Here is a 56119-nt window from a genome sequence, read left to right as displayed (position 1 = left end):
GGTGCCGGCGCAGGTGCAGGTGGAGGTGTTCGCCATCGATCGCCAGGGTGGCATCGTCGGCCGGGCGGGTGTGCAATGAACGGGCGCATCCTGCTGCTGGGCGGCGTCACTGAAGCCCTGGCCATCGCTCGCCGCCTGGGCCCGCAGCATGTCTACAGCCTGGCGGGCATCGGCCGGGTGCCGCAGGACCTGCAATGCCAGGTTCGGGTCGGCGGCTTTGGCGGTGCCGAAGGGCTGGCGAACTACCTGCACGATGCAGGTATCACGTTGCTGATCGATGCTACCCATCCCTATGCCGCGCAGATCAGCCGCAACGCGGCCAACGCCGCACGCTTGGCCGGTATTCCGTGCTGGGCCTTGCGCCGCCCGGCCTGGCAGACACAAGCGGGGGACGACTGGCGCGAGGTCGAGGACTGGGCGGGGTTGATCGAGGCACTCAAGCCGTTTCGCAGGCCATTGTTCACGCTGGGGCGTGAGCCGCTGCAACATCTGGACGAGATACCGCTGGAGCAGTTCTGGACCTTGCGTGCGTTGGAAACGTGCCCTGGCAACGATCGCTGCGAAGTGATTGGCGCGCGCGGGCCGTTCCATATCGAGGAGGAGCGGGCGTTGTTCCAGCGCCGCAAGATCGATGTGCTGATCAGCAAGAACAGTGGCAGCGTAGCGACCGAACCGAAGCTGGAGGTGGCGCGGGAGCTGGGGATACCTGTGCTGATCCTGAAGCGACCGGCTTTGCCGGATGTGAACCGGGCATTCGATTCGCCAGCCGACCTGGCTGCGGCACTCGACCTGCGCGGATGACAAACTCCGCAAGCGCACCGCAGATCCCTGTGGGAGCGGGTTTACCCGCGAAGAAATCAACGCGGTGCATGGCACCGGCTTCGCCGGTGTTCGCGGGTGAACCCGCTCCCACAGGGGACGCGGCAACTTTCATGTATTTGCACAAGACAGTTGCTCCTACAGCCATTTCGGACTTTTCTTGCAAACCATGAAGTGGCCATGTGCCGCACTGCTACCTTAAACTCGGCACTCCCCTCCCGGAAGGCGCTACCCATATGGAAATGCAATGGTGGATCTGGCTGGTCTTCGGCATCGCGCTGATCCTGCTCGAACTGGTCCTGCCGACGTTCTTCATCCTCTGGTTCGGCATCGGCGCCGTGCTGGTATCGCTCATTTCGCTGACCGCCCCCAGCCTGCAACTGGACATGCAGGTGCTGCTGTGGGTGCTGATGTCGTCAGTCACCACGGCACTGTGGTTCAAGCTGTTCCGGCGCAAGCAACCAGACGTGCGCTGGACCGCCGAAAGCGTGATCGGTGAAGTGGGGCTGCTGACTGCTGGTGTATCGGAGTTCCAGAAAGGCCGTGTGCGCTTCCAGAAGCCTATCCTCGGTAACGAGGAATGGACCTGCATCGCCGACAGCGAGATCGCGGCCGGCGAGCGGGTACGCCTGACCGCCATCGAAGGGAACACCGCCCGGGTCATTCGGGCCTGAATCCGCACTAAAAGGAATTTCGCATCATGACCAGCCTCATCGTCGTCGTCGCCATCGCCCTGTTCGTCCTGATCACCGTGTTCAAGGGGGTTCGCATCGTGCCCCAGGGCGAAGAATGGGTCGTCGAGCGCCTGGGCCGCTACCAGAGCACGCTCAAGCCCGGCCTGAACATCGTCATCCCATACATGGACGTGGTCGCCTACCGCCTGCCTACCAAGGACATCATCCTCGATGTGCAGCAGCAGGAAATCATCACCCGGGACAACGCCGTGATCGTGGCCAACGCCCTGTGCTTCGCCAAGGTGGTCGACCCACAGAAGGCCTCCTATGGCGTGCAGGACTTCTCGTTCGCCGTCACCAGCCTGACCATGACCTCGCTGCGCGCCATCGTCGGGGCCATGGACCTGGACGAAGCGCTGTCCAGCCGCGAGCAGATCAAGGCGCGCCTGCGCGAGGCGATGTCCGAGCAGACCGAAGACTGGGGCGTGACCGTACGCTCGGTGGAAATCCAGGACATCAAGCCCTCGGAGAACATGCAACTGGCCATGGAGCGCCAGGCGGCAGCCGAGCGTGAACGCAAGGCCGACGTGACTCGTGCCGAAGGAGCCAAGCAGGCGGCGATCCTGGAAGCAGAAGCACGCTTGCAGGCTGCCAGGCTGGATGCCGAAGCGCAGATCAGCCTGGCCGAGGCCTCGGCGCGGGCGATTTCGCTGGTCAAGGACGCGGTCGGCAACGAGACCGTGCCGGCGATGTACCTGCTGGGCGAGCGCTATGTGGGGGCCATGGAGAACCTGGCGGGCAGCAGCAATGCCAAGGTGGTGGTGCTGCCGGCGGACCTGCAGGAGACCGTGCGAGGGTTGATGGGCCGCAACAAGGCTTGAGGGTACCTTGATCTTCATCGCTGGCAAGCCAGCTCCCACAGGTTTACCACAGGCCCTGAAATCTGTGCGGTCCCTGTGGGGGCTGGCTTGCCGGCGATCGGGCTGCAAAGCTGCCCCTCGAAGGGCACGGCCTGCGTCACTTCACCGCACCCCGCCATTTTTACCTATACTCCGCCTTACAATACCCACCACGATTCCTGACCGGATCTCTCCATGCCCCCACGTCGGCACATCGCCTGGATAGCCTGCCTTGCAGTGCTGTTCAACCTGCTGGCCATGCCGCTGTCTTCCGCCGCGCCCAAGGGCCCGGCCGAGCAGCTGCTGTGGGGGGCCTTCTGTTCCAGCATGGCCAACAAGGCCAAGGTCGACGTCCAGGCCCTGGCCAAGATCGACCTCGGCCCGCAAAGCGACGACAGCGCCAGCATGATGAATTGCTGGTGCTGCTCCGGTGCCGCGCCACTGCTGGCCTTGCCCGGCTACCCGCCGCAGCTGTACAACCCGCCGATACTGCTGGCCGGCCTGCTGCCGCCACCCGCCGACTACCACGCCACGCCGCGCCAACTCTGGCCGGCGCTCAACCCCCGTGCCTCTCCGCTGGCCTGAGTTCATCACGCTGTCTGCCTGAACCTGAACAGAAACGGAGATTCACCATGCTCAAGCATGCCCTCGTCATGGCCGCCCTGTTGCTGCCCGGCGCCTTTGCCAATGCCCACGAATACAGCGTGGGTGACCTGCACATCGCCCACCCCTGGTCACTGCAGCTGCCCCCCAACGCCCCCAACGTCGCGGCGTATTTCGTGGTGCACAACAATGGCCAGGCCGACGACCGCCTGCTCGGTGTCGACAGCCCCATCAGCGATGACGCACAACTGCACGAGCATGCCATGAGCGCCAGCGGTGCCATGAAGATGCAGCAGGTACCCAGCGTGGTGGTGCCCGCCGGCAAGGACCTGACCTTCGCCCCCAGCGCCTACCATGTGATGCTGATGCAGCCCAAGGACCGCAGCCTGCTCAGCGACGGCAAGCGCTTCCCGTTGACCCTGCACTTCGAAAAGGCCGGCGATATCACCGTCGATGTGGCCGTGCAGAAGCAGGCGCCGACGGACCAGCCGCAAGCCCACGAACACGCGCACTGATCACCCGCTGAAAGGCACTCGTCATGAGCCTGCCGCGCAACAGCATCAGCCGTACCACCCGCCCTGACCGCAGGCGCGCCGGTGGCGGATGGCTGAGCCTGTTCGCCATGTGGATGATCTTCATCGGCCCGCTGATTTCCCAGTCGATGCCGATGGACCACCACGCCGGCATGAGCATGCCGATGGACATGCCGATGGCCACCGCCCATCAGCATGGCGGCGACGCCCATCACGGCCAGGCTGGCGATGGCCAGCTGCATGTGATGTGGGAAAAGTGCGGTTACTGCAGCCTGTTGTTCAACTGCCCGGCCCTGCCCCAGGCCCTCAGCCCGCTCAGTGCCAGCAGCGTCGTACCCACCACCCACCTGTTCGCACCCACGCGCCAGGGCCATGCCCGGCAGGCTGTATTCCCCGGCGCGCGCAGCCGCGCCCCACCTTCCTCGATCAACCTCTGAACCCACATTTTTCGCGCACGAAGCCAGGAGGCTTCGCGCTGACTCATGACTGATCGACTGGAATCATTATGTCCGGCTGCACCCCTGTTTTTGCCTTGTCCCTGCGTGGGACCATCGCCGCCGTGTGCGGCTCGCTGCTCGCGCCCGTGGCCCTGGCCGCCGACCCAGGCCATGAAGGCCATGCACACGACGCCCCCGAACTGAGCCCGACGGTGATCACCGCCGTGGCCCCGAGCTCGCCGCTGACCGTGGTCACCAACCCGAAAGACCCGCGCCAGCCGGTGCCGGCCAGCGACGGCGCCGACTATCTGAAGACCATCCCCGGCTTCTCGGCCATCCGCGCCGGCGGCACCAACGGCGACCCGGTACTGCGCGGCATGTTCGGCTCGCGCCTGAACATCCTCACCAATGGCGGCCTGATGCTGGGCGCCTGCCCCAACCGCATGGATGCCCCCACGTCGTACATTTCGCCGGAAACCTACGACCGCCTGATCGTGATCAAAGGCCCGCAAAGCGTGATCTGGGGCCCGGGCGGCTCGGCGGGCACCATCCTCTTCGAGCGCGAGCCGGAGAAGTTCGGCACCATCGGCAGCCGGGTCAACGCCAGCCTGCTGGCCGGCTCCAACGGCCGCTTCGACAAGGTGCTGGACACCGCCGCCGGCAACGACCAGGCCTACGCCCGCTTCGTCGGCAACCAGTCGCGCTCGGACGACTACCATGACGGCGATGACAACACCGTGCCGTCACGCTGGGACAAGTGGAATGGCGATGTCGCCCTCGGCTGGACACCCGACCAGGACACCCTGCTGGAACTCACCGCCGGCAAGGGCGATGGTGAGGCCCGCTATGCCGGGCGTGGCATGGACGGCTCGCAGTTCAAGCGCGAAAGCCTGGGCCTGCGTTTCGAAAAATCCAACCTCGGCGAGGTGCTCGACAAGGTCGAGGCGCAGGTCTACTACAACTACGCCGACCACGTGATGGACAACTACAGCCTGCGCACGCCTTCGGGCAGCGGCATGATGGGCATGCCGATGGTCAGCAACGTCGACCGCCGCACCATGGGCGCACGCATCAAGGCCACCTGGCGCTGGGCCGATGTGCAACTGATCGGCGGCATCGACGCGCAGACCAACGAACATCGCAAACGCGGCGGCATGGGTGTGGACGCGCACAAGGGCCAGGCCTGGACCAAGGACGCCGACTTCCACAACTACGGTGCCTTCGGCGAGCTGACCTGGTACGTCAGCGGTGAGGACCGCATGATTACCGGTGCCCGCCTGGACCGCGCCTCGGCCCGCGACTTCCGCGCAACCAGCGCCACCAACGGCGACACCCGCGCCGATACCCTGCCCAGCGGTTTCGTCCGCTACGAGCACGACCTGGCAGCCATCCCGGCCACCACGTACATCGGCCTTGGTCATGCCCAGCGTTTCCCCGACTACTGGGAGCTGTTCTCGCCCAAGCTGGCACCACCCGGTGCGGCCAATGCTTTCGACGGTATCAAACCAGAGAAGACCACCCAGCTCGACTTCGGTGTCCAGTACCGCGACGAGCGCATGGAAGCCTGGGCGTCTGGCTACATCGGGCAGATCCGCGACTACATCCTGTTCGACTACCAGGGAATGAGCTCCCAGGCTCGCAACATCGACGCCCGCATCATGGGCGGCGAACTGGGCGCGGCCTACCAGCTGACGGAAAACTGGAAGGCCGACGCAACGCTGGCCTACGCCTGGGGCAAGAACAGCAGTGACGGCGCAGCACTGCCGCAAATGCCGCCTCTGGAAAGCCGCCTGGGCCTGACCTACAGCCGCGATGCATGGAGCGTCGGCGCACTGTGGCGGCTGGTGGCGGCGCAGAACCGCATCGCCGAGAACCAGGGCAACGTGGTCGGCAAGGACTACGACAACAGCGCCGGCTTCGGCGTGTTCTCGCTCAATGGTGCCTACAAGGTGAGCAACCACCTCAAGCTCAGCGCGGGGGTCGACAACCTGTTCGACAAGACCTACGCCGAGCATTTGAACCTGGCCGGGAACGCCGGGTTCGGCTACCCGGCTAGCGATCCACAGCCGGTCAACGAGCCAGGCAGGACCTTCTGGACCAAGGTCGACTTCAGCTTCTGACAACAACAACGGGCGCGGCGCAGGTCGCGCCCATCTGCTGGTCAAACAGGAGGTTCCCATGAGAGGAACACGCATCAATTTCTACAACCTGGCCTGGCGTTGGCACTTCTATGCGGGGCTGTTCGTGGCCCCGTTCATGATCCTGCTGGCAATCACCGGGATAATCTACCTGTTCAAGCCGCAGCTCGACCCGCTGCTGTACCGCGAGCTGATGGTGGTCGAAGCCGGCCACCACCGACAGGGCGCGGACACGATGCTGGCCGAAGTGCGCAAGGCCTATCCCGAGGGCCACGTTGGCCAGTACCTGCCGCCGCTGGACGCCGAACGCAGCGCACAATTCGTGGTGCATGACGCCGGGCGCGAACTGAACGTTTTCGTCGACCCCTACAGCGGCAAAGTCCTTGGCGTACAGGATGGCAAGCAGAACCTGCAGGCCATCGCCCGCGCCCTGCATGGCGAACTGATGGTCGGCACGGTCGGTGACCGCCTGGTAGAACTGGCCGCGGGCTGGGGCATCGTGCTGGTGGTGTCGGGCCTGTACTTGTGGTGGCCACGCGGGCGCAATGGCGCTGGCGTGCTGTGGCCACGGCTCTCGGCACGCGGCCGAATGTTCTGGCGCGACCTGCATGCGGTAACCGGCTTCTGGGGCTCGGCCTTGTTACTGCTGATGCTGCTCAGCGGCATGACCTGGACCGGCCTATGGGGCAAGCAGTACGCCGACTTGTGGAACCGCTTTCCGGCGGCCATGTGGAACGACGTGCCCAAATCCGACCAGCAGGCGGGTGAACTCAACAGCGCACACCGCCAGACCGTGCCGTGGGCGATGGAAAACACGCCGATGCCACAGTCCGGTGCACACGCCGAACATGCCGGGCATCACATGACGTCGAGCGCGCCCGCAGCGCCACAGGTAAGCCTGCAGCAAGTCGAAGACATCGCAACCGCGCGCCAGGTCGAGCCGGGTTACAGCATTACCGCGCCGACCACGGCCGATGGCGTGTTCACCATTGCGGTGTTCGCCGACGACCCACGCAACGACGCCACCCTGCATGTCGACCAGTACACCGGCAAGGTGCTGGCCGATGTGCGCTGGCAGGACTACAGCCCGGTGGCGCGCGCTACCGAACTGGGTGTGATGCTGCATGAAGGCAAGATGTTCGGGGCGTTCAACCAGATCATCATCCTGCTGGTGTGCCTGATGATCTTGCTGGGCTCGGTGAGCGGGCTGGTGATGTGGTGGAAGCGCAGGCCGGCCGGCGGGCTGGGTGTGCCGCCGCTGCGCCATGACCTGCCGCGCTGGAAAGTAGCGGTGGGGGTGATGCTGGTACTGGGGTTGATGTTCCCGCTGGTGGGGGTGTCGATGGTGGTGATGTGGCTGGTGGATAGCCTAGTGGTCAGACGCGGCCGGGTGCTGGCCAGCGCTTGAGCCTTGCTTCGTCTGTGCCGGCCCTTTCGCGGGTAAACCCGCTCCTACAGTTCCTGCGCCAGCGCGGTCCCTGTGGGAGCGGGCAAGCCCGCGAAGAGGCCGGCACAGGCACAACACTGCTACCCAAAAGTCGAGTCGATCTGTCGCGCCCCGAACTGGAACGCGCGTGTTAGCCTAGCCGGCTACCTCTGACAAGACGACCGACCGTCCAACGGAATGCAGCCTATGACGCAAACCTCACCCACAGCGCCAGATGAACAGCATCTGCAGCGCAACCTGACCAACCGCCACATCCAGCTGATCGCCATTGGCGGCGCAATCGGTACCGGCCTGTTCATGGGCTCGGGCAAGACCATCAGCCTGGCCGGGCCGTCGATCATCTTCGTCTACATGATCATCGGCTTCATGCTGTTCTTCGTCATGCGCGCCATGGGCGAACTGCTGCTGTCGAACCTCAACTACAAGTCGTTCATCGATTTTTCCGCCGACCTGCTCGGCCCCTGGGCAGGCTACTTCACGGGCTGGACCTACTGGTTCTGCTGGGTGGTCACCGGCATCGCCGACGTGGTCGCGATCGCGGCATATACACAGTTCTGGTTCCCCGAACTGCCGCAGTGGATACCGGCGCTGACCTGCGTAGGGCTGCTGCTGTCGCTGAACCTGGTGACGGTGAAGATGTTCGGTGAAATGGAGTTCTGGTTCGCCCTGATCAAGATTGTCGCCATCATCGGCCTGGTCGCCACCGGCCTGTACATGGTCATCACCGGCTTCACCTCGCCCAGCGGGCGCACCGCGCAACTGGCCAACCTGTGGAATGACGGCGGCATGTTCCCCAATGGCCTGATGGGCTTCTTCGCCGGCTTCCAGATCGCCGTGTTCGCTTTCGTCGGCATCGAGTTGGTGGGTACAACCGCCGCCGAAGCGAAGAACCCGGAGCGCACCCTGCCGCGGGCGATCAACTCGATCCCGGTACGCATCATCGTGTTCTATGTGCTGGCGCTGATCGCGATCATGGCCGTGACCCCATGGCGCGACGTGGTGCCGGGCAAGAGCCCGTTCGTGGAGCTGTTCGTGCTAGCCGGCTTGCCAGCGGCGGCGAGCATCATCAACTTCGTGGTGCTGACCTCGGCGGCTTCGTCGGCCAACAGCGGCGTGTTCTCCACCAGCCGCATGCTCTACGGCCTGAGCCAGGAGGGTGACGCACCCAAGGCATTCGAGAAACTGTCGAGCCGCTCGGTACCTGCCAACGGCTTGTACTTCTCCTGCACCTGCCTGCTGCTGGGCGCAGTGCTGATCTACCTGGTGCCGAACGTGGTCGAGGCATTCACCCTGGTCACCACCGTTTCGGCGGTGCTGTTCATGTTCGTCTGGACACTGATCCTGCTGTCGTACCTGAACTACCGCAAACACCGCGCGGCGTTGCACCAGGCCTCGAAGTACAAGATGCCGGGCGGGCGCTTCATGTGCTACGTGTGCCTGGTGTTCTTTGCTTTCATCCTGGTGTTGCTGAGCCTAGAGGACGATACCCGCGCGGCGTTGCTGGTGACGCCGATCTGGTTCGTGCTGCTGGCGGTGACCTATCAGGGGGTGCGTAGCAAGCGCCATCCGCGCACGGCAGTGCGTAACGGCTGATGACCCTGGGGGCTGCTCTGCAGCCCCAATCCTGTGCACACAAATCCATCAGGCACCAACCTGGATCCAACCAACGCCCCAACACCTCGCACAACCCCTCTATTGCGCACCTTCCGCCGTTAGGCACACCCCTTGCAACACCCCTCCCCGCTTGCCCAACACATAAAAACTCAGCGGAGAGAGCACATGAAGCGACGCAGTCTGATCAAGGCCTTCACCCTTAGCGCATCGATTGCCGCAATGGGCCTGAGCTGGAGCATCCAGGCCGCCGAAACCATCAAGGTCGGCATCCTGCATTCGCTGTCGGGGACCATGGCCATTTCCGAGACTTCGCTCAAGGACATGGCGCTGATGACCATCGAGCAGATCAACGCCAAGGGCGGCGTGAACGGCAAGCTGCTCGAACCGGTGGTGGTCGACCCGGCCTCCAACTGGCCGCTGTTCGCCGAAAAGAGCCGACAGCTGCTGACCCAGGACAAGGTGGCAGTGGTGTTCGGCTGCTGGACCTCGGTGTCGCGCAAATCGGTGCTGCCAGTGTTCGAAGAGCTCAACGGCCTGCTGTTCTACCCGGTGCAGTACGAGGGTGAAGAGATGTCGCCGAACGTGTTCTACACCGGCGCCGCGCCCAACCAGCAGGCCATCCCGGCCGTTGAGTACCTGATGAGCGAGGACGGCGGCAGCGCCAAGCGCTTCTTCCTGCTGGGCACCGACTACGTCTACCCGCGCACCACCAACAAGATCCTGCGTGCCTTCCTGCACAGCAAGGGCGTGGCCGACAAGGACATCGAAGAGGTGTACACGCCGTTCGGCCACAGCGATTACCAGACCATCGTCGCCAACATCAAGAAGTTCTCCGCCGGAGGCAAGACCGCCGTCATCTCCACGGTCAACGGCGACTCCAACGTGCCGTTCTACAAGGAGCTGGCCAACCAGGGCCTGAAGGCCACCGACGTGCCGGTGGTGGCGTTCTCGGTGGGCGAAGAAGAACTGCGCGGCATCGACACCAAGCCGCTGGTGGGCCATCTGGCGGCGTGGAACTACTTCGAGTCTGTGGATAACCCGGTCAACCAGAAGTTCGTCGCCGACTGGAAGGCCTACGCCAAGGCCAAGGGCCTGCCAGGCGCCGACAAGGCGGTGACCAACGACCCGATGGAGGCCACCTACGTGGGCATCCACATGTGGGCGCAGGCGGTGGAAAAAGCCAAGTCCACCGATGTCGACAAGGTGCGCGAGGCACTGGCCGGGCAAAGTTTCGAGGCGCCGTCCGGCTTCACCCTGACCATGGACAAGACCAACCACCACCTGCACAAGCCGGTGATGATCGGCGAGATCCAGGATGACGGGCAGTTCAGCGTGGTGTGGGAGACCGAGCAACCGCTGCGGGCGCAGCCATGGAGCCCGTTCATTCCCGGCAACGACAAGCGCCCTGATTACGCCGTGAAAGGTAACTGAGAGCCGTTAGGGCCGCCTTGCGGCCCATTCGCGGGTGAACCCGCTCCCACAGGTTCGGTGCAAGGTTCGAAACCTGTGCGGTCCCTGTGGGAGCGGGTTTACCCGCGAAGAATCCACCGCTGTATTCCAGGATTGCTCGCATGCTTAGACTCCTGCTAACTCTTCTCCTGCTGATGCCCTTGGCAACCCAGGCCAGCGAGGGCGAATTCTTCCTCGCTGCCAAGCCCGCCGAGCAAGCCCGCCTGCTCGAAGGCTGGGCCGCACAACCCGATACCGCTCGCCTGGCGCTGCTGGGCAACCTGCGCCAGGGCCGCATCGCCGCCGACGACACACGCAAGGTGCGCCTGAACAACCGCCTGCGTGGCCTGATCGACAACGCCTTGGCTAGCCACCAGTTGCTCAGCGACAACAGAGACATCCGCCTGGCCGCTGCCCAACAACTACAGAAAAGCGCGCAACCGGCGCAAATGGCCTTCCTCGACCGGCGCTTCGCCAGCGAACCGGATGCCGCCGTGCACGCCGCCCTCGGCCTGGCCCTGGCCAACCTGCAACTGGGCGCCAGCGAGCCGGCAGTACGCCTGGCCGCCGTTCGCCTGCTCGGCGAAACCGGTGACCCGCTGGCCCGCACCCGCCTCGAAGCCTTGCTGCAACCCAACGCGGAAACCGACCCGGGCGTGCGCACCGCCGCCGAAACCAGCCTGGCCCAGGTGCAGCGCAAGCTGCTGGCCGGCGAACTGCTCGGCCAGGCCTTCAGCGGCCTGTCGCTGGGCTCGATCCTGCTGCTGGCAGCCCTTGGCCTGGCCATCACCTTCGGCCTGCTCGGGGTGATCAACATGGCCCACGGCGAAATGCTGATGCTCGGCGCCTACAGCACCTACATGGTCCAGGTACTGCTGCAGCGCTACGCCCCCGGCGCCATCGAGTTCTACCCACTGATCGCCCTGCCGGTGGCGTTCGCCATCAGTGCCGGCGTCGGCATGGCGTTGGAGCGCACGGTAATCCGCCACCTGTATGGCCGCCCTCTGGAAACCCTGCTGGCGACCTGGGGAATCAGCCTGATCCTGATCCAGGCCATCCGCCTGCTGTTCGGCGCGCAGAACGTAGAAGTCAGCAACCCGGCCTGGCTGTCGGGGGGCATCCAGCTGCTGCCCAATCTGGTACTGCCATACAACCGCCTGGTGATCATCGGCTTCGCCCTGGCCGTGGTACTGCTCACCTGGCTGCTGCTCAACCGCACGCGGCTGGGCCTGAACGTGCGCGCGGTCACCCAGAACCGCAACATGGCCGCCTGCTGCGGCGTGTCCACCGGGCGCGTCGACATGCTCGCCTTCGGCCTCGGCTCGGGCATCGCCGGGCTTGGTGGCGTGGCCCTGAGCCAGGTCGGCAACGTCGGCCCGGACCTGGGCCAGAGCTACATCATCGACTCGTTCCTGGTGGTGGTGCTCGGCGGCGTCGGCCAGTTGGCCGGCAGCCTGTGGGCAGCCTTCGGCCTTGGCATCGCCAACAAGCTGCTGGAGCCGCAGATCGGCGCCGTGCTCGGCAAGATCCTCATCCTTGCGTTGATCATTCTGTTCATCCAGAAGCGCCCGCAAGGCCTGTTCGCCCTCAAGGGACGGGTAATCGACTGATGAACCAGCCACTGCTTGTCACCGCTACGCAAAAGGCCGGGCCACGCCTGACCCTGGCCATCGGCGCCGTCGTCGTCCTGTTGCTGGTGGCCCTGCCGCTGCTGTCGCTGCTGCCGGCGGACCATGCCCTGCAAGTGTCGGCCTACACCCTGACCCTGGTCGGCAAGATCCTCTGCTACGCCATCGTCGCCCTGGCCCTGGACCTGGTCTGGGGCTACGCCGGGCTGCTGTCGCTGGGCCACGGGCTGTTCTTCGCCCTCGGTGGCTACGCCATGGGCATGTACCTGATGCGCCAGGCCGCCGGTGACGGCCTGCCAGGGTTCATGACCTTCCTGTCGTGGAGCGAGCTGCCGTGGTACTGGGCTGGCACCCAGCATTTCGCCTGGGCCCTGTGCCTGGTGGTGCTGGCGCCCGGGCTGCTGGCGCTGGTGTTCGGCTGGTTCGCCTTTCGCTCGCGGATCAAGGGCGTGTACTTCTCGATCATGACCCAGGCGCTGACCTTCGCCGGCATGTTGCTGTTCTTCCGCAACGAAACCGGCTTTGGCGGCAACAACGGTTTTACCAGCTTCCGCACCATCCTTGGCTTCGACATTGCCGCCCAAGGCACCCGCGCAGTGCTGTTCCTGCTCACCGTCGGCCTGCTGCTGGCCAGCCTGTACCTGTGCTGGCGCCTCACCCGCAGCAAGTTCGGCCGCCTGCTCACCGCCGTGCGCGACGCCGAAAACCGGCTGATGTTCTGTGGCTACGACCCGCGTGGTTTCAAGTTGCTGGTGTGGGTGCTCAGCGCCGTACTGTGCGGCCTGGCCGGTGCGCTGTACGTACCGCAGGTGGGCATCATCAACCCCAGCGAGATGTCGCCGACCAACTCCATCGAAGCCGCCGTGTGGGTGGCCCTGGGCGGGCGCGGCACCTTGATCGGCCCGCTGCTCGGCGCCGGCCTGGTCAATGGCATGAAAAGCTGGTTCACCGTGGCCTTCCCGGAGTTCTGGCTGTTCTTCCTCGGCGCGTTGTTCATCCTCGTCACTCTGTACCTGCCCAAGGGCGTGGTCGGCCTGTTGAAGAAAAGGAGCCAGCCATGAGAGGCGTGCCCCCGGTACACCCGGAATTCATGCTCGAACCGGTGTTCGACAACCTCGGCGCCAGCCGCGACGCCATCGGCCTGGGCCAAAGCCGCAAGACCGGCCTCGACACCCGCCACGGCACGGTGCTGAGCCTGGAAGACATCAGCGTCAGCTTCGATGGCTTCAAGGCGCTGAACGCGCTGAACCTGTACATCGGCGTGGGCGAGCTGCGTTGCATCATCGGCCCCAACGGTGCCGGCAAGACCACGATGATGGATGTGATCACTGGCAAGACCAGGCCCGACAGCGGTACGGCCTATTTTGGCGACACCCTCGACCTGACCCGCATGAGCGAATACCAGATCGCCCAGGCCGGCATAGGCCGCAAGTTCCAGAAGCCCACGGTGTTCGAGGCGCTGACGGTGTTCGAAAACCTGGAGCTGGCGCTGAAGACCGACAAGTCGGTATGGGCCAGCCTGGCAGCGCGCCTGGGTGGTGAGCAGCGCCAACGCATCGAGGAGGTGCTGGGCACCTTGCGCCTGCTGCCGCTGGCCCAGCGCCAGGCGGGCTTGCTGTCGCATGGGCAGAAGCAGTTCCTGGAGATCGGCATGCTGCTGGTGCAGGAGCCGCAACTGCTGTTGCTGGACGAGCCGGTAGCGGGCATGACCGATGCCGAGACCGAGTTCACCGCCGAGCTGTTCAAGGGGCTGGCTGGCAAGCATTCGCTGATGGTGGTGGAGCATGACATGGGGTTTGTCGGCAGCATTGCCGACCATGTGACCGTGCTGCACCAGGGCAGCGTGCTGGCGGAAGGGTCGCTGGAACAGGTGCAGGCGGATGAGCGGGTGGTCGAGGTGTATCTGGGCCGCTAGACATTGAAACCTGTGCCGGCCTCTTCGCGGGTAAACCCGCTCCCACACAGGCCTGAAGAGCTGCGCGGTCCTTGTGGGAGCGGGTTTACCCGCGAAAGGGCCGGCACAGGCACAGCAACAATTTCAGGAATACACACATGCTCAAGATCGACACCCTGCACCAGTATTACGGCGGCAGCCACATCCTCCGGGGCCTGTCCTTCGAAGCCAAGATCGGCGAAGTCACCTGTCTGCTGGGCCGCAACGGCGTGGGCAAGACCACCCTGCTGCGCTGCCTGATGGGGCTGGTACCCGCCCGCGACGGAAGCATCGAATGGGAAGGCAAGCCGATCACCAGCCTCAAGCCCCAGCAACGGGTCCACGCCGGCATCGCCTACGTGCCCCAGGGCCGCGAGATCTTCCCCCGCCTCACTGTCGAGGAAAACCTGCTTATGGGCCTGTCGCGCTTCCCCGCCCGTGAAGCTCGGGAGGTACCGCCCTTCATCTACGAACTGTTTCCCGTGCTGGAACAGATGAAGCAACGCCGTGGCGGTGACCTGTCCGGCGGCCAGCAGCAACAGCTGGCAATCGGCCGTGCCCTGGCCAACCGCCCGCGGCTGCTGATCCTCGACGAGCCCACCGAGGGCATCCAGCCTTCGGTGATCAAGGAGATAGGCGCAGTCATCCGCCGCCTGGCCGAGCGTGGCGACATGGCAATCCTGCTGGTGGAGCAGTTCTACGACTTCGCCGAGGAGCTGACCGACCAGTACCTGGTGATGGCCCGTGGCGAGATCATCCAGCGGGGCCGCGGCGAAAACATGCAGGCCGAAGGTGTGCGCGGGCTGGTAACCATTTAATCTGCAAGCAACGACCCTGCGAGACGCTGTCATGAGTCATGAAATCCGCGACGCCCTGCCTTCCGACGTGCCGGGCATCCTCGACATCTACAACGACGCGGTGCGCAACACCACGGCGATCTGGAACGAAACCCCGGTGGATTTGGCCAACCGCCTGGCCTGGTTCGCCGCACGGGCGCAGCAGGGTTACCCGATCCTGGTGGCGGTGGATGAGAGCGGTGTGCTGGGCTATGCGTCGTTTGGCGATTGGCGGCCGTTCGAGGGCTTTCGCCTTACCGTTGAGCATTCGGTGTACATCCGTGGTGACCAGCGTGGCAAGGGGCTGGGGCCGGTGCTGATGGCAGCGCTGGTCGAGCGTGCGCGCGCGTGTGGCAAGCATGTGATGGTGGCGGCCATCGAGAGCGGCAATGCAGCGTCGGTGCGCCTGCACGAGCGGCTGGGCTTCGTGGTGACCGGGCAGATGCCGCAGGTGGGGGTGAAGTTTGGCCGGTGGCTGGACTTGACCTTCATGCAGCTGGTGCTGAGCCCGGGGGCAGAACCAAGCTGAATATGATTTTGCCTGTACTGGCCTCTTCGCGGGTAAACCCGCTCCCACAGGTACTGCACACATCTCAGAAATCGTGCGATCCCTGTGGGAGCGGGTTCACCCGCGAAGAGGCCGGCCTGCAAACCTCACATCTGGGTAAACCTGCCCAACCGCTGCCTCAGCATGCTGTTCTCGCTGCGCAGCTGCCGCACTTCCTGCAGCAGCTCCAGCGCCAGCGCCACCCCTTCCCACTCCAGTTCCAGCTCCTGATGCAGCTTCGCCGCGCGTTTGGCCAGCAACGGCGCCTGATCGTCGAACAACCAGTCCTCCGGCGTTCGCCCGGAAGGTTCGACAATGCCGTGCTCGACGATTTCGATCACGCAGTCAGCCGTGAGATCGGCCTCCTGACACAAGGTACGCATGTCCAGTTGAACGATCAGGGTGCTGCTCATGATCACTTACTCCATTGTGTCCTCGGGTTGAACGCAGCCTTCTCGGAAAGCTTGGTCCACAGTTCGCGGGCAGACTCGTCGGATGCTGGCGGCATGACCACTTTCAATTGCGCGTAAAGGTTGCCACGCTCGCCACTCTTGTTGGCCAGGCCCTTGCCCGGTACGCGCAGGCGCTGGCCGCTCTGGCTGTCGGGGCGGATGGTGAGGTTGATCTTGCCGTCCAGGGTCGGCACGGCCACCTTGGCGCCCAGTGCTGCCTCCCACGGTGCCAGCGGCACGGTGATGATCAGGTCATGACCTTCGACATCAAACAGCGGGTGCGGTGCCATGCGAATGGTCAGGAACAGGTCGCCATTGGCCCCGCCACCACTGCCCGGCGCGCCCTGGCCCTTGAGGCGGATCCGCTCGCCGTCGGTCACACCGGCCGGGATCTTCACGTTCAGGGTCTTGGTAGTGAAGCCGGTGCGCTGGCCCATGGCATTGGTCTGAGGCACCTGGAAGCTGATCTGCTTGGACTCCTTGCTCAGGGTCTCTTCAAGGAATACCGCCAGTTCTAGCTCCACGTCCTGCCCCCGCCTGCCAGCGCTGCGTTGCTGCTGCCGGGCACCACCGAACGGGTTGCCCCCCCGGCCACCAAAGATCGAGCTGAAAAAGTCGGAGAAATCGCCGCCTTCGAAGCCGCCACCACCGCCACGGTTCTCCCAGCCCGGTGGCGCCTGGAACGGCCGGCCATGCTGGCCACCGTACTTGCGGATTTCATCGTACTCGGCACGTTTCTGCGCGTCGCCCAGCACTTCGTAGGCCTCGTTGGCCTCCTTGAATTTTTCCTCGGCGTCGCGCTCCTTGCTGACATCGGGGTGATACTTGCGCGCCAGCTTGCGGTACGCGGCCTTGATCGCCTTTTCGTCCGCCGCGGGCTCTACGCCGAGTATCTTGTAATAGTCTTTGAAGTCCATCTATGGATCACCAATGTGAATGTGCGTGTTGCAAGAGAAGATAGGGGTCAAGCATAGCCTTTCAAGACCAGCTTGGGGTTGCTCCATGGCAGACGATCGGTCTTGATTCTGTAGCCAACTGGCATACACTGCGCGGCCGTTTTGCCTCCGGAAGCTCATTCCCCATGTCTGACGTATCCCCGGCCCGCGCCCTGGGCATCGACTTTGGCACCTCCAACTCCACGGTCGGCTGGCACCGCCCAGGCGCCGAGTCGCTGATTGCCCTGGAAGACGGCAAGATCACGTTGCCCTCGGTGGTGTTCTTCAACATCGAGGAGCGTCGCCCGGTATATGGCCGCCTGGCACTGCACGAGTACCTGGAAGGCTACGAAGGCCGCCTGATGCGTTCGCTGAAAAGCCTGCTGGGCTCCAAGCTGATCAAGCACGATACCAGCGTGCTGGGCAGCGCCCTGCCGTTCAAGGACCTGCTGGGCATGTTCATCGGCGAGCTGAAAAAACGCGCCGAGGCCGCTGCTGGACGGGAGTTCGAGCAGGTGGTGCTGGGCCGTCCGGTGTTCTTCGTCGACGAAGACCCTGCCGCCGACCAGGAGGCCGAGGACACCCTGGCCGAAGTGGCGCGCAAGATCGGCTTCAAGGATGTGTCCTTCCAGTACGAGCCGATTGCCGCGGCCTTCGACTACGAGTCGAGCATTAGCCGCGAAGAACTGGTGCTGATCGTCGACATCGGCGGTGGTACCTCGGACTTCACCCTGATCCGCCTGTCGCCCGAGCGCCACCTGGTCGCCGAGCGCCAGAGCGACATCCTCGCCACCGGCGGTGTGCACATTGGCGGTACCGACTTCGACAAGCAGCTGAGCCTGCAGGGCGTGATGCCGCTGTTCGGCTACGGCAGCCGCATGAAGAGCGGCGCGCTGATGCCGACCAGCTATCACCTCAATCTCGCCACCTGGCACACCATCAACGCCCTGTACTCGCAGAAGTCGCAGCTGGCGCTGGGCAGCATGCGCTATGACATCGAGGACACGTTGGGCATCGACCGCCTGTTCAAACTGATCGAAGAGCGTGCCGGCCACTGGTTGGCGATGGAAGTGGAGGCCAGCAAGATCGAGCTGACCGAACAGCAGAGCCGCCACGTCGACCTAGGCCGCATCGAGCGCGATCTGGGCGTGGACCTGTCCCGAGCGCTGTTCGAGGGGGCTATCGAAGGGTTGCTGGAACGGGTGCGTGGTAGCGTGAGCGAACTGCTGGCCAAGGCTGGAGTGAGCGAGACCCAGGTCGATACGGTGTTCTTCACCGGCGGTTCCAGCGGGATTCCGGCGCTGCGCAACAGCGTGTCGGCGATGCTGCCGAATGCGCGGCATGTGGAAGGCAACATCTTTGGCAGCATTGGTAGCGGGTTGGCCATCGAGGCGCGCAAGCGCTACGGCGTAGCCTGAGCCATCCCTTTCACCTGTGCCGGCCTCTTCGCGGGTAAACCCGCTCCCACAGGGTCCCCGCAAGTCTTGAGAGAAGTGGCATACCTGTGGGAGCGGGTTTACCCGCGAAGAGGCCGGTACTGGTCAATCAAAGAATCAGACCAGTTCGGCCCGCTTCAGCTCACTCTTCAGGTAGGCATAGTAGATCGGCCCCGCCACCACCCCCGGCAGCCCGAATGCCGCTTCGAACACCAGCATCGCCAGCAGCAGTTCCCACGACTTGGCACTGATCTGCCCGCCCACGATCCGCGCGTTGAGGAAGTACTCGACCTTGTGGATGACGATCAGGTAACCCAGCGCCGCCGCCGCCACCCAGATCGACAGCGACAGGCCGACGATGGTGATCAGGGTATTCGACATCAGGTTGCCGATCACCGGCAGCAGGCCCAGCAGGAACGTCAGTACGATCAGCGTCTTGGTCAGCGGCAGGTGCACGTCGAACATCGGCAGCACCACGGCCAGGAAGATGCCCGTGAACGTAGTGTTGAGCAGCGAAATCTTGATCTGCGCGAAGACGATGTTGCGAAACGCCTTCACCAGCAGGCTCAGGCGCTCGAACAGCGCCGCTGCCAGCGGCTTGCGCCGGGATATGTCGGGGATGCGCTGCAAGGCGACGATGGCACCGAGGATCATGCCGATCAACAAGGTGACGAACATGTGCGCCATACCCTTGCCCACCAGCTGCAGGTCGCTCAGGTGGCTCTTGATCCAGTCACCGATGGCCACCTTGAACTCCGCCGCACTGGCCGGCAGGTAGCCTTCGATGAACGGCGGCAGCTGGCTACGGGCGCGCTCCACCAGGGCCATGAACTTGTCCAGCGAGGCCCCGGGGTTTTCCGCCTCGTGCAGCAAAAAGCTGAAGGCACCGGCAAACAGCAGGGTCAGGGTGCTGACCACCAGCGTGCCGAGTAGCGCCACAGCCAGCCAGCGGGCGCGCTGCCCGGCGAGCAGCGGCTGCAGCCGCGGCGTGAGCATGTTGACCAGCTCGAACACCAGCAGGCCGGCCAGCAGGCTTGGCAGCAATTTCAGGGGCAACGCCAGCAACAGGCCGGCAAATACGATGATCCAGCTGGCCAGGGTGACCTGGCGGGGGGTGAAGGTCATACAGCCTCAACGGCAGACAACGGGAAAGACCCGCAGTCTGCCAGCCTTACGTCTGCAGGCATAGGCGCAGGTCATTTCTTCTTCAGGCAGTCGCTCATGAACGCTTTGCGTTCGTCACCCTTGAGGGCCTTGGTGGTGGCGTCGGCGTTGCAGGTTTTCATCTTCTCTTGCTGGGTTTGTGGCACATCCTTCTTCAGGCAGGTGCTCATGAAGGCTTTGCGCTCATCGCCCTTGAGGGCCTTGGCGGTGGCGTCGGCGTTGCAGGTTTTCATCTTTTCCTGCTGCGCGGTATTGGCGGCGAAGCCTTGTGCGCTGAACAACACCGCCAATACCAGTAAGGGGATTTGCAGCACTTTCATGGAGTATCTCCTTGGCTCCGCGCCCGATGCACGGGGGTCGAGCTGAGTGTAGCCAAGAATTCTCAACGCCCTGCCCGTGCCTGGCGACGGTATTGCTCGGGCGTGCACTGGGCCTGGCGCTGAAACATGGCGATGAACGCCGAGGCGCTGCTGTAGCCGAGGTCGAAGGCGATGGCCTGGATCGGCTGGCCGGCTTCAAGCGCCTCGATGGCGCGCAAAAAGCGCAGGCGCAGCCGCCATTCACCAAAACTGATGCCCAGCTCGCGCAGGAACTGCCGGGCCAAAGTACGTTCGCTGACATGAATCTGGGCGGCCCATTCGCCCAGCGGGCGGTTGTCGCCCGGCTCGGCACCAAGGGCATCGAGCACCTGGCGCAAGCCCTCGCTGTGGGCAAACGGCAGGTAGCAAGCCTGAGTTGGCGCCAGCAGCAGCTGGTCGAGCAGCACCTGCGCCAGGCGCTGGTCGCGCTCGCTCTCGGCCACCCGCAGGTCGCGCCGGGCGAAGTCGGCGAGGATGGCCTTGAGGATGTCGCTGATCATCAGGCTGCACGGTTGCTGCGGCAGTGCGGCGCACAGGCTGCGGTCCAGGTAGACCGAACGGTAGACGATGGCCTGCGGGTTGTAGCAACCATGCTCGGTGTCGGGCGGCACCCACACGGCGTATTGCGGCGGCGACAGGAAGTGCTGGCCAGCTACCTCCAGGTGCATCACGCCGTGGGCGGTGTAGTTGAGTTGGCCCCAGGCGTGGCGATGCAGGGCGCTGCGGGTGTCGGCACCGAACTCGTCGTGGCGGAAGTACACCGCGGCCGGGAGCCGGGTGAACTGGGGAATATCGAGGTATTTGCGCGGCATGCTGTCTGCTTTGCGGGGTGGGTTGTCTGGATAGGAGTATAGGCTTGTGGACAGACAGTTGATAATGGCTGCCATCGGGGCCTGCTGCGCAGGCCATCGCGACACAAGGCCGCTCCTACAGGGACCCGCGTTGCCTTCCGGGCCTGTGCGATACCTGTATGTCGCGATGGGCTGCAAAGCAGCCCCAATCAGTCCAAAACGAGTAAGCCGCTACATGAACTACCTGTTCCCCCTGACCGCCATCCTGATATGGGCCGGCAACACCGTGGTCACCAAGATGTCCGCCGGCGCCATCCACCCCGCTGAGATCGGCTTCTACCGCTGGCTGCTGGCTGCGCTGTTGTTCACCCCGTTCCTGCTGCCCGCCGTGTGGCGCAATCGCGCGGCCATTCGCCCGCATCTGGGCAAGGTTTTCGTGCTGGGCGTGCTGGGCATGGCGCTGTATCAGAGCCTGGCCTACTTTGCCGCCGGCATCACCAGCGCCACCAACATGGGCATCATCCTTTCGCTGATGCCACTGATGTCACTGGCATTGTCCATCGCCTGGCTGGGCCAGCGCCTGAGCTATGGTGCCCTGCTGGGCGCGCTGGTGTCATTTTTCGGCGTGCTTGAAGTGGTCAGCGCCGGCCACCCCGCCAGCCTGCTGCAACAAGGCCTGAACAGCGGCGACCTGCTGATGCTGGTGGCCACACTGGCCTATGCGCTATACAGCTTCCTGCTGAAGAAATGGCAGCTGCGCCTGCCGCCGATGCAGCTGCTGTACCTGCAGGTGCTGGTAGCCATCGTCGTGCTGCTGCCGCTGTTCGTGCTGTCGGACAAGACTGGCCTGAACAGCCGCAACGTCGGCCTGGTGCTGTACGCCTGCGTGCTGGCCTCGATGATCGCGCCCCTGGTGTGGATGCAGGCCGTGCATCGCCTGGGGCCCAGCCGCACCACGCTGTTCTTCAACCTGCTGCCGCTGGTGACGGCACTGATCGCCGCCGTGGTGCTCGATGAGCAGCTGGCCCGCTATCACCTGGTCGGCGGCCTGCTGACCCTGGCGGGCGTGGTGCTGGCCGAGCGCTGGACCACACCGATCCGTCGCTAGAGCCCTGCCGCCTTGAGCCGGGCGGCATGTTCGGTGAACAGCCGCACCGGTTCGGCACCCTTGCCCACCGCACCAAGCGACTGGTTGACGATATCCAGGTGGTCGAGCGGGTAATCGTCGCCGATCACCTGCCCCAGGTGCGAACTGAAGCGCCCGACCATTCCGTCGCAATAGCCCTTTTCCTTGACGAAACTGCGCGCGAACAGGCGGCAGAAGTGGCTGCTGCCGTCGAAACGGTTGCGCCGCTGGTCGGTCAGGCCGGGCTGCAAGGTGCCGGACCAGGAGTAATAACGCACGCCATCGACCTCATAGGCCCCCTCCCCGCCCCAGGTGTCTGGCAACCCCTGTGGATAAGCCTGGTTGAACAGCGCCACACCTGCACTGGTCAGTGACTGGTGCGAGGCGTGTACATCCACCGGCAACGGGTCACGGCGCCAGCCGGTTTCCAGCCACACCAGCAGCACGGCCAAGCCATGCAGCACGGCCTTCAGGATGCGCCCCTGCGGGGAATCGCCCGGTGCCGTGCGTTCCAGGTAGTCGGCCAGTTCCGAGCCATGGTTGGGCCCCGCCACCGAAGTGACCGAAGCCACCCGCCCAGGCCGCCTGGCAGCCGCGTAGCGCGCGCTCAGGGCGCCCTGGCTGTGGCCGATGAGGTTGACCTTTTCCGCTCCGGTACGCAGGCAGATGTCTTCGATGATGGCCAGCAACTGCTCGCCGCGCACCTCGCTGGAATGCAGTGGCGAAACCTGCACCGGGAACACCTGCGCCCCGCCCTGGCGCAGGGCCGGCACGATGCCGAACCAGTAGGGGTAGAGCACTACCCGGACAAAACCGAGCATGCCCGGCACCAGCACCAACGGGTATCGCGTGGCCAATTCCTGCTGCATTGCCCCAGCCCCTTTCCGTGGACGACCGGCCAACACTACAGCGGCCTTGATGACCATCGCAATCGAACTCCCGCCGCGCGCTGCGGTTCCAAACCACACAGACCCTTTGCAAGGAGCGGGACCATGTACAAGCAGACCCTGGCAATCCTTCTGGCAAGCGCCACCCTCGTCGCCTGCGGCAGCCGCCCGGAAAACCCGGTGGACTACGTCACCTACCGCGACGAACCGCTGGTCAAGCAGGTGGAAAAAGGCATGACCATGCAGAAAGTCATCGCCATCGGCGGCAGCCCGTCCAACGTCATCGACCTCCCCCATGGCGGCACCTGCAACGACTACATCCTCAACCACGATGGCCACCAGCAGCCCTACTACGTGCGCTTCGACGCCACCGGCCATGTCGACGCCAAGGGCTTCAAGACTTGCAAACAACGCGAAGAAGACAGCGACGCCGTCCACGGCGCCTAAGCCTTCCAGGCCATATCCATGACCACCCTGATGTTCCAGGAGATGAACATGAATGCGAATGAACTGACCGATGTACAAACACTGCGCGAACGTGCCCGTCAGCATGTCGAGCAAGGTGCGGTGACCGAGGGTTACGATGCTGATCGCCAACAGATCCTGCGCCTGCTCAATGATTCACTGGCCACAGAGCTGGTCTGCGTGCTGCGCTACAAGCGTCACTACTTCATGGCCAGCGGCATCAAGGCCAGCGTGGCTGCCGATGAATTCCTCGAGCATGCCAACCAGGAAGCCGAGCACGCCGACAAGCTTGCCGAACGGATCGTGCAGTTGGGTGGAGAGCCGGATTTCAACCCGGACAACCTGAGCAAGCGGTCCCATGCCCAATATGTGGCGGGCACTTCATTGAAGGAGATGGTGCTGGAAGACCTGGTGGCGGAGCGGATCGCCATCGATAGCTATCGCGAGATCATTCGGTACATCGGGGATAAAGATCCGACTACGCGGCGGATTTTTGAAGACATCCTCGCGCAGGAAGAAGAGCACGCGGACGATATGTCCGACCTGTTGCAAGGGTTGTGATTCTTGGGGGCGCTTTGCGCCCCTTTCGCGACACAAGGCCGCTCCCACAGGTATTCCACAAGTCTTTAGGGCTGTGAAATACCTGTGGGAGCGGCCTTGTGTCGCGATGGGCTGCGAAGCGGCCCCCTGCTATTTCCTCTCTTTCACCACCGCCGGCGCCTTGCCCGCCTTCATCTGCTGCAACAGCGGCGTGCACTGGTTGGGATCATCCCCGCTGCTAGGCGCAATCAGCGCCAGCAACCCCGCCGCCGGCCCGGCAACCACGCCCAACGCCACCATTCCCGCTCCGCGTAATGCCAGCGGCACCGCCTGCACCCCCGCACTGGGCTTGGCGAACGGCCCGCGCACATACAGCGGCGAGCGCAGCGAGAACAGCCGCAACCCTTTCGATTCGGGGGTAATTTTCAGGTCCAGCTGCTCCGTGGCGAAATTGGCCGTGCCGTTGATGTAGATGATCGCGTTCTCGGTATCGAAGATGAACAGGCGCGTGGTCGCCAGGCCATCCTTGATACCCACGTCAGCCGCCGCGCAGTTGATCTTCACATCCTCATCGCCAAACAGCTTGCCGACCACATAGTTGCCCACGTTCAACCCGGCAATCTCCATCAGGCTGCGGCTGATGGCACCATCGTTGATCAGCATGCGCAGGTCGCCATTGGCCGTGCCCAGCAAGGCGGCCACCGAGTTGCCCCGGCCAGTGATATCGGCATCGCCATTCAACTCACCGAAGCTGGTCTGCATCGGCGCAAAGGAGGGGAACAACTGCTTGAGCTTGAAGCCCCGCGCCGTCAGCCGGGCACGCCCCTGCAACGGTACGTTGCGGCCATCCAGGCGAATCCTGGAAGCCAGGTTGCCGCCAGCCACGCCAAAACGCAGGGGCTCCAGGCGCAGCAGGCCGTCCTCCAGGATCACGTGGGCCGACAGGTCGTTGAACGGCAGTTGCGCGCTGTGCACGATGCGCTTGCCAGCGAAGGTGACGTCGGCGTCCATCGCGCGCCAGCGCTCGGTGCGGAACTCTTCCACTGGCAGCACCTTGCCCTCCGGCTGCTTGCTGGCACCACCGCGGGCTTTCTGCTCGGCGTTGGAGTCGGCACCGATCAGCGGCGCCAGGTCCTTGAACAGCAACTGGTTGGACACCAGGTTGCCGGACAGCTTGGGCCGTGGCTGGCTGGCAACGAAGGCCAGGTCGCCGTGGATATCGCTGTCACCGATCTTGCCGTTGAAGCCTTGGTAGTTGAAGGTCGCCCCTTGCGCCGCGTGCAGGTTGGCGCTGAGGTGGCCGTCGGTGGAGTAGGCCGGGGTGTCGGGCAAGGTTACGCCGGTCAACGGGTAGAGGTTGCCCAGGCTGGCCCCGGACAGGCGCAGGCGCAGGTCGAGGGCGCCGAGGTTGCGCGGGTCGGTCAGGGTGCCGGCAAGCACCACATGGGTGTCGGCGATGCGCACATCAGCCTGCAGCGGGAACGGCTGGCTGGCGTCCTGCAGGGCCAGCAGGCCGCCGATCTTGCCGGTACCGGACACCGGCTGGCCTTTGTAGCGGCCCTGGGCCTTGAGCCCGAAGGCATAGTCCTGCGCGGCACCGGCCTTCTCGGCGCTGGCCTTGCCGACGATGTCGCTGAACGGGACAGGCTTGCCCAGCGGGTCGATCTGCACCTTCATGCTGGTTTTCAGGGTTTGGTCATCGAAGCTGACATTGCCCTGGTCGAAGCCGATGGCGCCAATGTCCAGCTGCCATTTGGAAGGCTCTGCATTTTCATCCTTGGGGCCGAAGTCGAAGGCCCAGTTGGCGCGGCCATCGGCCAGGCGGGTGAGGCTGGCTGTGGGCTTGGTCAGGTCGATGCGCGGGATGCTGATCTGCTGGAACAGCAGCGGCAGCGGCGCCAGGCGGAACGCCACGCGCTCCAGGCCGACCATCTTCGGTTCCTTGAGCCACTCGGGGTTGCCCAGGGTCAGGTCTTCGGCAATGAAGTGCGGCCAGGGCACCCAGGCACGCCAGCCCCCCTCTTCTGGTTCGGTGCGCCAGTCCACGGCAAGGTTGCCATTGATCGCGAAGGGCCGCTGCAGAGCCTCGGAGACTTTCTCGTTGAGCAGGGGCTTGACGCGGTTCCAGTCGAAGGTGGCAATCACCACCACCAGGATCGCCAGCAGGGTCAGCAGGCTGGTGAAGGTCCAGACGAGGATTCTGGCGGGACGCGTCATTGCGTGATTCTCCTTGCGGTATGGCACAGAACAGGTGCAGCGGTGGCGTTCAATATCTCGGACTGATGAAAACCCGTGGGGTTTTATCGATGGCGCCATGATAGCGAAGTTTTTCCTGGCCTTTTGCTCAGCAAATCGTCGCGCCAGACCGTGCGTGTTACCTGCAAAAAGCGCCGTCAAATTGCCATCTAACGGCCTGTAAAGTGCTTTCTAGAGCAGTTTCAAATCTCTATCAATACGGTCGATTGTTACCATTACCCGTATGAACTTCTCTCTGGCGTTACGCGGCGTAGCATTGGCTCCGTACCCACTTTCCAGCCCCCGAGAGGAGCACCGAAATCATGAAACGCCATCTGCTGACCCTGACCCTGTCCATCCTGGCTGCCAACGCTTTTGCCCTGCCAGCCGACGAGCAACACCTGACCGCCGAATCGCGCTCCAGCGCTGCTGAAATCGCCCAGCCGCTGAAGACCGTTGCTGAAGGTGGTGCTGATCGTCTGATCGAACGTAGTGCCCGCGTTGCCGAAGGTGGCTCCGATCGCCTGATCGAACGTAGTGGCCGTGTTGCCGAAGGCGGCTCGGATCGCCTGATCGAACGTAGTGGCCGCGTTGCCGAAGGTGGCTCCGATCGCCTGATCGAACGTAGTGGCCGCGTTGCCGAAGGTGGCTCCGATCGCCTGATCGAACGTAGTGGCCGCGTTGCCGAAGGTGGCTCCGATCGCCTGATCGAACGTAGTGGCCGCGTTGCCGAAGGTGGTTCCGATCGCCTGATCGAACGTAGTGGCCGCGTCGCCGAGGGTGGTTCCGATCGCCTGATCGAACGTACTGGTCGCGTTGCCGAGGGTGGTTCCGATCGCCTGATCGAACGTACTGGCCGTGTTGCCGAGGGTGGTTCCGATCGCCTGGTTGAAATCAGCCGTGTGAGCTGATCGCCATGACTGAAAAGAACAACCTATGTCACAACGCCAGCTCCCCTCCAGGCCCGGTCCATTGACCGGGCTTTGTTTTTTTAACTAGAGTGCCCAGCCTTACCACCATAGAAGCCCGCACCATGCTGCCGCGCGCCGAACAGAAGCTACAGACCCGCCAGGCCCTGCTCGATGCTGCCTGCCAGCTCATGGAGAGTGGCCGTGGTTTCGGCAGTATCAGCCTGCGCGAAGTGGCAAAGACGGCCGGCATCGTACCCACCGGCTTCTACCGGCATTTTTCCGACATGGACGCCCTGGGCCTGGCCCTGGTTGCCGAGGTCGACACTACCTTCCGCCAGACCATCCGCCTGGTGCGCCAGAACGAATTCGAACTGGGCGGCATCACCGATGCGTCGGTGCGCATCTTCCTTGACGTGGTCGCCGCCCACCGTGCGCAGTTCCTGTTCCTCGCCCGTGAGCAGTATGGCGGTTCGCAGGCCGTACGCCAGGCCATCGCCCGCCTGCGACAGGACATCAGCGACGACCTGGCCACCGACCTGGCGCGGATGAAGCGCTGGCAGCACCTGGACAGCGCCGCGCTGGCGGTGATGGCCGACCTGGTGGTGAAGACCGTGTTCGCCACCCTGCCCGAGCTTATCGACAGCCCCGAAGCGGGTTATCCACAGGCGTTGACGCCGCAGGAAAAGATCACCCAGCAGTTGCGCTTCATCTTCGTAGGAGCGCGGCATTGGCAGGGGCTTGGCAACCCGAGCTGATCGGTAGCCTGTACCGACCTCTTCGCGGGTGAACCCGCTCCCACAAGTACGGCACCGGACCTGAGGGAAGCGCAATACCTGTGGGAGCGGGTTCACCCGCGAAGAGGCCGGCACAGGCTACCCACAACCCAGTTCTGCTACCATGGCGCCCTGCCCGACAGCGACGAGCGCCGAAATGTCCGACCCCCGCCCCACCCTGCCCGAACTGGCCCGCTTCAACCAGCACTTCGCCGAACGCATCGTGCCGTTGTGGCAAGGCCCGGGCTGGAACGCCGACATGGCCCTGCCTTACGAGGCACTGGACGCCCAGCACCAGCCATTGCCGGTGCAGCGCTACCGGGCCATGGCCTGCGCGCGTCAGCTTTACCTGTTCAGCAGCCGCATCGGGCAACCGGGCGCAGCCGAGCGTGCGGCGGCCTTGTTCCGCTCGTTGCAGAAGCACTTCCACGACGCCGAACACGGCGGCTGGTTCTACAGCATCGACGCCCAGGGCAAACCGCTGGACCGGCGCAAGGACCTCTACACCCACGCGTTCATCGTCTTCGCCTGTGCGCACTACTGGGGCAAGGTGCGTGAAAACCTGGTGGAGTCCACGCTGAACGCCGCGCTGGACATCATCGACCAGCAGTTCGCCCGCGACGACGGCCTGTACGAAGCCAGCCTCGCTGAAGACTGGGCAGACCTTGGCAGCGGCCCGCTGCAGAACCCGCAGATGCACCTGGCCGAAGCCTTCCTGCAGGTGCTGGCGGTGCGTGACGACAAGCATGCCCGGCAGTCGTTGCTGCACCTGTGCGCGGCGCTGCAGGAACACTTCATCGACCCCGCCCACGGCCTGATGCTGGAAAAGCCACGCGGCACTGTGGATAACTGGTTCGAGCCGGGGCACCAGTTCGAGTGGTTCTACCTCCTGCATACCTCGCCACTGCTGCGAGATACGCCGCTGCATGCGTCCATCGACCGGGCTTTCGGCTACGCCGAGCAATACGGGGTGAAGGATGCCGCTGTGCTGGCGATGCTGGATGTGGATGGCCAGGTGCTCGACGCCACCCAGCGGATCTGGGCGCAGGCGGAGTACCTGCGGGCGCTGGTGTTTCGGACAGGGGGCGAGAGCAAGCTTGCCGGGCAGTTGCAGGCTCTGGAAACGCGGTTCCTGCGTGAGGCGGGCTGGTATGAGTGCCGGGATGGGCAAGGCAGTGTCAGCCGGCATGATATGCCTTCGACTACTCCCTACCACTTGGCGACTTGCCTGGAAGGGTTGCAGCGCCTGGGCTGACGCTTTCGCGGGTGAACCCGCTCCCACAGGGATAGCGCCTGCTCTGAAACCGGTGCATTACCTGTAGGAGCGGGTTTACCCGCGAAGAGGCCCTCGGATCAGCCTTTGACCGACCGGTCGATCGAGAACCCTGCCCAGTCCTGGCTCACCGGCATCAGCTCGAGGCTGTTGATATTGATATGCGCCGGCTGGTTGAGGATCCAGAAGATGGTCTCGGCGATGTCCTGCGGCTGGATCGGCTCGGCACCGGCGTAGGTGGCGTCGTATTTGGCCTGGTCACCGCCAAAGCGCACCAGCGAGAACTCGCTCTCGCACAGGCCCGGCTCGATATTGCTGACGCGCACGCCCGTGCCCCGCAGGTCGCAGCGCAGGCTCAACGAGAACTGGCCGACGAAGGCCTTGGTGCCGCCATACACGTTGCTGCCTGGGTACGGGTAGTTGCCCGCCACGGAACCTACGTTGAGGATCGACGCCCCACGGCCATGGGCGATCAGCCGTGGCAGCAGCAGGCGAGTGGTGTACATCAGGCCCTTGATGTTGGTATCGACCATGGTTTCCCAGTCGTCCAGGCTGCAGTTCTGCGCCGCGTCCACCCCTAGCGCCAGGCCTGCGTTGTTGACCAGGCCGCGCAACTTGTCGAAGCCGGCCGGCAAGTTGGCGATGGCCTGCTCCATGGCCTTGCGGTCACGCACGTCGAGTACCAGGCCGTGTACTTCGGTCTTGGCCGACAATTCGGCGCACAGGGCGTCCAGGCGCTCCTTGCGGCGGCCAGTGAGCACCAGCTTCCAACCAGCTTCGGCAAAACGGCGGGCAGTGGCCTCACCAAAACCGGAAGTCGCGCCAGTGATGAATACGGTGGACGTCATGCTCTGTTCCTCACGGTGGATTGTCATCGGCAGTCTTGCAGCATGCCCGCGCCGCGTGCTTGCAGCAACCCGCCCGGGATACTGTTCATTTTTTGATCATATGTGGCAAACCCTTACAGCAGACGGCTCGGCACCAGCTATGCGCACGTTATCCACAAGGCTTTCCCCACGGATTGGGGGCAACTTGTCCACGGTACGGAACCCTTTCAGCGACTTATGGTCGGTGGATATCTTTTCGGTGATGGCGCAAGGCTTTCAATCATGCCGTCTGCAGCGGTCTGTCCAAGGCTTTTTCACAGGGTTATCCACAGGCTTTTCGCAACGCCTGGAATGAATGCAGGGCTTTGAAAAACCTTGGAAAATAATCCACAAGGTGCAATTGATCAAAAAATGATCATGACTCTGCAGGGCTTGGTATCAAAGGGCTTGAGCGAGATGCCACCATGTTTTCCACAGGCGGTTCCACATTAACCGTGGAAAAAATGATCCTGTGGAAACAAGGGTTTGTGGTGGGGCTGTGGAGTAATTGGGGAGAGGTGTTCGAAAGGTTGTCCACATTGGCTTCGAGGGCCGCAAAGCAGCCCCCGAATGCATCTCAATGCCCGCCGAGATAGGCGTTGCGCACTTCTTCGTTGACCAACAGCTCCTGACCCGTCCCGCTCATGCGAATCTGCCCGTTGACCATCACATAAGCCCGGTCCGACAGTTTCAGCGCATGGTTGGCGTTCTGCTCAACCAGGAAGATGGTCATGCCGGTCTTGGCCAGCTCACGCAGGGTCGAGAAGATCTGTTTGACCACGATCGGCGCCAGCCCCAGCGATGGCTCGTCCAGCAGCAACAACTTCGGCCGGCTCATCAGCGCGCGGGCAATTGCCAGCATCTGCTGCTCGCCACCAGACATGGTCATGGCCCTCTGGTTACGCCGCTCTTTCAAGCGCGGGAACAGCTCGTACATCCGCTGCATGTCTTCGTCGGCATGCTTGTCACCGATGGGGATGGTACCCATCATCAGGTTCTCCTCGACCGTCATGTCGGGGAACACCCGGCGCCCTTCCGGCGACTGGGCGATGCCGTTGGAGGCAATGTAATGCGACGACTTGCGAGTGATGTCGGTGCCGCGGTACACGATATGCCCCGACGCCGCCCGCGGCTGGCCGAAGATCGACATCAGCAGGGTCGACTTGCCAGCGCCGTTGGCGCCGATCAGGCTGACCGTCTCACCTTCATTGATGTGCATCGAGACTTTCTTCAGCGCCTGGATAGGGCCGTAGAACACGTCCAGGTCCTTCAATTCCAGAATGGGTGCACTCATACCAGTTCCTCTTCATCTGCACCCAGGTAGGCGGCGATCACCGTCGGGTTGTGGCGGATATCCTGCGGCGCGCCTTCGGCAATCACGTTGCCGTGGTCGAGCACCACGATATGATCGGAAATGCTCATGACCATGCCCATGTCGTGTTCGATCAGCACCACGGTAATGTCGTGCTCGTCGCGCAGCACGCGGATCATGCGGCTGAGGGCCTCGGTTTCCTGTGGGTTCAGGCCAGCCGCCGGTTCGTCCAGGCAGATGATCTTCGGCCGCGTGCACATGGCCCGGGCGATTTCCAGGCGGCGCTGCTGGCCGTACGACAACTCGCCAGCCAGGCGGTTGGCGCAATCGACCAGGTCGACCACTTCCAGCCAGTAGAACGCGTGGTCCAGCGCATCGCTCTCGGCCTTGCGGTAGGCCTTGGTGTTGAGTACCCCAGCCAGCAGGTTGCGGTTGACCCACATGTGCTGCGCCACCAGCAGGTTCTCCACCACCGACATTTCCTTGAACAGGCGAATGTTCTGGAAGGTGCGTGCCAGGCCGGCGCGGTTGACCAGGTGGGTACCGCCGAACATCTTGTAGTACATGCGGTTGGCGAAGCGCGCCGGGGAGACGAAGTCTGCCGCCTGGAAGCGCTCGCCGAGCAGCTGGATGACATTGGTGTGGCTACCGCGCACGTTCAGTTCGATGCGCCCGCCACTGGCCTTGTAGAACCCGGTCAGGCAGTTGAACACGGTGGTCTTGCCCGCACCGTTGGGGCCGATCAGGGCGAAGATCTGGTTGCGCCGGACCTTCAGGCTGACATCGCTGAGCGCCTTGATGCCGCCAAACTGCATCATCAGGTTGTCGACCGAGAGAATGATATCGTCGCTCATGGCGCCACTCCTTTACGCGGGGTCACACCGGTACGGCTGATGCGGATCAGCCCACGCGGTCGCCAGATCATCATCAGCACCATCAACACACCGAACAGCAGCACGCGGTATTCGGAGAAGCTGCGCAGCAGCTCGGGTGCCACGGTCAGCACGAAGGCGGCAATCACCACGCCTACGGTCGAGCCCATACCACCGAGCACGACGATGGCGAGGATCAGCGCCGACTCGAAGAAGGTGAACGACGACGGGTTGACGAAGCCCTGGTAGGTGGCAAAGAACACCCCGGCCAAGCCGGCGGTGGAGGCACCCAGGGTAAACGCCGAGAGCTTGACCAGTACGTGGTTCAGGCCCATCGAGCGGCAGGCGATCTCGTCTTCGCGTAGCGCTTCCCAGGCACGGCCGACCGGCATGCGGGTCAGGCGATGCTTGATGTAGAGCACTGCAAGCACGACGATGAACAGCACCGCGTAGATGAACACGAACTTGAGGTTGGCGTTGTAATCGAAGCCGAAGAACTCGTGGATCGGTACCCCACCGTCCTTGGCCCTACGGCCGAACTCCAGGCCGAAGAAGGTCGGCGCCGGTGCCGGCATGCCGTTGGGGCCGCCGGTGAACGACAACCAGTTGTTCAGCACCAGGCGGATAATCTCGCCGAAGCCCAGGGTCACAATCGCCAGGTAGTCGCCGTGCATCCGCAACACGGGGAAACCGAGTATGCACCCCGCCAGCGCCGCAGCTATGGCCGCCAGTGGCAGCACGCTCCAGAAGCCCAGGCCAAGGTACTGATAACCCAGCGCCAGGCCATATGCGCCGATGGCATAAAACGCCACATAGCCCAGGTCGAGCAGGCCGGCCAGGCCGACCACGATGTTCAGCCCCAGGCCCAGCAGCACGTAGATCAGGCCGAGGATGACGACGGTCAGCAGGTACTTGTTGGCGAAGATCGGGAAGACAATGGCGATCACCACCAGCGCCGGGATGATATAGCGCAGCCGTGATACGTAGTTCGGCGCGCGCACATGCACGCCCGAGCCACCGCTTTCGAAGCCCTGGAGCATGCGCGAGCCGGCAGCTGTCTGCAGGTACAGGCTGAGCAGGAAGCGGCCCAGCATCACCCCGCCAACCAGCCAGGCCACACGCCGCGGCTCGGCATTGAAGGTGTAGCCGTCGAGCACCACGCCAACGACAGGGCCGAACACGATGAGTGCCAGCAGGCCGGCGACGATGGTCTCCAGCAGGCTGCGTTTGATATCGAAACTTTTGGTTTCAGGAACAGAGGCAGTTTTGGCAATGGACATGTTCACACCTTAGCCACGAGCGGGCGACCCAGCAGGCCTTGTGGGCGGAAGATAAGGATCATCACCAGCAGCGAGAAGCTGAACACGTCCTTGTAGTCGGAGTTGATCAGGCCAGAGAACAGCGACTCGGAAATGCCCAGGATGATCCCGCCGAGCATGGCGCCAGGCAGCGAGCCGATACCGCCGAGCACCGCGGCGGTAAACGCCTTGATACCGATGATGAAGCCGGCGTAGAAGTCGAAGGTGCCGTAGTTCATGGTGATCAGCACGCCGGCCAGGGCAGCCATAACCGCACCGATGACGAACACGTAGGAAATCACCCGGTCGGTGTTGATGCCCAGGATCGAGGCCATCTTGCGGTCTTGCTGGGTAGCACGGCACATGCGGCCGAGCTTGGTGTACTTGATCACATAGGTGAGCAGGCCCATGCCAACGAAGGCTGCCACCAGGATGAAGATCTTGGTGTAGGTAAGTTGCACGAAGCCGGTGCCCACTTCGACACGCCAGGCGCCTTCCAGCAGGGTTGGCACGCCTTGCTGGCGGGCGCCCTGGCTGATCTGCGCGTAGTTCTGCAGGATCAGCGAGATGCCGATGGCACTGATCAGTGGTGCCAGGCGGGTGGAGTTGCGCAGGGGTTTGTAGGCGATGCGTTCGATGGTGAAGCCGTACACGCCGGTGACGACGATGGTGAACAACAGGGTGCCCAGCATCAACAGGGGGAACGACTCGATACCGAAATAAGCCAGCAATGCCAGGCTGATCGCCGCGAGGTACGCGGAAATCATGTACACCTCGCCGTGCGCGAAGTTGATCATGCCGATGATGCCATAGACCATTGTGTAGCCGATGGCGATCAGGCCATAGACCGACCCGAGGGTCAGGCCGTTGACCAGTTGCTGCAGGAAAATACCATCCATAACGCAATCTCACCTGATTGAGATTGCACGAGCGCCGACCACGGCGGGCCTGGAACAGGCGGCCCTCGCAGCGCAGTACTGTGCAGATCTACGGATAAAGACAGGTACCGCGGGGCTTTGGCCCGGGGGCTGACGCGCCCGGGCCGTGGGCCGTTGTTATTTTTGTTTTTCCAGCTGGTGGTACTTGCCTTGGGCATCCCACTGGTAGACCACATAGTCGGACACGGTGAGGTCACCCTTCGAGTCCCACTTTTTCTCGCCCATGACGGTCTGCACCGGGTTGGCCTTGAGCCACTCGGCAGCCGCTTCGCCCTTGTTCGACTTGGCGCCGTTGAACGCGGCAGCCAGGGCCTGCAGCGAGGCATAGGCGTACAGGGTGTAGCCTTCAGGTTCGGTACCGGCCTTGCGGAACTCCTCCACCACCGCCTTGCTGTCAGGCAGCAGGCGCGGGTCGGCGCCGAAGGTCATGTACACGCCATCGACGTATTGCGCGCCGCCAGCGGTGGACACCAGTTCGTCGGTGACGATGCCGTCATCGGACATGAACTTGACGTCCTTCAGGCCCTGCTCGCGCAGCTGGCGTACCAGCGGGCCGGCTTCCGGGTGCAGGCCGCCGAAGTAGACAACGTCGGCACCGGTGGAACGGATCTTGGTGACCACGGCACTGAAGTCCTTCTCGCCGCGGGTCAGGCCTTCGTACAGCACCGGCTTGACGCCGCGTTTTTCCAGCTGTGCCTTGGTCGCGTCGGCCAGGCCTTGGCCGTAGGTGTCCTTGTCGTGCAGCACCGCGACTTTCTTGCCCTTGAGCACGTCGACGATGTAATCGCCGGCGACGATGCCCTGCTGGTCGTCACGGCCGCACATGCGGAACATGGCGCCCAGACCGCGCTCGGTAACCTGTGGGTTGGTGGAGCCCGGGGTGATGGCGATGACGCCAGCCTCGTCATACACCTCGGAGGCCGGGATGGTGTTGGAAGAACAGAAGTGGCCTACCACGCCAATCACCTTGTCCTGGTCGACCAGGCGGTTGGCCACGGCCACGGCCTGTTTCGGCTCGCAGGCGTCATCGCCCTTGACCAGTACGATTTTCTCGCCATTCACGCCACCGGCGGCGTTGATCTTGTCGGCCGCTGCCTGCGCACCTTTCATGTACTGCTCGCCAAACGCTGCGTTAGCCCCGGTCATCGGGCCCGCTACACCGATCTTGACGTCGGCCTGAACATACGAAGAAACACCCAGTGCCGTAGCTACGGCCAGAGCCAGGAAACCTTTCTTGTAAAACGTCTGCGACATGAGGTGGTGCTCCTAGAGTTTTTTTGGTTGGCACTACAACTTCTCAGCCCTGTGCTCAGAGCAAGGGCCGTGCCATAGGGTTTGTCTTCCGGCAAAACACACTGCGCAGGTTGCCTGCAGGCGACCGACGGCCTTTTCTTTATTGAGCGTGCAACCGTCTGCCACGCGGCAGGCGCCACCAGACGTACAGACAAGGAGCAACCGTCGAGTGCCATCATTGCAACCCTGGCAAGTGTTTACGTGCAACCGCCCTGTAACAGCGGACGTCACCGAACTGCACACAGCTGGTGCGCGACTGCTACAAGCGGCACCGTTTCAAGGCTAGCTGGTGCACGAAAAAAACACGCGGTTTTGGCAGATACGCGGCCCTGTGGGAGCGGGTTCACCCGCGAAGAGGCCAGCCCAGACACAACAAGGCCGAAAAGGCTGGCACAATGTCCGCCATTCGCCGCTTCCGGAGCCCCATTGATGAGCGAGAGCGCATTCGCCGAGCGCATCGTGCACAACCTGCTCGACACCGACTTCTACAAACTCACCATGATGCAGGGCGTGCTGCACAACTACCCGGATGCCGACGTCGAGTGGGAATTCCGCTGTCGCAACGGCGAGGACCTGCGCCCATACCTCGGCGAGATCCGCAACCAGCTAGAGCTGCTCAGCGACCTCACCCTGGATGACGGCCAGCTGGCCTTTCTCGAACGCATCAGCTTTCTCAAACCAGATTTCCTGCGCTTTCTGCGCCTGTTCCGCTTCAACCTGCGCTACGTACGCCTGGGGATAGAAAACGACCAGCTGTTCCTGCGCCTGAAAGGCCCGTGGCTGCATGTGATCCTGTTCGAAGTGCCGCTGCTGGCGATCATCAGCGAAGTGCGCAACCGCCATCTACACCCGCGCATGCGCCTGGCCGAGGCCCGCGACCAGCTATACCGCAAGTTCGACTGGCTGCGCGCGCATGCCAACGAAGATGAACTGGCCGAACTGCAGGTGGCCGACTTCGGCACCCGCCGGCGCTTTTCCAGCCGAGTGCAGGAAGAGGTGGTGCGCGTGCTGCGCGACGATTTCCCAGGCCGCTTCGTCGGTACCAGCAACGTCGACCTGGCATGGAAACTGGATATCAAGCCGCTGGGTACCATGGCTCATGAATGGATCATGGCCCACCAGCAACTCGGCCCGCGACTGATCGACAGCCAGATCGCCGCGCTGGACTGCTGGGTGCGCGAGTACCGCGGCCTGCTCGGTATCGCCCTGACCGACTGCATCACCATGGATGCCTTCCTCGGCGATTTCGATCTGTACTTCGCCAAGCTGTTCGACGGCCTGCGCCACGACTCGGGGGAACCGGTGGCATGGGCGGAAAAAGCCATTGCCCATTACCAGAAACTGGGTATCGACCCGATGACCAAGACCCTGGTGTTTTCCGACGGTCTCAACCTGACCCGCTCGCTGGAAATCTTCCGAGCCCTGCGCGGTCGCATCAACGTCAGCTTTGGCATCGGCACCAACCTAACTTGCGACATCCCGGGTGTGGCCCCGATGAGCATCGTGCTTAAAATGACCGACTGCAACGGCGCGCCGGTAGCGAAGATCTCGGACGAAGCCGCCAAGACCCAATGCCGCGACGAGAACTTCGTCGCCTACATGCGCCATGTATTCAAAGTCCCCAGCAAGGAGTAACCCATGCAAGCGGTTCAGCAAGAGATTGCCCAGGCGCTGAAGGTACAGCCGCCGTTCGCCGACGCCGCCGCGCTCGAGGCCGAAGTCGCCCGGCGCGTGGCGTTCATCAAGGATTGCCTGGCCAACGCCCGGCTCAAGACCCTGGTGCTGGGCATCAGCGGCGGCGTCGACTCACTGACCGCCGCCCTGCTCGCTCAGCGCGCCATCAACGAGCTGCGCGCCGAAACCGGTGACAAGGCCTACACCTTCATCGCCGTACGCCTGCCTTACCAGGTCCAGCATGACGAGCATGACGCCCAGGCGTGCCTGGAAGTGATCAAGGCCGACGAAGTGCACACCGTGGATATCGCCCCGGCAGTACGGGCGCTGGCGGCTGAAGTGGTGGAGTTGAAGAACGGCTCGCCGACGCTGGTGGACTTCGTGGTCGGCAACGTCAAGGCACGCACCCGCATGGTCGCCCAGTACACCATCGCCGGTGCCCGCGCAGGCCTGGTGATCGGCACCGACCACGCCGCCGAGGCAGTGATGGGCTTCTTTACCAAGTTCGGTGATGGTGCCTGCGACCTGGCGCCGCTGAGCGGGCTGGTGAAGAACCAGGTGCGGGCGATTGCGCGCAGCTTCGGTGCGCCGGAGTCACTGGTGGAGAAGGTGCCGACTGCGGACCTGGAAGACCTGGCACCGGGCAAGCCGGACGAAGCCTCCCATGGCGTGACCTACCAGCAGATCGATGCCTTCCTGCATGGGCAGCCGGTTGACCAGGAAGCGTTCGACATTATCGTCGCCACCTACCGCAAGACCCAGCACAAGCGCGAACTGCCGTTCGCCCCTTGATCAGGCTGTAGAAAGACCTGTGGGAGCGGGTTCGGCGCCCCGGTGAACCCGCTCCCACAGGGTTCACCGTCAGCCTTTGATTACTTGACGACGACCTTGCCCTTCATCATCGAGATGTGGCCCGGGAAGGTGCAGAAGAAGCTGTAGTCGCCACCGGCTTCCAGCTTGGTAGCGTCGAACTTCACCTCGGTCTCCTTCTCAGGAGCACCAATCATCTTGGTGTGGGCGATGATCGCGGCGTTGTCAGCCTTGATGTAGTCCTTTTCCAGACCCTGGCTCATGCCTTCGGTGGCAATGCCCTGCATGTCGGCAGTCTTGCTGATCACCAGGTTGTGGCCCATGACGTTCTTCGGCAGGTTGCCGGAGTGGGTCAGTTTGACGGTGAATTCCTTGCAGCTCTTGTCGACGGTGATTTCCTTGGTGTTGTAGGACATCTGGTCGGTGGAGTCGACAGTCACCGAGCACTCGGCTGCGAAGACAGAAGCGCTGGCGAGGGTCAGCAGGGATACCGCTACAGCTTTCGCAAACATCATGAATCTCCTTGGCAGGGTTTTATCAATTGCGAGACTGCCTGAAACCGTTCAGCCCCTTGCTGATATGGGTCAAGGGGCTGTCAAGAGGCCAGCCAGTAGAATTGTTCAATGGATTGTATACAACCAATTCAAGGGCACATCATGCCCTTTTATTGGACGATGGGACAACCTCTCATTTAGGAGCAATACGAAATGACCCTTGGTAGCCTGATGAACAGCCTGCTGGCGGCCTACGCCCATGGAGCGACCGGCGCCATCTGCGAATTCTCCCGACCGGAGTGAAACCAGCCTTGGAACTGTAGGACATGGGCCTTACCCTGTCAGCCTGTGTGACTGGAGATGAGCAATGCCCGTACGTTCCGTTTGTGTGTTCTGCGGCGCCAGCATTGGTGCCAACCCCGCTTACCGTGAAGCGGCCATCGCGCTGGGCCAGGCGATAGCCCGTCGCGGCCTGACCCTGGTCTATGGCGGCGGCGCAGTTGGCCTGATGGGCACCGTCGCTGACGCGGCCATGGCGGCCGGTGGCGAAGTGATCGGAATCATCCCCGAGAGCCTGATGAATGCCGAAATCGGCCACAAGGGCCTCAGCCGCCTGGAAGTGGTCGACGGCATGCACGCGCGCAAGGCACGCATGGCCGAACTGAGCGACGCCTTTATCGCCCTGCCCGGTGGGCTGGGTACGCTGGAGGAGTTGTTCGAGGTATGGACCTGGGGGCAATTGGGCTATCACGCCAAGCCACTGGGGCTGCTGGATGTGAACGGTTTCTACGAGAAGCTGGGCGGGTTCCTCGACCATATCGTCGAAGAAGGCTTCGTGCGGCCGCAGCATCGGGCGATGTTGCTGCTGGGGCAGCAGCCCGATGAGCTACTGGACGGGATGGACAGCTTTGTTGCGCCTGTGGCGCCGAAGTGGGTCGACAAGAAGCCTGACTGATTTCCAGATTTCGGGGCTGCTTTGCAGCCCTTTCGCGACACAAGGCCGCTCCCACAACAGCACTTCGTACGCCGATCGATGTGGGAGCGGCCTTGTGTCGCGAAAGGACCGCAAAGCGGTCCCGATATGGATCAGTTAGCGCGGAATGACCGGCTGACGCGGCTTCTTGTTGCCTTTGCCACCCTTGGCCGCTTCCTTGCGCTCCTTGGCCGCCTGCTGGTTACGCGCAAACGCTTCGGCCTTGGCTTTTTCACGCTTGTCCCACGGTTTGCTGCCATCACTGCCACGCGGGGGCAGGCCGGTGTGCTGGGTAAGGACCTTCTGCTCCTTGCCCACCTTGTGGCTACCCGCCGGGGTCGAGTTCTTGCGGCGAGCACTCTGGTAGGTATCGGTCTGCGGCTGGTGCAGCGGGATCAGCTGGTGCTTGCCCGGCCCGATCAGGTCGGCACGGCCCATGCGCTGCAGCGCCTCACGCAGCATCGGCCAGCCCTTCGGATCGTGGTAACGCAAGAACGCCTTGTGCAGACGACGCTGCTCCTCGCTCTTGACGATCTCCACACCCTCGCTCTTGTAGGTCACCTTGCGCAGCGGGTTCTTGCCCGAGTGGTACATGGCCGTGGCCGAAGCCATCGGCGACGGGTAAAACGCCTGCACCTGGTCGGCACGGAAGCCGTTGCCCTTCAGCCACAGGGCCAGGTTCATCATGTCTTCGTCGGTGGTGCCTGGGTGGGCGGCGATGAAGTACGGGATCAGATACTGCTCCTTGCCCGCCTCTTTCGAGAACTTCTCGAACATGCGCTTGAAGCGGTCATAGGTGCCAATACCCGGCTTCATCATCTTGTCCAGCGGGCCACGCTCGGTGTGCTCAGGGGCAATCTTCAGGTAACCACCGACATGGTGGGTGACCAGCTCCTTGACGTACTCCGGCGACTCCACCGCCAGGTCATAACGCAGGCCAGAGGCAATCAGGATCTTCTTCACACCCGGCAGGGCACGAGCCTTGCGGTACAGCTCGATCAGCGAGCTGTGGTCGGTGTTGAGGTTTTCGCAGATGCCCGGGAATACGCACGACGGCTTGCGGCAGTGCTTCTCGATGTCATGGCTCTTGCAGGCGATGCGGTACATGTTGGCAGTCGGGCCGCCAAGGTCGGAGACCACGCCGGTGAAGCCCGGCACCTTGTCACGCATCTCTTCGATTTCGTGCAGGATCGACTCGTGCGAGCGGTTCTGGATGATGCGGCCTTCGTGCTCGGTGATCGAGCAGAAGGTGCAGCCACCGAAGCAGCCACGCATGATGTTCACCGAGAAGCGGATCATCTCGTAGGCCGGGATGCGCTCCTTGCCGTAGGCCGGGTGCGGCACACGGGCATAGGGCATGCCGAACACGTAGTCCATTTCCTCGGTGCTCATGGGGATGGGTGGCGGGTTGAACCACACATCCACTTCGCCATGCTTCTGCACCAGGGCGCGGGCGTTGCCCGGGTTGGTCTCCAGGTGCAGCACCCGATTGGCATGAGCATAGAGTACCGGGTCGTTACGCACCTTTTCGAACGACGGCAGGCGGATCACCGACTTTTCCCGGGTCATGCTCGGGCTGTCGAGAATCTGTACGACCTTGGCTTCGTTCGGGTCCTCCTGGTCGCCCTTGGCCTGCTCGATGGCACAGGCCTGGGTGTCCTGGGTATTCACGTACGGGTTGATGATCTTGTCGACGCGACCCGGGCGGTCGATGCGGGTCGAATCGATCTCGTACCAGCCCTGAGGCGTGTCGCGACGCACGAAAGCAGTGCCGCGCACATCGGTGATGGTCTCGATCTTCTCGCCGTTGGACAGGCGCTGGGCCACCTCGACCACCGCGCGCTCGGCATTGCCGAACAGCAGGATGTCGGCGCTGGCGTCGATCAGGATCGAGTGACGGACCTTGTCCTGCCAGTAGTCGTAGTGGGCGATGCGGCGCAGCGAAGCCTCGATGCCGCCCAGTACGATCGGCACGTGCTTGTAGGCTTCCTTGCAACGCTGGCTGTACACCAGGCTGGCACGGTCCGGACGCTTGCCGGCCAGGCCACCAGGGGTGTAGGCGTCGTCAGAACGGATCTTCTTGTCCGCGGTGTAGCGGTTGATCATCGAGTCCATGTTGCCCGCGGCCACACCGAAGAACAGGTTCGGCTCGCCGAGCTTCATGAAGTCGTCTTTCGACTGCCAGTTCGGCTGGGCGATGATGCCTACGCGGAAGCCCTGTGCCTCCAGCAGGCGGCCGATGATGGCCATGCCGAACGACGGGTGGTCGACGTAGGCATCACCGGTCACGATGATGATGTCGCAGGAATCCCAGCCGAGCAGATCCATCTCCTCCCTGCTCATCGGCAGGAAAGGTGCTGGCCCGAAGCATTCGGCCCAGTACTTGGGATAGTCGTAGAGTGGTTTGGCTGCTTGCATGTCAGTGACCGGTTCTGGTGTGCAGGGAAATCGCGGGCGCGGAGGATAGCACAAATTTTGACCAAATCCGACGATGGTTGTCGGATTCATGGCTTGCCGGCGATGAGGCCGGTGGCTTATTCGTCGTCGTCGAAGTTGTACATGCCCGGTGCAAGGTTCTCGAAGCGGGTGTACTTGCCGATGAACGCTAGCCGCACGAAGCCGATCGGGCCGTTACGCTGTTTACCGATGATGATTTCCGCCACCCCCTTGTGTTCGGTCTCGGGGTGGTACACCTCATCGCGGTAGACGAACATGATCACGTCGGCGTCCTGCTCGATCGCACCGGATTCACGCAAGTCGGAGTTCACAGGGCGTTTGTTCGGGCGCTGTTCCAGGGAGCGGTTCAGCTGCGACAGGGCGATGACCGGGCAGTTGAATTCCTTGGCCAAAGCCTTGAGCGAGCGGGAGATCTCGGAAATCTCGTTGGTCCGGTTGTCACCGGCCGAACCCGGGATCTGCATCAGCTGCAGGTAGTCGACCATGATCATGGCGATTTCGCCGTGCTCGCGGGCCAGACGACGGGTACGCGCGCGCATTTCAGAGGGGCTGATACCGGCAGTATCGTCGATGAAAAGCTTGCGGTCGTTGAGCAGGTTCACAGCCGAGGTCAGGCGCGGCCAGTCATCGTCGTCCAGCTGGCCGGAACGCACTTTGGTCTGGTCGATACGGCCAAGGGACGAGAGCATACGCATGATCAGCGATTCACCTGGCATCTCGAGGGAGAACACCAGTACCGCCTTGTCGGTACGCAGTACGGCGTTTTCCACCAGGTTCATGGCGAAAGTGGTCTTACCCATCGACGGTCGGCCGGCGACGATGATCAGGTCGGCTGGCTGCAGGCCGCTGGTCTTCTCGTCGAGGTCGGTGAAACCGGTGGATACGCCGGTGATGTCACTGTCGGAGTTGAACAGCGTGTCGATGCGGTCGATGGCCATGGTCAACAGTTCGTTGACCCCAACCGGGCCGCCGGTTTTCGGGCGAGCCTCGGCGATCTGGAAGATCTGCCGCTCGGCGTCGTCGAGAATTTCTTCGGCGTTGCGCCCTTGCGGGTTGAACGCATTGTCGGCGATATCGGTACTGATGCTGATCAGCTGGCGCAGGGTGGCGCGCTCGCGAATGATCGCGGCGTAGGCCTTGATGTTGGCCACCGACGGGGTGTTCTTGGCCAGCTCGGCCAGGTAAGCCAACCCACCGACTTGCGAAGAAAGGCCTTCCTTGTCCAACTGCTCGTGCAGGGTCACCACGTCGAATGGCTGGTTGGCGTCGGCCAACTTGTGCACGGCACGGAAGATCAGGCGGTGGTCATGCCGGTAGAAGTCGCCATCCGATACCTGGTCCAGCACCCGCTCCCAGGCGTTGTTGTCCAGCATCAGGCCACCGAGCACGGCCTGTTCGGCCTCGATGGAATGCGGCGGCACCTTCAGGGCTGCGGTTTGCAGGTCAAGCTGTTCGGAAGTGGTGATCTCGTTCATGGCCACGAAAGAATTCTGGAGGATGAAAAAGACAAAGGGCACGGCCTGTCGAAAACAGGACCGTGCCCGATGTTAACCGCCTGCCCCACAAGGAGCCAGACAGTCAGCGCAGCTTAGGCAGCTACGACGACCACGCGTACGGTGGCTTCAACGTCGCTGTGCAGGTGCACGGCTACGTCGTATTCGCCAACCTGACGGATGGTGCCGTTCGGCAGACGAACTTCAGCCTTGGCCACTTCAACGCCGGAGGCGGTCAGGGCGTCAGCGATGTCGTGGGTGCCGATCGAACCGAACAGCTTGCCTTCGTCGCCAGCGGTGGCAGTGATGGTCACTTCCAGCTCGGCCAGTTGGGCAGCGCGGCTTTCAGCCGAAGCTTTCTTGTCAGCAGCTGCTTTTTCCAGCTCGGCGCGACGCTCTTCGAACGCAGCCAGGTTGGCGGCGTTGGCAACGGTGGCCTTGCCGAATGGCAGCAGGAAGTTACGGCCGTAACCAGCCTTAACTTTTACTTTGTCGCCCAGGTTGCCCAGGTTAGCGACTTTTTCCAGCAGGATCAGTTCCATTTGGTAAAACCTCTTAACTTTTAACCTTCACCGTTCGCGGAGTCATTCCCCTTGGGGGACTTGCGACCGCGAAAATCAATCAGGCTGTCGACAATGGCCAGAACCACCAGCAACGGATAAATCAGCTGCATGATCAGCGGCAGCGTCACGTACATGCCCACCAGCCAGAACCCGGCCAGTCGACCCTGTGCCACCAGCCCATGCATCAAGGCGATGCCGGCCAGTACCAGTACCAGGCTCGAGGCCGATGCCAGGACGATGAACTGCGGCCCGATGAACGGGGCCACCACCATCACTGCCACCAAGACCGCCATGGTCTGTTTCGGCAACTTCAGGGCGCGAAACTCGCGACCGAAGCCTCCAGGGTTGTACAACGCTGCCTGCCAGTAGCGCGCCAGCACCAAGGCCAGCACACTGAACAATTGCACCGTCACTGCTGTGGAAGCGACCAGCACAGGGCGGATCAGCTCACCGGAGAGCACCGGCTGCCCCTCGATTTTCGGCATGGCTTCGGCAAAGGCCTTGGCCAGTACATCGAAGGTTTGCGCCAGCGCCAGATCGAGCACGAGGCTGAAAGCCACGGCGAACACGGCACTGACCAGCAACACCCGGCTCCAGGGATGCTCGGCGCGCAACAGCGCAGCCAAGCCCAGGGCACCCGCGATCACCAGAAAGGTGATGGGATCGCCCATGACCCACACGGCCAACCCGGCCAGCAGGCCGCCGGCGATGACCGTTGTAGCATCCTTGAACCCACGCCGCAGCAGCACAAGGCTGCCGGCAGCGGCACTCAACCAGAACAGCAGCGGCAGTACCGCGCTGATGACCACCACCAGGGTGGCCTGCACACGACCGCGCATGATGAAACTTGCTAACGCTCGCATGCTAATCCCTTACTGCTTGTCGACGACCCGGTCTCAGCGGCCGTGGCTGTCGGTGTAGGGCAGCAGGGCCAGGAAGCGGGCGCGCTTGATAGCGGTAGCCAGCTGACGCTGATAACGAGCTTTGGTACCGGTGATACGGCTTGGAACGATCTTGCCGGTTTCGGATACGTAAGCTTTCAGGGTGTTGAGATCTTTGAAGTCGATCTCTTTCACGTCTTCAGCAGTGAAGCGGCAGAATTTACGACGACGGAAGAAACGTGCCATTTAATAGGCTCCTCTAAAGGTCCGTGGATTACTCGTCAGCGTTATCGCTGGAGTCGCTGTCATTGCTGTCGTCGCCGTCGGCGGATTCAGCATGCTCAGGACGCTCACGACGCTCACGGCGCTCGCTGCGGTTTTCTTCAGCCTTCAGCATCTCGGACTGGCCGGTAACGGCTTCGTCACGACGGATGACCAGGTTACGGATAACGGCATCGTTGTAGCGGAAGTTGTCTTCCAGCTCGGCCAGGGCCTTGCCGGTGCACTCAACGTTCAGCATCACGTAGTGAGCCTTGTGAACATTGTTGATTGCGTAGGCCAGTTGACGACGGCCCCAGTCTTCCAGGCGGTGGATCTTGCCACCATCTTCTTCGATCAGCTTGGTGTAACGCTCAACCATGCCGCCGACTTGCTCGCTCTGGTCCGGGTGAACCAGGAAGATGATTTCGTAATGACGCATGAATGCTCCTTACGGGTTAGTAGTCTGCCAGCGAATCTGGTCAGACAAGGAGTGAATGACACTGTATGTCTTGCACGGAGGGGAGGCACATGCGCGCCTGCCAGCTCGGCAAGGGGCGCAATTGTAGAGAAGGCGAGGCGTACAAGCAAGGTGATTGGTGAATATTTGAACAGCCTGAAACACATTACAGACTGCCGGCCCTTTCGCGGGTAAACCCGCTCCCACAGATACCCCACAGGGCTTAGGCCTTGTGCGATCCCTGTGGGAGCGGGTTTACCCGCGAAGAGGCCGGTACAGGCTGAAGATCAGCGCTTGGCCTGACGCTGACGCACAGCCTCGAACAGGCACACGCCAGTCGCCACCGACACGTTCAGGCTGCTGACACTACCGCCCATCGGCAACTTCACCAGGAAATCGCAATGCTCGCGGGTCAACCGGCGCATGCCCTTGCCTTCCGCGCCCATGATCATTACCAACGGCCCGGTCAGGTCCTGCTGGTAGATCTCCTGCTCGGCCTCGCCGGCGGTACCTACCACCCACAGGCCACGCTGCTGCAGTTTTTCCAGGGTGCGCGCCAGGTTGGTCACGGCCACCAGCGGGATCACCTCCGCCGCGCCGCAGGCCACCTTGCGCACGACCGGCGTCAGGGTTGCGGACTTGTCCTTGGGCACCACCACTGCCGTGGCACCGGCGGCATCGGCGGTACGCAGGCAGGCGCCAAGGTTGTGCGGGTCGGTCACGCCGTCCAGCACCAGGATCAGCGGTGGTGTTTCGGTGCGTTCGAGCAATTCCTCGAGCATCAATTCGCCCCAGACCTGGCTCGGGCTCACCTCGGCGACCACACCCTGGTGCACGCCTTCTACCCAGGCATCCATCTCACGACGCTCGGCCTGGCCGACCGCCACGCGATTTTCCGCAGCCAGCGCCAGCAAGGCCTGCAGGCGAGGCTCGCTGCGCCCTTCCGACAGCCAGATCTGCTTGACCCGCTTCGGATGGTGCTGCAGCAATGCCTGCACGGCGTGCACGCCGTAGATCTTTTCCAGCTGACTCATGACTTGCTCTTGCTCTTGCGTGGCGCGCCGGACTTCGACGGGCCTTTACGGTGCTTGGTCGGCTTGCCGGAGGCCTTGCCGCCCTTTTCCGACTTGCTGCTGGCATGGCCGCCACTGCGCGCCTCGCTCATCAGTGCCTTCTTCATTTCGCGGCTCTTGCGCACTTCGGCGTTACGCTGCACAGCGTCTTTCGGGAAGTACGCCTCGGCGGTCTCGCTCTTGCGGCTGCGCGGCTTCGGTGTGGCCTTGGCCTCGACCGGGGCCTGCTCGGCCTGGCCGGCAGCCGGTGCGGCACCACGCTGCTTGCGGCCGATCGGGGCGGCGAGGGTCTTTTCCGACACTTCGAAGTCGATCTTGCGTTCGTCCAGGTCGACGCGCATGACCTTGACCTCGATCGTGTCGCCCAGTCGGAAGCTGCGACCGGTACGCTCGCCAGACAGGCGGTGGTGCACCGGGTCGAAGTGGTAGTAGTCACCCGGCAGCGCACTGACGTGCACCAAGCCTTCCACATAGATATCGGTCAGCTCGACGAACAGGCCGAAACCGGTTACCGCAGTGATCACACCCGGGAAGGTTTCGCCGACGCGGTCCTTCATGAACTCACACTTGAGCCAGTTGACCACGTCACGGGTGGCTTCATCGGCCCGGCGCTCGGTCATCGAGCACTGCTCGCCGAGCTGCTCGAGGGTGTTCTCGTCGTACGGGTAGATACGCGCCTTGGGGATGCTCATGGCGCCAGCACGCTTGACGTGCGGGGTGTCGACCCTGGAACGGATGATGCTGCGGATGGCGCGGTGCACCAGCAGGTCCGGGTAGCGACGGATCGGCGAGGTGAAGTGGGTGTAGGCCTCGTAGTTCAGGCCGAAGTGGCCGTTGTTGTCGGTGCTGTACACCGCCTGGCTCAACGAACGCAGCATCACGGTCTGGATCAGGTGGAAGTCCGGGCGCCCGGCGATGCTCGCCAGCAGTGCCTGGTAATCCTTCGGCGACGGGTCCTTGCCCTTGTGCAGGGTCAGGCCTAGTTCGCCCAGGAAGGCGCGCAGCTTTTCCAGACGCTCCGGCGGCGGGCCGTCGTGCACGCGGTACAGGGCCGGCACGCCATGCTTCTGCAGGAATTCGGCGGTGGCCACGTTGGCCGCCAGCATGCATTCTTCGATCAGCTTGTGGGCGTCGTTGCGCACGGTCGGGCGGATTTCCGCGATCTTGCGCTCGTCACCGAAGATGATGCGGGTTTCCTGGGTCTCGAAGTCGATCGCGCCACGGGTGTGACGGGCCTCCACCAGCACCTTGTACAGGTTGTACAGGTTCTTCAGGTCCGGGACGACTGCCTTGTACTCCTCGCGCAGCGCCTTGCCCTCACGGGTGCGGGAGTGCTCGAGCATGCTGCTGACCTTGTTGTAGGTCAGGCGGGCGTGGGAGTGGATGACGCCTTCGTAGAACTGGTAGTCGACCATCTGGCCGGCTTTGTTCATGGTCATTTCGCAGACCATCGCCAGGCGATCGACATGCGGGTTCAGCGAACACAGGCCGTTGGACAGCTCTTCGGGGAGCATCGGTACCACGCGCTCGGGGAAGTACACCGAGTTGCCGCGCTGCTGGGCCTCGACGTCCAGGGCCGAACCCAGGCGCACATAGCTGGACACGTCGGCAATGGCCACATACAGGCGCCAGCCACCGGAGAACAGGCGCAGCTTGCCCAGCGGCTCGCAATAGACGGCATCGTCGAAGTCGCGGGCGTCCTCGCCGTCGATGGTGACGAACGGCAGGTGGCGCAGGTCGACGCGCTTCTCCTTGTCCTTCTCTTCGACTTCGGAGCGGAACTTGCGCGCTTCCTTGATCACCTCTTTGGGCCAGACGTGCGGGATATCGTAGCTGCGCAGGGCAACGTCGATTTCCATGCCCGGCGCCATGTAGTTGCCGATGACCTCGACCACATCGCCTTGCGGCTGGAAGCGCGGGGTCGGCCAGTGGGTGATCTTGATCTCGACGAACTGGCCGATCTTGGCACCGCCGTTGCGCCCGGCGGTGACCAGCACTTCCTGCTGGATCTTCGGGTTGTCCGGGGTCACGTAGCCGATACCGCCTTCTTCGAAGTAACGGCCGACCACGCTTTCGTGGGCGCGGGAGATGATTTCGACCAGCACGCCTTCACGGCGGCCACGGCGGTCGACGCCAGAGACGCGGGCCAGGCCGCGGTCACCGTCGAACACCAGGCGCATTTGCGACGGGCTGAGGAACAGGTCTTCGCTGCCGTCGTCCGGAATAAGGAAGCCGAAGCCGTCGCGGTGACCGGAGACGCGGCCGCAGATCAGGTCCAGCTTGTCTACCGGGGCATAAGTGCCGCGCCGGGTATAGATAAGCTGGCCATCGCGCTCCATTGCACGCAGGCGGCGGCGCAGGGCTTCGATCTGGTCTTCGTCGTACAGACCGAACTCGGCCGCCAGCTCCTCGCGTGCGGCCGGTTCGCCACGGTCGGCGAGGCGCTGCAGGATCAGCTCACGGCTGGGAATAGGGTTGTCGTATTTTTCCGCTTCGCGAGCGGCCTCGGGATCGAGGGATTGCCAATCGGCCATCAGAAGGGGTTCACCTTGGGGTATATAGATAGGAATTCTGGCATAGGCGTATTGAAACCGGAAATGTCAGCCTTGGACAGCCCCACCGGCGTGTCTGGCGAGGACGAATAGGCCTGCGGAATCAACAAGTTGAATTTTTTGAAATTTTTTTTGCTTGGGGGGTTTACAGCCCCCCGGACCGTCCGTATAGTGCGCACCACAACGACGGACAACCCCGAAGTTGTAGTAGAGATGAGCGGCGCTGTAAAGCATCAAGTAATCTCGAATGTGTGCCCAGGTGGCGGAATTGGTAGACGCGCTGGTTTCAGGTATCAGTGGCTTAACGGCCGTGGAAGTTCGAGTCTTCTCCTGGGCACCAAATATTTTCAAGTAACAGATGACCAAGGATCTGTTACTACTGTGTGAAAGCGAACGATAGTCGCCTTCTCCAGATGATGTAAAGCTTTGCCCAGGTGGCGGAATTGGTAGACGCGCTGGTTTCAGGTATCAGTGACTTAACGGTCGTGGAAGTTCGAGTCTTCTCCTGGGCACCATACAAAAACCCACTAGCTTGCTAGTGGGTTTTTTCTTGCCTGCGATTTTTGTATCCCTCCTCTTTTCGGTCATAGGTGCAAACCTGTGCTGGCCTCTTCGCGGGCGCGCCCGCTCCCACAGAATCATCACAGGCCTTCCGGCTAGTGAAATACCTGACACCTTCAGACTCTTGCACCATGGTCTGACCATGAATTTCTCGTCACCCGGCCACTTGAGAAACGATTTCGTTTACCATTGTTTCCAAATATGTAGCCGTAAGCGAGGAAGTACCCGCATGACGATCCGCCCGCAACCGCTGATGCGTACCTTGGCCGCCGCCGTGCTGAGCCTGGCCATCGGCGCTCCGGCCGCCATGGCAGACGCACCGGTCACCCTGACCATGTACAACGGTCAGCACAAGGAAATCGGCGAGGCCATCGCCAAGGCCTACGAGGCCAAGACCGGCATCCACATCGATATCCGCAAGGGCAGCAGCAACCAGCTGGCCAGCCAGATCATCGAGGAAGGCGAACGCTCGCCGGCCGACATCATCTACACCGAAGAGTCCCCTCCCCTGAACAACCTGGGCGAACTGGGCTTGCTGGCGAAGATCGATGACGCCACCGCGAACATGATGCCCAAGGAGTACGTTGGCGCCAACGGCACCTGGATGGGCATTACCGCCCGTACGCGTATCGTCGTGTTCAACCCGAAGAAGGTCGACGAGAAAGACCTGCCGACCACCGTGATGGACTTTGCCAACCCCGAGTGGGAAGGCCGCGTTGGCTATGTGCCCACCAGCGGCGCCTTCCAAGAACAGGCCGTGGCCATCCTGAAGATGCACGGGCGAGAAGCCACCGAAGAATGGCTGACCGGCCTGAAGGCATTCGGCAAGACCTACACCAACAACATGGTCGCCCTCAAAGCCGTGGAAAAAGGCGAAGTGGCTGCGGTACTGGTGAACAACTACTACTGGTATGCGCTGGAGCGCGAGCGCGGCAAGCTGGACACCAAGCTCTACTACCTGGCCGATGGCGATGCCGGCAACCTGGTCACCATTTCCGGCGCAGCCGTGGTCAAGGCCAGCAAGCACCCGAAAGAAGCCCAGGCCCTGCTCAACTGGATGGCCAGCGAAGAAGGCCAGCGCGTGATCACCCAGACCACCGCCGAGTACCCGCTGCACAAAGGCATGGTCTCCGACCGCGGCCTGAAGCCGTTCGAAGACCTGCGCCCACCGAAGATCTCACCAGCCGACCTGGGCAATGCCGAGGAAGCGATCGAGCTTGAGCGCGAGGTCGGCCTGCTCTGATGACTGCCGCCCTGTCCGAACCGGTGCCGGTTCGCTTCGTACCGCGCCGCAAGCGCCCCTCTGTCTGGGTGGTGCTGCCTGTGCTGTTCCTGGTAGCGATGAGCTTGCTGCCTTTGCTGTACGTTGCCATGAAAGCCTGGGAGGCCGGCTGGCGCGAAGCCTTGCACCTCCTGTGGCGGCCGTTTGTCTGGGGGCTGATGCGCAACACCCTGATGCTGATGGTCGGGGTGACGCTGACCTGCATGGTGGTCGGCCTGGCCCTGGCCTGGCTGCTGGAGCGCAGCAACCTGGCCGGCCGCCGGTTGTGGGGCGTGGTGCTGTGCCTGCCGTTCGCCGTGCCGTCGTTCGTCAGCAGCTTCACCTGGGTGTCGCTGAGCTCGGACTTCGAAGGGCTCGGCGGGGCGATCATGGTCATGGCCCTGTCCAAGTACCCACTGGTGTTCCTGCCGGTGGCCGCGACCCTGCGCAACCTCGATACCTCGCTGGAGGAATCGGCACGTACGCTGGGCTGCAGCCGCTGGGGCGTATTCATCAAGGTCACCCTGCCGCTGCTGTGGCCGTCGATACTTGGCGGCGCGCTGCTGATCGCATTGCACATGCTGATCGAGTTCGGCGCCCTGTCGATCCTCGGCCTGCAGACCTTCACCACAGCGATCTATCAGCAGTTCGAACTGGAGTTCAGCAACGCCAACGCCGCCATGCTTTCGGCGGTGCTGTTGGCACTGTGCCTGCTGATGCTGTGGCTGGAACTGCGCGTGCGCGGCAAGGCCCGTCACGTGCGCATCGGCCAGGGTGTGGCGCGGCGAGCACAACCGGTGCGGTTGCGTGGCTGGGCGGTGCTGGCGCAACTGTTCTGCGTGGGCCTGGCGGTGCTGGGCAGCGGAATTCCGCTGGCCATGCTGGGCTACTGGCTGAGTGTGGGGTCGTCGGCAGCCTTCCCAGTGGCAGCCATATCCAAGGCGCTGTTCACCTCGTTGTCGGTGTCGCTGGGCGGCGCCGGCTTCTGCGTGCTACTGGCCCTGCCAATCAGCTTCCTGGTGGTGCGCTACAAGGGCCGCCTGGCAATTTGGGCCGAGCGCCTGCCATATCTGTTGCACGCCCTGCCCGGCCTGGTGATTGCCCTGACCCTGGTGTTCTTCGCCCTGCATTACGTGCCAGCGCTGTACCAGACCACGGCACTGTTGCTGCTGGCCTATGCGTTGCTGTTCCTGCCGCTGGCGCAGTCGCCGGTGCGCACCGCACTGAACAAGGCTTCACCTACCCTGGAGGAAGCGGCACGGACCCTGGGCGCGAGCAGCTTTGCCGCGTTCTGCCGGGTGACCCTGCCGATCATCTTCCCGGCCATGGCGGCAGCTTTTGCCCTGGTGTTCCTGGATGCCATGAAGGAACTGACAGCTACCTTGCTGCTCAGCCCGACCGGCATGACCACCCTGGCCACCGAGGTGTGGGCGCATACGGCCAACGTCGAGTTCGCGGCGGCAGCGCCTTATGCGGCGTTGCTGATCGTAGTGTCGGGGCTGCCGGTTTATCTGCTGACTACGCGGATGTATTTGAACAAGGCTTGAAAGCTTGCCCAGGCCGCCATGCGGCCTGGGCATTAAGCCACCTGGGCAACTCACTTCTTGGACATGATCCGCAAGACCCGCAGAAACAGATTGATAATGTCTAGATACAGCGATGCAGCGCTGTCTATTGCATTATCCACGGTACGCTCAATCTGGTTCGCACGCCCCCAATCAACCCCGATATAGCCACAGAAGATCAGTGCAGTGATCCAATCCATTACCCCGAGATGGATACCGAATAACCAAACCTGCGCCAATTCAACGAAGATCACAGCTATCAAAGCTATGCATAATGACGCCTTGATGCGCTTGAAGAAGCGGGGGAATACAGACCCCAGCAACATCATGGTAACGGTTAGCAAGACGGTCGCCTGCAAGGCATTCACGATGTTTTCATGTGAGTACTTTGGGAGGACGATGACAAGCAGCAACCCGACCGGAATCACGATCAGGTTGTAGCCGAGGAAACTGTACAACGGCTTTTCAGATTTGAAGATGATCGCGACACCCGCTAGCGCGGTGATCAAGTAGCCAACCAGGAACAGCATCATGGGGATGGACCGAACAATATCGGGCGGCACCGTGATTACCAGATACCAGTTGACGAAGAAGCCCCACAGCAGTACTGCGCCGAGGATCAGATTGTAGATGCACGCCGATATTTTATGATTGGTTCCGAGTCGATTGAAGGTTTCGTTCTCCAGCATGTCTGTTACGCCCCCTGGCGTCTATGCTTGTAAATACTGCCCGCGATAACGTGCGCTCAACGCCACCCCGCTAAGCAACTGCTGTTTCGCGGCGGCGGAGCCTTATGCGGCGTTGTTGATCGTGGCATCGGGTTACCGGTGTATTTGCTGACTATACGGATGTATTTGAATAAGGCGGAGAACGGGTCCAGACTGGTGACCAACCCGATTTCATTAATATACACCCGTCATCTCAGAAACCTTATCCAAACACAGAACATAGCCAGCAAGACAAAAAGCAGCACGTGAGCATGCCATAACCAAACCAGTAGTTTTTTAAGGCTTTGAGGGGCATTGCGGACATCTTCACTGTCCAACATACCTTTGCGAATGCAAAAACCCTTCATTGATAGCATCGCGGAAACTGACCCCAAACGCATAATCTGCCCAAGCATACCAGCACGGGCATACATTGCTTTGTTTCCCACAACCATGGGACTATTTGAGAAGCTTGCCTCGACCTTATCAAGGAAGCGGTATGCAATTACAATCCACGTTCCAAACATTAAAAATGGTGATGCAAACAAACACACTCCGAGCACCGCGACCTGCACATTGGTCATTACAGCACCTCATATAAAACTTCTCCAAGAAACTCGCCACCCATTTCTCCTAACGCCCCACCTACACTACCTCCAGCCACCCCGCCGAGCACCACGCAAGCGACAGCCCCTGCACCTGCTGTAGGAATACCCACAGCAGCACACGCAATCGGCCCTAAGAAACCACCAGCATATCCAGCCATTCCTCCAACCCCCCAACCTCCCACGAGAGAACTCCTCTCGACATACTTAGCCCTTCTACAATCCTCTTCCCGTCCAAGCGTGCAAGCATTACGAATGGACAGTTCGGTTGAAGCCACATCAAGCGCCATACCTAAATATGTCCCTTTCTTTATCCAACTCGCCGCTTTCGTCACGCCCGCGATTTTTTCTGCATAGCCATTGATCTCGCCAGTGTGCAGAAAGCTTTTGGTAGATATTCCCAGCGCTTTTTTTATCTTACCCTGATTTCGCAGCCCCGCCCCATACGCAGCCATGCTATTCAGCTGAGTCTCTAATCTCAAAAACAAATCCGTGCGTTTCGCGTAGAAATCATTACGCGCCTTCAACGTACCTTGATGCAAATATTTTCGATGCAGTTGATCAATCTCCTCTAGCGTTTTCTTAATAGCCTCAAGATGCTTGCTCCAGGCATCACTGGCTGCACCTGCACCTATAGACGCACGGGTCAACAAGCTCTGCAACAGGTCATAGTTCTCTAGGAAGAATCCATCGATTCCCCCTCCGTTCAACTCGATATCAAGGTGTATCGCAGCCGCCTTACCCATGAGAAAAGCTTCATGACTAGTGCAGGAGGGAGTGCTTGGATCACCCACGATCACGAGTTCGCCAGGGAAAACGACGCTATTAACAATATGCGCATTCAACACATCAAACTTGGCCCGCTGATTGGCCGACATCGGCGTGCCGGCCTTCAGCGACTCATACGATTGCGCCTGGAGATTGATAAAGCTACGTGCCTCGGACATGGTCGCACCTCACGCATATTTCTTGTTGCTGATGCGATCCCAGCCGCCGGTCACATTGCCGCCGGCACTGCCGTCGAGGCGCTTCTGCCGTGTGTAAGTGGTCTTGATACGGCCATAGTTCAGTTGCACCACCTCGATCGGCACGCCGGCACTGGCGCTCTGGGTGTAGTCAGCGATGATCACTTCTTCGAGGACGACCTCGTAGTATTTGAGCTTGTCGCCACCCGCACGACACAGCACCAACTTCACTTCTTTCAGGTGCTGGCCGGCACAGCTGGCTTCCAGCAGCTTGCAGCTGGCGCTGTCCAGGTGCTTGGTGAAAGAGAAGTTGGTGAGGGTGGTGCGACCTGATGATGCGCCGCCCGCAGAACTGGCGGTGGCAGAGGTGCTCTGGTTGGCACCAAACTTATAGCCAGCGATCTCGATCCAGTTAGTGAACTGCTCGTCCAGCGCCTCACCAGCGATTTCGTTGATTTGAATATAAGCATCGAAAGCCATGCTTACCTCTCCCTGGTAATGTTTGGGCTGATAACGACAACGCTCTGACATTGTCGTCTTGCGGTTGTGCCTGAAAAGCGCACGGCGGTTTAGCGCTGTCGCCTCAAGGCCCGGTTGACACTAGTTCCCGGCGCCAAGCCACGCAATAGCACGCACCAACCAAAGCAAACTTTGGGAAATTACCTACAACATCAGGTAAAAATTCTGGTTTATCAGGTAAGAATCTGCTGCTTATCGACGCTCGAAACGATGGCCCTGCAAGTTGCTCAGCATCCGCCGCACGATCACGCCATGAACCCATCCAACCGGTACCATGTACAAACGCCCAAAGGTGTTGAAGCACTTCACCGAGGTGGTCACGTTCAACTGCGGGAAGCCGCACTCCCCTGTCGACACATCCATGCAGACCATGACGGCCAAGTGCGTATCGCGCGAGGTCAGCACCAGTTGCTGGTCGCTGATGGCCTCGACAGTGAAGAAGTCCAGACCCTCGCCGACGGCTGGTACATGCTCTGGATCGCGGCGAGTGAAGCCGTGGATATCGGCGACATTGAAACGACGTGAGATGAAGTCGTGAACGTGAAAAGCCAAGGCCAGCCAGCCGGGGACGTCCGAGGTCATGGCGCAGTAGGCTTGCAGGGCGGTCAGCGGTACCGTCAGCTGCACGCTGTCAGTGTGGAGAAAATCAAGGCATGCCTTGGCGGCGACCAGTTGGGCGGACATGAGCAACTCCCTTTGTCATGTGTCGCCGACAGCTTAGCAACATGACTCGCTGTAGGAGCGGCCTTGTGTCGCGAAAGGGCT

At 62.4% G+C, this 56119-nt stretch carries 55 protein-coding genes and 2 tRNA genes (1 of these 57 cut by a window edge); 30 read left to right on the top strand and 27 right to left on the bottom strand.

What is annotated here, in order from left to right:
* The 16 genes from RR51_RS11180 to RR51_RS11105 form a co-directional block, all read left to right on the top strand.
* Window positions 1-79, top strand: the 3' end of a protein-coding gene (locus tag RR51_RS11180; protein ID WP_039613540.1) for a cobalt-precorrin-5B (C(1))-methyltransferase. 1016 nt of this gene lie to the left of the window's left edge; the window shows 79 of its 1095 coding nt (coding positions 1017-1095); the start codon falls outside the window, past its left edge; its stop codon occupies window positions 77-79.
* Window positions 76-801: a cobalt-precorrin-6A reductase gene (locus RR51_RS11175; RefSeq protein ID WP_013974383.1), complete on the top strand. Its 726-nt coding sequence runs from the start codon at window positions 76-78 to the stop codon at window positions 799-801. Before RR51_RS11180 ends, RR51_RS11175 begins: the two co-directional genes overlap by 4 nt.
* Before the next feature lie 254 nt (window positions 802-1055).
* Window positions 1056-1493 carry an NfeD family protein gene (locus RR51_RS11170; protein ID WP_039613539.1) on the top strand — a complete coding sequence of 146 codons (438 nt, stop codon included), beginning with the start codon at window positions 1056-1058 and terminating at the stop codon, window positions 1491-1493.
* Window positions 1494-1519: 26 nt separating this feature from the next.
* Window positions 1520-2374, top strand: coding sequence for an SPFH domain-containing protein (locus RR51_RS11165; protein ID WP_013974384.1), 855 nt, complete (start codon window positions 1520-1522; stop codon window positions 2372-2374).
* Between the two features lie 213 nt (window positions 2375-2587).
* Entirely contained in the window at window positions 2588-2977 is a 390-nt protein-coding gene (locus tag RR51_RS11160) for a DUF2946 domain-containing protein (protein WP_039613538.1), read from the top strand.
* A 47-nt stretch (window positions 2978-3024) separates the two neighbouring features.
* Window positions 3025-3510, top strand: coding sequence for a copper chaperone PCu(A)C (locus RR51_RS11155; RefSeq protein WP_003257539.1), 486 nt, complete (start codon window positions 3025-3027; stop codon window positions 3508-3510).
* 23 nt (window positions 3511-3533) lie between these two features.
* Window positions 3534-3965, top strand: coding sequence for a DUF2946 domain-containing protein (locus RR51_RS11150; RefSeq protein WP_039613537.1), 432 nt, complete (start codon window positions 3534-3536; stop codon window positions 3963-3965).
* Window positions 3966-4033: 68 nt separating this feature from the next.
* Complete coding sequence (locus tag RR51_RS11145) at window positions 4034-6085, top strand: TonB-dependent copper receptor (protein ID WP_039613536.1); 2052 nt, start codon at window positions 4034-4036, stop codon at window positions 6083-6085.
* Between the two features lie 58 nt (window positions 6086-6143).
* Entirely contained in the window at window positions 6144-7511 is a 1368-nt protein-coding gene (locus RR51_RS11140; RefSeq protein WP_039613535.1) for a PepSY-associated TM helix domain-containing protein, read from the top strand.
* A gap of 225 nt (window positions 7512-7736) precedes the next feature.
* A complete protein-coding gene (cycA, locus tag RR51_RS11135; RefSeq protein ID WP_013974389.1) occupies window positions 7737-9143 on the top strand; it encodes a D-serine/D-alanine/glycine transporter in 1407 nt (468 codons plus the stop codon).
* A 186-nt stretch (window positions 9144-9329) separates the two neighbouring features.
* Window positions 9330-10595 carry an urea ABC transporter substrate-binding protein gene (gene urtA / locus RR51_RS11130; protein WP_013974390.1) on the top strand — a complete coding sequence of 422 codons (1266 nt, stop codon included), beginning with the start codon at window positions 9330-9332 and terminating at the stop codon, window positions 10593-10595.
* A gap of 140 nt (window positions 10596-10735) precedes the next feature.
* Window positions 10736-12223: an urea ABC transporter permease subunit UrtB gene (gene urtB, locus RR51_RS11125; protein WP_039613534.1), complete on the top strand. Its 1488-nt coding sequence runs from the start codon at window positions 10736-10738 to the stop codon at window positions 12221-12223.
* Entirely contained in the window at window positions 12223-13302 is a 1080-nt protein-coding gene (urtC, locus tag RR51_RS11120; RefSeq protein WP_025340800.1) for an urea ABC transporter permease subunit UrtC, read from the top strand. Before urtB ends, urtC begins: the two co-directional genes overlap by 1 nt.
* Window positions 13299-14156, top strand: coding sequence for an urea ABC transporter ATP-binding protein UrtD (gene urtD, locus RR51_RS11115; protein WP_023660839.1), 858 nt, complete (start codon window positions 13299-13301; stop codon window positions 14154-14156). The genes urtC and urtD overlap by 4 nt, the downstream gene beginning before the upstream one ends.
* Window positions 14157-14293: 137 nt before the next feature.
* Complete coding sequence (gene urtE, locus RR51_RS11110) at window positions 14294-14992, top strand: urea ABC transporter ATP-binding subunit UrtE (protein WP_039613533.1); 699 nt, start codon at window positions 14294-14296, stop codon at window positions 14990-14992.
* Between the two features lie 31 nt (window positions 14993-15023).
* Window positions 15024-15539, top strand: a complete 516-nt coding sequence (locus tag RR51_RS11105; protein WP_039613532.1) for a GNAT family N-acetyltransferase — start codon at window positions 15024-15026, stop codon at window positions 15537-15539.
* A 125-nt stretch (window positions 15540-15664) separates the two neighbouring features.
* Here the strand turns inward: RR51_RS11105 and RR51_RS11100 are convergent, their stop codons facing one another.
* Together RR51_RS11100 and cbpA are read right to left on the bottom strand one after the other, a co-directional pair.
* Window positions 15665-15970, bottom strand: coding sequence for a chaperone modulator CbpM (locus RR51_RS11100; protein WP_015271974.1), 306 nt, complete (start codon window positions 15968-15970; stop codon window positions 15665-15667).
* 2 nt (window positions 15971-15972) lie between these two features.
* Window positions 15973-16926 (bottom strand): curved DNA-binding protein, encoded by a 954-nt coding sequence (gene cbpA, locus RR51_RS11095; RefSeq protein WP_013974397.1) that lies wholly within the window; start codon window positions 16924-16926, stop codon window positions 15973-15975.
* A gap of 164 nt (window positions 16927-17090) precedes the next feature.
* On the opposite strand from cbpA, the gene RR51_RS11090 reads away from it, so the two are divergent.
* Complete coding sequence (locus RR51_RS11090) at window positions 17091-18362, top strand: Hsp70 family protein (protein ID WP_013974398.1); 1272 nt, start codon at window positions 17091-17093, stop codon at window positions 18360-18362.
* 135 nt (window positions 18363-18497) lie between these two features.
* On the opposite strand, the gene RR51_RS11085 is transcribed toward RR51_RS11090, so the two are convergent.
* The 3 genes from RR51_RS11085 to RR51_RS11075 form a co-directional block, all read right to left on the bottom strand.
* Window positions 18498-19505, bottom strand: a complete 1008-nt coding sequence (locus tag RR51_RS11085) for an AI-2E family transporter (protein WP_015271976.1) — start codon at window positions 19503-19505, stop codon at window positions 18498-18500.
* 71 nt (window positions 19506-19576) lie between these two features.
* On the bottom strand, window positions 19577-19864 hold the full coding sequence (locus RR51_RS11080) for a PsiF family protein (RefSeq protein ID WP_003258250.1): 288 nt from the start codon (window positions 19862-19864) through the stop codon (window positions 19577-19579).
* A 62-nt stretch (window positions 19865-19926) separates the two neighbouring features.
* Window positions 19927-20715, bottom strand: coding sequence for an AraC family transcriptional regulator (locus RR51_RS11075; protein WP_039613531.1), 789 nt, complete (start codon window positions 20713-20715; stop codon window positions 19927-19929).
* A 214-nt stretch (window positions 20716-20929) separates the two neighbouring features.
* On the opposite strand from RR51_RS11075, the gene RR51_RS11070 reads away from it, so the two are divergent.
* Complete coding sequence (locus RR51_RS11070; RefSeq protein WP_039613530.1) at window positions 20930-21802, top strand: DMT family transporter; 873 nt, start codon at window positions 20930-20932, stop codon at window positions 21800-21802.
* Here RR51_RS11070 and RR51_RS11065 read toward each other — a convergent pair.
* On the bottom strand, window positions 21799-22689 hold the full coding sequence (locus tag RR51_RS11065) for an esterase/lipase family protein (RefSeq protein ID WP_015271979.1): 891 nt from the start codon (window positions 22687-22689) through the stop codon (window positions 21799-21801). The genes RR51_RS11070 and RR51_RS11065 overlap by 4 nt on opposite strands.
* Window positions 22690-22812: 123 nt before the next feature.
* Between RR51_RS11065 and osmE the strand changes: the two genes are divergently transcribed.
* Window positions 22813-23154, top strand: a complete 342-nt coding sequence (osmE, locus tag RR51_RS11060; RefSeq protein WP_003258245.1) for an osmotically-inducible lipoprotein OsmE — start codon at window positions 22813-22815, stop codon at window positions 23152-23154.
* Window positions 23155-23202: 48 nt separating this feature from the next.
* Window positions 23203-23733 (top strand): ferritin-like domain-containing protein, encoded by a 531-nt coding sequence (locus RR51_RS11055; protein WP_015271981.1) that lies wholly within the window; start codon window positions 23203-23205, stop codon window positions 23731-23733.
* A gap of 129 nt (window positions 23734-23862) precedes the next feature.
* Here the strand turns inward: RR51_RS11055 and RR51_RS11050 are convergent, their stop codons facing one another.
* Window positions 23863-25929, bottom strand: coding sequence for an AsmA family protein (locus RR51_RS11050; protein ID WP_039613529.1), 2067 nt, complete (start codon window positions 25927-25929; stop codon window positions 23863-23865).
* 341 nt (window positions 25930-26270) lie between these two features.
* On the opposite strand from RR51_RS11050, the gene RR51_RS11045 reads away from it, so the two are divergent.
* The 3 genes from RR51_RS11045 (at window position 26271) to RR51_RS11035 (ending at window position 28886) form a co-directional block, all read left to right on the top strand.
* Complete coding sequence (locus RR51_RS11045; protein WP_039613528.1) at window positions 26271-26858, top strand: hypothetical protein; 588 nt, start codon at window positions 26271-26273, stop codon at window positions 26856-26858.
* A gap of 122 nt (window positions 26859-26980) precedes the next feature.
* Entirely contained in the window at window positions 26981-27613 is a 633-nt protein-coding gene (gene fabR, locus RR51_RS11040) for an HTH-type transcriptional repressor FabR (RefSeq protein WP_003259042.1), read from the top strand.
* A gap of 175 nt (window positions 27614-27788) precedes the next feature.
* Window positions 27789-28886 carry an AGE family epimerase/isomerase gene (locus tag RR51_RS11035; protein ID WP_039613527.1) on the top strand — a complete coding sequence of 366 codons (1098 nt, stop codon included), beginning with the start codon at window positions 27789-27791 and terminating at the stop codon, window positions 28884-28886.
* A 98-nt stretch (window positions 28887-28984) separates the two neighbouring features.
* Here RR51_RS11035 and RR51_RS11030 read toward each other — a convergent pair whose 3' ends face one another.
* From RR51_RS11030 to RR51_RS11005, 6 genes are all read right to left on the bottom strand, one after another.
* Window positions 28985-29752 (bottom strand): SDR family oxidoreductase, encoded by a 768-nt coding sequence (locus tag RR51_RS11030; protein ID WP_013974408.1) that lies wholly within the window; start codon window positions 29750-29752, stop codon window positions 28985-28987.
* 595 nt (window positions 29753-30347) lie between these two features.
* A complete protein-coding gene (locus RR51_RS11025; RefSeq protein ID WP_015271986.1) occupies window positions 30348-31064 on the bottom strand; it encodes an ABC transporter ATP-binding protein in 717 nt (238 codons plus the stop codon).
* The gene (locus tag RR51_RS11020; protein WP_010955466.1) at window positions 31061-31936 is read right to left on the bottom strand and encodes an ATP-binding cassette domain-containing protein; all 876 of its coding nucleotides are present in this window, start codon (window positions 31934-31936) and stop codon (window positions 31061-31063) included. Before RR51_RS11020 ends, RR51_RS11025 begins: the two co-directional genes overlap by 4 nt.
* A complete protein-coding gene (gene livM, locus RR51_RS11015) occupies window positions 31933-33234 on the bottom strand; it encodes a high-affinity branched-chain amino acid ABC transporter permease LivM (protein ID WP_015271987.1) in 1302 nt (433 codons plus the stop codon). Before livM ends, RR51_RS11020 begins: the two co-directional genes overlap by 4 nt.
* Before the next feature lie 2 nt (window positions 33235-33236).
* Window positions 33237-34151 (bottom strand): ABC transporter permease subunit, encoded by a 915-nt coding sequence (locus RR51_RS11010; RefSeq protein ID WP_013974411.1) that lies wholly within the window; start codon window positions 34149-34151, stop codon window positions 33237-33239.
* Between the two features lie 156 nt (window positions 34152-34307).
* The gene (locus tag RR51_RS11005; protein WP_039613526.1) at window positions 34308-35444 is read right to left on the bottom strand and encodes a branched-chain amino acid ABC transporter substrate-binding protein; all 1137 of its coding nucleotides are present in this window, start codon (window positions 35442-35444) and stop codon (window positions 34308-34310) included.
* A gap of 468 nt (window positions 35445-35912) precedes the next feature.
* Between RR51_RS11005 and pncB the strand changes: the two genes are divergently transcribed.
* Together pncB and nadE are read left to right on the top strand one after the other, a co-directional pair.
* Window positions 35913-37118 carry a nicotinate phosphoribosyltransferase gene (pncB, locus tag RR51_RS11000; protein WP_015271989.1) on the top strand — a complete coding sequence of 402 codons (1206 nt, stop codon included), beginning with the start codon at window positions 35913-35915 and terminating at the stop codon, window positions 37116-37118.
* A gap of 3 nt (window positions 37119-37121) precedes the next feature.
* Window positions 37122-37949, top strand: coding sequence for an ammonia-dependent NAD(+) synthetase (nadE, locus tag RR51_RS10995; RefSeq protein ID WP_013974414.1), 828 nt, complete (start codon window positions 37122-37124; stop codon window positions 37947-37949).
* Window positions 37950-38029: 80 nt separating this feature from the next.
* On the opposite strand, the gene azu is transcribed toward nadE, so the two are convergent.
* Window positions 38030-38479 carry an azurin gene (gene azu / locus RR51_RS10990; RefSeq protein ID WP_015271990.1) on the bottom strand — a complete coding sequence of 150 codons (450 nt, stop codon included), beginning with the start codon at window positions 38477-38479 and terminating at the stop codon, window positions 38030-38032.
* 349 nt (window positions 38480-38828) lie between these two features.
* On the opposite strand from azu, the gene RR51_RS10985 reads away from it, so the two are divergent.
* A complete protein-coding gene (locus RR51_RS10985) occupies window positions 38829-39416 on the top strand; it encodes a TIGR00730 family Rossman fold protein (protein WP_023660590.1) in 588 nt (195 codons plus the stop codon).
* A gap of 135 nt (window positions 39417-39551) precedes the next feature.
* Here RR51_RS10985 and RR51_RS10980 read toward each other — a convergent pair whose 3' ends face one another.
* The 8 genes from RR51_RS10980 to rnr all read right to left on the bottom strand — a co-directional run bounded on the left by RR51_RS10980 (window position 39552) and on the right by rnr (window position 49153).
* Entirely contained in the window at window positions 39552-41852 is a 2301-nt protein-coding gene (locus RR51_RS10980; protein WP_013974417.1) for a YgiQ family radical SAM protein, read from the bottom strand.
* Window positions 41853-41968: 116 nt separating this feature from the next.
* A complete protein-coding gene (gene dnaB, locus RR51_RS10975) occupies window positions 41969-43366 on the bottom strand; it encodes a replicative DNA helicase (RefSeq protein ID WP_015271992.1) in 1398 nt (465 codons plus the stop codon).
* 113 nt (window positions 43367-43479) lie between these two features.
* Window positions 43480-43926, bottom strand: a complete 447-nt coding sequence (rplI, locus tag RR51_RS10970) for a 50S ribosomal protein L9 (protein WP_003249568.1) — start codon at window positions 43924-43926, stop codon at window positions 43480-43482.
* A gap of 20 nt (window positions 43927-43946) precedes the next feature.
* Window positions 43947-44810, bottom strand: a complete 864-nt coding sequence (locus tag RR51_RS10965) for a hypothetical protein (RefSeq protein WP_003259010.1) — start codon at window positions 44808-44810, stop codon at window positions 43947-43949.
* Between the two features lie 33 nt (window positions 44811-44843).
* Complete coding sequence (gene rpsR, locus RR51_RS10960; RefSeq protein WP_003249563.1) at window positions 44844-45074, bottom strand: 30S ribosomal protein S18; 231 nt, start codon at window positions 45072-45074, stop codon at window positions 44844-44846.
* A gap of 28 nt (window positions 45075-45102) precedes the next feature.
* The gene (gene rpsF / locus RR51_RS10955) at window positions 45103-45528 is read right to left on the bottom strand and encodes a 30S ribosomal protein S6 (RefSeq protein ID WP_013974420.1); all 426 of its coding nucleotides are present in this window, start codon (window positions 45526-45528) and stop codon (window positions 45103-45105) included.
* A gap of 305 nt (window positions 45529-45833) precedes the next feature.
* Window positions 45834-46580, bottom strand: a complete 747-nt coding sequence (gene rlmB / locus RR51_RS10950) for a 23S rRNA (guanosine(2251)-2'-O)-methyltransferase RlmB (protein WP_003259007.1) — start codon at window positions 46578-46580, stop codon at window positions 45834-45836.
* Window positions 46577-49153, bottom strand: a complete 2577-nt coding sequence (rnr, locus tag RR51_RS10945) for a ribonuclease R (RefSeq protein ID WP_039613525.1) — start codon at window positions 49151-49153, stop codon at window positions 46577-46579. The genes rlmB and rnr overlap by 4 nt, the downstream gene beginning before the upstream one ends.
* A 271-nt stretch (window positions 49154-49424) precedes the next feature.
* Here rnr and RR51_RS10940 point away from each other — a divergent pair.
* From RR51_RS10940 to RR51_RS10925, 4 genes are all read left to right on the top strand, one after another.
* Window positions 49425-49511, top strand: a tRNA-Leu gene (locus RR51_RS10940).
* Window positions 49512-49599: 88 nt separating this feature from the next.
* Window positions 49600-49686 (top strand) — tRNA-Leu (locus RR51_RS10935).
* A gap of 275 nt (window positions 49687-49961) precedes the next feature.
* The gene (locus RR51_RS10930; protein WP_013974422.1) at window positions 49962-50975 is read left to right on the top strand and encodes an extracellular solute-binding protein; all 1014 of its coding nucleotides are present in this window, start codon (window positions 49962-49964) and stop codon (window positions 50973-50975) included.
* Window positions 50975-52540, top strand: a complete 1566-nt coding sequence (locus RR51_RS10925) for an ABC transporter permease (protein ID WP_039613524.1) — start codon at window positions 50975-50977, stop codon at window positions 52538-52540. The genes RR51_RS10930 and RR51_RS10925 overlap by 1 nt, the downstream gene beginning before the upstream one ends.
* 50 nt (window positions 52541-52590) lie before the next feature.
* Here the strand turns inward: RR51_RS10925 and RR51_RS10920 are convergent, their stop codons facing one another.
* The 5 genes from RR51_RS10920 to RR51_RS10900 all read right to left on the bottom strand — a co-directional run bounded on the left by RR51_RS10920 (window position 52591) and on the right by RR51_RS10900 (window position 56038).
* The gene (locus tag RR51_RS10920; RefSeq protein ID WP_013974424.1) at window positions 52591-53247 is read right to left on the bottom strand and encodes a Bax inhibitor-1 family protein; all 657 of its coding nucleotides are present in this window, start codon (window positions 53245-53247) and stop codon (window positions 52591-52593) included.
* Between the two features lie 227 nt (window positions 53248-53474).
* Window positions 53475-53849, bottom strand: a complete 375-nt coding sequence (locus RR51_RS10915; protein WP_013974425.1) for a hypothetical protein — start codon at window positions 53847-53849, stop codon at window positions 53475-53477.
* Window positions 53849-54817, bottom strand: coding sequence for a hypothetical protein (locus RR51_RS10910; protein WP_039613523.1), 969 nt, complete (start codon window positions 54815-54817; stop codon window positions 53849-53851). The genes RR51_RS10915 and RR51_RS10910 overlap by 1 nt, the downstream gene beginning before the upstream one ends.
* Window positions 54818-54826: 9 nt before the next feature.
* Window positions 54827-55315, bottom strand: coding sequence for an Hcp family type VI secretion system effector (locus RR51_RS10905; RefSeq protein ID WP_039613522.1), 489 nt, complete (start codon window positions 55313-55315; stop codon window positions 54827-54829).
* A gap of 231 nt (window positions 55316-55546) precedes the next feature.
* Window positions 55547-56038: a DUF2867 domain-containing protein gene (locus RR51_RS10900; RefSeq protein WP_039613521.1), complete on the bottom strand. Its 492-nt coding sequence runs from the start codon at window positions 56036-56038 to the stop codon at window positions 55547-55549.
* Between the last annotated feature and the right edge of the window lie 81 nt (window positions 56039-56119).

It is taken from the genome of Pseudomonas sp. C5pp (assembly GCF_000814065.1).
GTDB lineage: Bacteria > Pseudomonadota > Gammaproteobacteria > Pseudomonadales > Pseudomonadaceae > Aquipseudomonas > Aquipseudomonas asiatica.
Note: the sequence above shows the minus strand (reverse complement) of the source record. Positions and strands in the feature narration are given on the sequence as shown.

What these genes read in the sequence shown, in the direction of transcription:
- RR51_RS10910 (WP_039613523.1), bottom strand. Translation starts at nt 54,817, where the DNA reads ATGTCCGAGGCACGTAGCTTTATCAATCTCCAGGCGCAATCGTATGAG.
- RR51_RS11105 (WP_039613532.1), top strand. Translation starts at nt 15,024, where the DNA reads ATGAGTCATGAAATCCGCGACGCCCTGCCTTCCGACGTGCCGGGCATC.
- azu (WP_015271990.1), bottom strand. Translation starts at nt 38,479, where the DNA reads ATGTTTGCGAAAGCTGTAGCGGTATCCCTGCTGACCCTCGCCAGCGCT.
- RR51_RS11065 (WP_015271979.1), bottom strand. Translation starts at nt 22,689, where the DNA reads ATGCAGCAGGAATTGGCCACGCGATACCCGTTGGTGCTGGTGCCGGGC.
- urtB (WP_039613534.1), top strand. Translation starts at nt 10,736, where the DNA reads ATGCTTAGACTCCTGCTAACTCTTCTCCTGCTGATGCCCTTGGCAACC.
- RR51_RS11030 (WP_013974408.1), bottom strand. Translation starts at nt 29,752, where the DNA reads ATGACGTCCACCGTATTCATCACTGGCGCGACTTCCGGTTTTGGTGAG.
- RR51_RS11155 (WP_003257539.1), top strand. Translation starts at nt 3,025, where the DNA reads ATGCTCAAGCATGCCCTCGTCATGGCCGCCCTGTTGCTGCCCGGCGCC.
- RR51_RS10915 (WP_013974425.1), bottom strand. Translation starts at nt 53,849, where the DNA reads ATGACCAATGTGCAGGTCGCGGTGCTCGGAGTGTGTTTGTTTGCATCA.
- urtC (WP_025340800.1), top strand. Translation starts at nt 12,223, where the DNA reads ATGAACCAGCCACTGCTTGTCACCGCTACGCAAAAGGCCGGGCCACGC.
- cycA (WP_013974389.1), top strand. Translation starts at nt 7,737, where the DNA reads ATGACGCAAACCTCACCCACAGCGCCAGATGAACAGCATCTGCAGCGC.
- RR51_RS11100 (WP_015271974.1), bottom strand. Translation starts at nt 15,970, where the DNA reads ATGAGCAGCACCCTGATCGTTCAACTGGACATGCGTACCTTGTGTCAG.
- RR51_RS10900 (WP_039613521.1), bottom strand. Translation starts at nt 56,038, where the DNA reads ATGTCCGCCCAACTGGTCGCCGCCAAGGCATGCCTTGATTTTCTCCAC.
- RR51_RS10905 (WP_039613522.1), bottom strand. Translation starts at nt 55,315, where the DNA reads ATGGCTTTCGATGCTTATATTCAAATCAACGAAATCGCTGGTGAGGCG.
- RR51_RS11035 (WP_039613527.1), top strand. Translation starts at nt 27,789, where the DNA reads ATGTCCGACCCCCGCCCCACCCTGCCCGAACTGGCCCGCTTCAACCAG.
- RR51_RS11175 (WP_013974383.1), top strand. Translation starts at nt 76, where the DNA reads ATGAACGGGCGCATCCTGCTGCTGGGCGGCGTCACTGAAGCCCTGGCC.
- RR51_RS10930 (WP_013974422.1), top strand. Translation starts at nt 49,962, where the DNA reads ATGACGATCCGCCCGCAACCGCTGATGCGTACCTTGGCCGCCGCCGTG.
- RR51_RS11070 (WP_039613530.1), top strand. Translation starts at nt 20,930, where the DNA reads ATGAACTACCTGTTCCCCCTGACCGCCATCCTGATATGGGCCGGCAAC.
- RR51_RS11090 (WP_013974398.1), top strand. Translation starts at nt 17,091, where the DNA reads ATGTCTGACGTATCCCCGGCCCGCGCCCTGGGCATCGACTTTGGCACC.
- RR51_RS11080 (WP_003258250.1), bottom strand. Translation starts at nt 19,864, where the DNA reads ATGAAAGTGCTGCAAATCCCCTTACTGGTATTGGCGGTGTTGTTCAGC.
- RR51_RS11025 (WP_015271986.1), bottom strand. Translation starts at nt 31,064, where the DNA reads ATGAGTGCACCCATTCTGGAATTGAAGGACCTGGACGTGTTCTACGGC.
- RR51_RS11045 (WP_039613528.1), top strand. Translation starts at nt 26,271, where the DNA reads ATGAAACGCCATCTGCTGACCCTGACCCTGTCCATCCTGGCTGCCAAC.
- RR51_RS10920 (WP_013974424.1), bottom strand. Translation starts at nt 53,247, where the DNA reads ATGCTGGAGAACGAAACCTTCAATCGACTCGGAACCAATCATAAAATA.
- cbpA (WP_013974397.1), bottom strand. Translation starts at nt 16,926, where the DNA reads ATGGACTTCAAAGACTATTACAAGATACTCGGCGTAGAGCCCGCGGCG.
- osmE (WP_003258245.1), top strand. Translation starts at nt 22,813, where the DNA reads ATGTACAAGCAGACCCTGGCAATCCTTCTGGCAAGCGCCACCCTCGTC.
- RR51_RS11160 (WP_039613538.1), top strand. Translation starts at nt 2,588, where the DNA reads ATGCCCCCACGTCGGCACATCGCCTGGATAGCCTGCCTTGCAGTGCTG.
- nadE (WP_013974414.1), top strand. Translation starts at nt 37,122, where the DNA reads ATGCAAGCGGTTCAGCAAGAGATTGCCCAGGCGCTGAAGGTACAGCCG.
- RR51_RS10925 (WP_039613524.1), top strand. Translation starts at nt 50,975, where the DNA reads ATGACTGCCGCCCTGTCCGAACCGGTGCCGGTTCGCTTCGTACCGCGC.
- dnaB (WP_015271992.1), bottom strand. Translation starts at nt 43,366, where the DNA reads ATGAACGAGATCACCACTTCCGAACAGCTTGACCTGCAAACCGCAGCC.
- RR51_RS11075 (WP_039613531.1), bottom strand. Translation starts at nt 20,715, where the DNA reads ATGCCGCGCAAATACCTCGATATTCCCCAGTTCACCCGGCTCCCGGCC.
- pncB (WP_015271989.1), top strand. Translation starts at nt 35,913, where the DNA reads ATGAGCGAGAGCGCATTCGCCGAGCGCATCGTGCACAACCTGCTCGAC.
- RR51_RS10980 (WP_013974417.1), bottom strand. Translation starts at nt 41,852, where the DNA reads ATGCAAGCAGCCAAACCACTCTACGACTATCCCAAGTACTGGGCCGAA.
- RR51_RS11140 (WP_039613535.1), top strand. Translation starts at nt 6,144, where the DNA reads ATGAGAGGAACACGCATCAATTTCTACAACCTGGCCTGGCGTTGGCAC.
- RR51_RS11145 (WP_039613536.1), top strand. Translation starts at nt 4,034, where the DNA reads ATGTCCGGCTGCACCCCTGTTTTTGCCTTGTCCCTGCGTGGGACCATC.
- rpsF (WP_013974420.1), bottom strand. Translation starts at nt 45,528, where the DNA reads ATGCGTCATTACGAAATCATCTTCCTGGTTCACCCGGACCAGAGCGAG.
- RR51_RS11010 (WP_013974411.1), bottom strand. Translation starts at nt 34,151, where the DNA reads ATGGATGGTATTTTCCTGCAGCAACTGGTCAACGGCCTGACCCTCGGG.
- rpsR (WP_003249563.1), bottom strand. Translation starts at nt 45,074, where the DNA reads ATGGCACGTTTCTTCCGTCGTCGTAAATTCTGCCGCTTCACTGCTGAA.
- fabR (WP_003259042.1), top strand. Translation starts at nt 26,981, where the DNA reads ATGCTGCCGCGCGCCGAACAGAAGCTACAGACCCGCCAGGCCCTGCTC.
- livM (WP_015271987.1), bottom strand. Translation starts at nt 33,234, where the DNA reads ATGTCCATTGCCAAAACTGCCTCTGTTCCTGAAACCAAAAGTTTCGAT.
- urtE (WP_039613533.1), top strand. Translation starts at nt 14,294, where the DNA reads ATGCTCAAGATCGACACCCTGCACCAGTATTACGGCGGCAGCCACATC.
- RR51_RS11085 (WP_015271976.1), bottom strand. Translation starts at nt 19,505, where the DNA reads ATGACCTTCACCCCCCGCCAGGTCACCCTGGCCAGCTGGATCATCGTA.
- RR51_RS10985 (WP_023660590.1), top strand. Translation starts at nt 38,829, where the DNA reads ATGCCCGTACGTTCCGTTTGTGTGTTCTGCGGCGCCAGCATTGGTGCC.
- RR51_RS11055 (WP_015271981.1), top strand. Translation starts at nt 23,203, where the DNA reads ATGAATGCGAATGAACTGACCGATGTACAAACACTGCGCGAACGTGCC.
- RR51_RS10965 (WP_003259010.1), bottom strand. Translation starts at nt 44,810, where the DNA reads ATGCGAGCGTTAGCAAGTTTCATCATGCGCGGTCGTGTGCAGGCCACC.
- RR51_RS11020 (WP_010955466.1), bottom strand. Translation starts at nt 31,936, where the DNA reads ATGAGCGACGATATCATTCTCTCGGTCGACAACCTGATGATGCAGTTT.
- rnr (WP_039613525.1), bottom strand. Translation starts at nt 49,153, where the DNA reads ATGGCCGATTGGCAATCCCTCGATCCCGAGGCCGCTCGCGAAGCGGAA.
- RR51_RS11150 (WP_039613537.1), top strand. Translation starts at nt 3,534, where the DNA reads ATGAGCCTGCCGCGCAACAGCATCAGCCGTACCACCCGCCCTGACCGC.
- RR51_RS11165 (WP_013974384.1), top strand. Translation starts at nt 1,520, where the DNA reads ATGACCAGCCTCATCGTCGTCGTCGCCATCGCCCTGTTCGTCCTGATC.
- RR51_RS11170 (WP_039613539.1), top strand. Translation starts at nt 1,056, where the DNA reads ATGGAAATGCAATGGTGGATCTGGCTGGTCTTCGGCATCGCGCTGATC.
- RR51_RS11005 (WP_039613526.1), bottom strand. Translation starts at nt 35,444, where the DNA reads ATGTCGCAGACGTTTTACAAGAAAGGTTTCCTGGCTCTGGCCGTAGCT.
- urtA (WP_013974390.1), top strand. Translation starts at nt 9,330, where the DNA reads ATGAAGCGACGCAGTCTGATCAAGGCCTTCACCCTTAGCGCATCGATT.
- urtD (WP_023660839.1), top strand. Translation starts at nt 13,299, where the DNA reads ATGAGAGGCGTGCCCCCGGTACACCCGGAATTCATGCTCGAACCGGTG.
- RR51_RS11050 (WP_039613529.1), bottom strand. Translation starts at nt 25,929, where the DNA reads ATGACGCGTCCCGCCAGAATCCTCGTCTGGACCTTCACCAGCCTGCTG.
- rlmB (WP_003259007.1), bottom strand. Translation starts at nt 46,580, where the DNA reads ATGAGTCAGCTGGAAAAGATCTACGGCGTGCACGCCGTGCAGGCATTG.
- rplI (WP_003249568.1), bottom strand. Translation starts at nt 43,926, where the DNA reads ATGGAACTGATCCTGCTGGAAAAAGTCGCTAACCTGGGCAACCTGGGC.